A 56086-nucleotide genomic window follows, 5' to 3' on the forward strand; every position below is an offset into this window, starting at 1 on the left:
GCCCTTGCAGTGATCACAGTGCGCGCAAGCTTCGGGCCCGGATGCCATCGGTGTCAACCACCGAATATTGCCGCCGTCCTGCCCCGCCACAGCGAGGAAAGCCAGGGAGTTCTGCCTGAACTGCGCACTTTTCGCCCGGCTTCATGCACCAAGAACAGGCAGATCAGGCGCCGCGAGCATTAAAGTCGGATCGGCCAGCCTTCTGATGTCTTGCCGATCTGCCATCCACTGTGATCACATCAAACCGCCCTCCCGGCTCTGCCGGGCCAGCGGCGCAGGAGACAGCCCTTGGCCGCTTCCATCAGCAGCATCGCGATCATCGGCGCCGGCCATGGCGGCTGCGCCGCGGCGGCCGATCTGACGCGCCGCGGCTTTGCGGTGCGGCTCTATGGCCGCAGCGCCAGCACCATCGCGCCGATCCAGGCAGCGGGCGGAATCACCCTGGGCGGCAGCCTCGGCGAGGGCTTCGTGCCGCTGCCCTGCGTCACCAGCGACGCCGCCGCCGCGATGGCGGGCGCCGAGCTGATCCTGATGATGGGGCCGACCCATGCGCATGCGGCGATGGCGGAGACCATCGCGCCGCATCTGCACGCCGGGCAGGTGCTGCTCGCCGCGCCAGGGCATACGGTGCTGCTGATCCCGGGCGTGCTGCGGCGCCATGGCAAGGCCGCCGTGCCCTTCTGCGACACCGCCACCCTGCCCTATATCGCGCGCAAATCCGGCCCGGCCGCGGTGCAGGTGACGCAGGCCGCGCGCCGCCTGCCCTTCGCCGCCTTTCCCGGCCGGCGCACCGCGGAACTGGCCGAGCGGCTGCAGCCGGTCTTTCCCGCCCTTGCGCCGCACCGGCATCTGCTGGAGACGGTCTTCCCCTACACCAACGCCATCCACCACCCGCCGGCGACGCTCTGCAATGCCGGGCGGATCGAGGCCACGGGCGGCGACTACTGCCACTATTACGATGGCATCTCCCCCGCGGTCGGCCGCATCATCGACCGGCTGGACCGGGAGCGCTGCGCGATCGGCGCCGCCTTCGGCATCGAGGTGCTGCCCTTCGTCGAGCATTTCCACCGCATCGGCTACACCACCGCAGCGGCGCGCGACAGCGGCCTCGCCTATGAGGCCTTCCACCAGAGCGAGCCGGATCGCTGGATCCGTGCGCCCGCCAGCCTCGACCATCGCTTCCTCGATGAGGACATCCCCTATGGGCTGGTCCTGCTCGCGGCGCTGGCGGGGCTTAGCGGCGTCGCCGCGCCGACGGTCGAGCATCTCATCCATCTCGGCTGCCTGGCGACGGGCAAGGATTACCGTGCCCAGGGCCTCAGCCTCGAACGGATCGGCCTCGCCGGGCTGGATGCGGCGGCGGCGGTGCGGCTGCTGGAGGAGGGCTACGCCGATGCCGCCTAGCGATACGGGCCCCGCCATCATCGACCGAAGGAGAGACGGCATGCACAGGCGAACCCTGCTCGGCGCGACGGCAATGCTTGCGCTGCCTCGGCTGGCGCGCGCGGCCAGCTTCCCCGACGGGCCGATCACGCTGATCGTCGCCTGGCCGGCCGGCGGCGGCAGCGATGTCAGCATGCGCCTGGTGGCCGAGGCCGCCAGCAAGCGCCTCGGCGTGCCGGTGGTGGTGGAGAACCGTCCCGGCGCCGCCGGCACCATCGGCCATCGCGCCATCGCTGCGGCCCGCCCGGATGGCCAGACCATCGGCATGGTGTCGCAGGACGCCATCAGCGCGCAGTACGGCAATGCCAATGCGCCGGCGATGAGCGAGTTCGAGCCGCTCGCCTTCTTCGGGGAGGAGCCGGGCGCGCTGCAGGTGCACCCTTCGACGGGCATCACCACCCTGGCCCAGTATATCGAGCGCGCCAAGGCCAACCCCGGCAAGATTCGCAATGGCGGCAATCCGGCGCCCGGCGCCTCCTACCTCTACATGGCCTATTACGAGCGCAAGCTCGGCATCCGCGTCACCAAGGTGAGCTATGCCGGCTATGCGCCCACCGTCACCGCGCTACTCTCGGGCGAGGTGGATTCCGCCAGCGTGCCGGTGCCGGATGTCGTCGAGTACCACAAGGAAGGGCGGCTGAAGCTGCTCGCCGTCGCGGGCGAGGAGCGGCATTTCATGGCGCCCGACGTGCCGACCTTCCGCGAGCTCGGCCATGACGTGGTGATCGGCGGCTGGCGCAGCCTCGCCGCGCCCGTCGGCGTCCCGGCGGATCGGCTGGCGGTGCTGCGGCGCGAATTGTTCGCCGCCTTCCGGGATCCGGAACTGCAGGCCAAGGCGCGGCAGGCCGGCTTCGTCATGTCGCCCGGCGACGCGGCCCGCACCGCCGCCGCCTGGGCCGAGTCCGATACGGGCGTCTACCCGATCCTGGATGAGCTCGGCCTGGTGAAGGCGCGCCGCAAGCAGGGCTGACCGCTGGCGCAACCCGAGGAGAGAGACCCGACATGCTGCGACGCAATCTGCTGATCCTCGGCACCGGCCTGCTGGCGGCGCCGCGTGTGCACGCGCAAGCCTTTCCCTCCGCGCCGATGACGCTGATCTGCGCCTGGCCGCCGGGCGGCGGCAGCGACATCGCCATGCGCCTCGTCGCAGAGGCTGCCAGCAAGAAGTTCGGCGTGCCGGTGGTGGTGGACAACCGGCCGGGCGCGGCCGGCGCCATCGGCCATCGCGCCATCGCCACGGCGCGGCCGGATGGCTACACCTTCGGCATGTTCTCCACGGCCGGCGTCGCCGCGCCCTATCTGAACGCCAACGCCAACACCATCGATGAGCTGGAGCCGCTGGCCTTCTTCGGCTCCGACCCCAGCGCCTTGCAGGCAAGCACGGCGAGCGGCATCGCCTCGCTGCAGGATTTCGTCACCCGCGCCCGCGCCAATCCGGGCAAGATCAAGAACGGCAACGACCAGCCGGGCGGCGCCTCCTTCCTCGCGGTCGCCAGCTACGAGAAGCTGATGAATTTCCGCATCCAGAAAGTGCCCTATGCCGGCTATGCGCCGACGGTGACGGCGCTGCTGGCCGGCGAGGTGGACAGCGCCACCGTCGCCATCCCCGACACCATCGAGTATCACCGCCAGGGCAAGCTGAAGATCCTCGGCGTGTCCTCGGCCGAACGGCATTTCATGGCGCCGGAGATCCCGACCTTCAAGGAACAGGGCTTCGATGTCGAGGTCGGTTCCTGGCGCTGCATCGCCGGGCCGAAGGGGATGCCGGAGGATCGGCTGCGGACCTTGCGGAGCGGGCTGCTCGACGCCATGCGCGACCCGGACTTCCTGGCGAAGGCCCGCCAGGCCGGCTTCACCACCCAGCCGGGCGACGCCGCGACGACGCTGGCGCGCTGGCGGGCGGATGACCAGCTTCTCTACACGATCCTGGACGAGGCGGGGCTGGTGAAGGCGCGCAAGCGCTGAGCCGGGCCGTCGCCGTGCCCCAGCTCAACCGGGATCTGCTGACCGGGCTACTCTTCATCGCGATCGGTGGCCTCGGCCTCTGGCTCGGCGCCTCACTGGAGGCGGGCACGGTCGGCGAAATGCAGGCGGGCTACTATCCCCGCCTGGTCTGCCTGCTGATGGTCGCGCTCGGCTCGCTCGTGGCGCTGCTCGGCCTGCTGCGGCAGGGCGAGCTGCCGGAGCGCTGGCATTGGTGGCCGCTGCTCATGGTGGCGGTGGCGCCCCTTGCCTTCGCCCTGCTGTTCGACAGCGCCGGCTTTGCATTGACGCTGGCCGCCGTCGCGCTGCTGGCGAGCCTCGCCGGGCGCATGCTCAACCCCTGGCGCATGCTGGTGCTGGCCGTCGTGCTGGTGGCCATGAATATCGGCCTCTTCGTCTTCGTGCTGGGCCTCCCACTTCGACTCTGGCCGCGGATCTGAGCCATGCAGGACCTTCTCGGCAATCTGGCGATGGGCTTCGGCGTGGCGCTCAGCCTGCAGAATATCGGCCTCTGCTTCATCGGCTGCGCGCTCGGCACCGCCATCGGCGTGCTGCCCGGCATCGGTCCGCTGCCGACGGTGGCGCTGCTGCTGCCCTTCACTTTCAGCCTGGACCCGACCGGCGCGCTCATCATGCTGGCCGGCGTCTTCTATGGCGCGCAATATGGCGGCTCGACCACCGCGATCCTGGCGCGGCTGCCGGGCGAGACCTCCTCGGTCGTCACCTGCCTGGATGGCTATGCCATGGCCCTGAAGGGCCAGGCCGGCACGGCGCTGGCGCTGGCCGCCATCGGTTCGCTGCTCGCCGGCATGGTGACGACGCTGCTGATCGCCGCCGCCGGGCCGCCGCTGGCGGATATCGCCCTGCTCTTCCACTCGGCGGATTATGTCTCCGTCATGGTGCTCGGCCTGATCTCCGCCGTGGTGATGGCGCATGGCTCGGTGCTGAAGGCGCTGCTGATGATCCTGCTCGGCCTGCTGCTGGGCTCGGTCGGCACCGATGTGGCGACGGGCGAGTACCGCTTCACCCTCGGCCTCGACATGCTGGCGGACGGCATCGGCTTCGTGCCGATCTCGATGGGCTTGTTCGGCCTGGCCGAGATCATGATCAATTTGGAGAATCGCGGCGGCCGCGGGGTGATCGCGAAGGCGGTGGGCAGCCTCTGGCCGCCGCTCGCCGTGCTGCGGCAGGCATTGCCTGCCATGCTGCGCGGCACCGCCATCGGCGCGGGTTTCGGCATCATGCCCGGTGGCGGGCCGACCATCGCCTCCTTCTCCGCCTACAGCCTGGAGAAGAAGATGGCGGCGCAGCCGGCCCGCTTCGGCCATGGCGCGGTGGAAGGCGTGGCCGCGCCGGAGGCCGCCAACAACGCTGCGACGCAATCCTGCTTCATCCCCATGCTCTGCCTCGGCATCCCGCCGAATGCGCTGATGGCGCTGATGGTCGGCGCGATGATGGTGCATGGCATCCAGCCCGGCCCCAGCATCATCACCAAGCAGCCGGAGCTGTTCTGGGGCATGATCGCCAGCATGGCGGTCGGCAACATCATCCTGGTGATCCTGAACCTGCCGCTGATCGGGATCTGGGTACGGCTGCTGCAGGTGCCCTATGCCTATCTGTTCCCCGCCATCATCGTCTTCTGCGCCGTCGGCACCTACACCGTGGACAACAGCACGGGCGACGTGGTGCTGATGGCCGTCTTCGGCGTGCTGGGCTACGTCTTCCGCAAGCTGGATTGCGAGCCGGCGCCGCTGATGCTGGGGCTGGTGCTGGGGCCGCTGTTGGAAGAGAATTTCCGCCGCGCCATGGTGCTCGCGGATGGCGATGTCACGATCTTCGTCACCCGCCCGATCAGCCTCGGCTTCCTGCTCGCCGCGGCCGCGCTATTGGCGGCGGTGCTGCTGCCGAGCATCCGCCGGGGGCGGCAGGAGGCGTTCCGGGAGTAGCGCGGGGGGAGCGTCCGAGGCGCCCCGCCGCCGTCAGCGGATGACCAGCAGCTTGTCCGTATCGGCGTAGTCGGAGAGCAGCACGGCGCCGGTCTCGGTCACCAGCAGCATGTCCTTGTTCTGCATGCCATAGCCATAACCGGTGCGATAGCAAAGCGGCTCGAAGCCCAGCACCATCCCGGCTTCCAGCCGCGCATCCTCGCCCGGCCGGCCGAGGATGGGCGTGACGCCGAGATAGGGGTCCTCATGCAGGTGCAGCCCGATGCCGTGGCCGACGAAGGAGATCGGCGGCAGGTTCATCTCGGCCAGTTTGGCGATGAAGGCGTCGTAGATCGCCCGGCAGCTCGCGCCCGGCTTCACCATGTCGAGGATGCCGTATTTGCATTCGACCAGATGCTGCCAGATGCGCTCCGCCATGGGCGGCGCTTCCTGCACCACCGCCGTGCGGCAGACGCCCGCCTGGTAGCCGCCGATCACGGAGAAGATCTCAACCCGGCAGACATCCCCCCGCTGCAATTGCCGCTCGGTCGGCCCGACATTCGGCAATTGGCTGCGCTCGCCGGTGGCCACGATCATCAGCTTGAAATGCTCGGCGCCCAGCTCATAGACCTTGCGCGTCAGATGCGCGGCGATGTCCATCTCGGTATCGCCGACCTGGACGGCGGCAAGCGCGTCGGTGATGGCCTGGTCGGCGATGCGCGACAGCCGGCGCAGCAGCGCCTGCTCCTCCGGCGTCTTACGCTGCCGCAGCCTAGCGAGGATGCCCTCGCAGGCGCTGAAACGTGCCTGCGGCAGCGCCGCCTGCAGCCGCAGGAAATCGCCGGCCGGCAGGTAGTCCAACTCGATGCCGATCCGGCTGGCCGCAAGGCCCAATTCGCGGAGCTGCGCCGCCAGCACCTGCATCGGGTCGTCGGAGAATTCGGCCCAGATCCGCGCCGGCACATTGGGCGCCTGGCGGGCGATGGTGCTGGCCTCCATATCCACGCCGAACAGCGCCACGCTGCCGGACGCGCTGACGATCGCCATGGCGTGACGATGCCGGATCAGCGGCTGCGAGGGCACCACGAAGCCGGTGACATAGGCGAAATTCTCGGGTGAGCAGGAGATCATGGCATCCAGCCCGGACGCGGCCATGGCTGTGGCCTGACGCTGCACGATATCGTCCCGCATGCTGTCTCCCTCGGAGTGCGATCGCCGCAGGTGGGTTCACCGGCGGCGTGAACAAGCAAGAAGGCCAGAGCGGGACCGGAAGGCAGGACACGCTCCGGCGGCGGTCACTCGCTGACGCGATAGGTCTCGATCTTCTTGAGATCCGCCTCGATGCCCATGCCCGGCCCCGTCGGCACCAAGATCGCGCCATCCTCCAGCGTCATCGGCGCGGCGATCAGGTCGTCGCGGTAATAGATGCCCCCGACCTGCCCGCGCTGCTGCGCCGCCGGCGTGGAGACCGGCACCACGCAGGACAGGGTCACCGCCGGCGCGGCCGCAGCGAGCTGGATATTCGCCAGATTGCCGATGCCCGTCTCGACCGAGCCATTGACGTTGCAGATGATGCCCGCGGCGCGGCAGACCGCGGCCACTTCCATGGCGCGCAGCAGCCCGCCCGGCTTGGTCGTGTAGATGGAGACGATCTGCGCCGCCCGGTGCTCGATGATCTGCACCACGTCATGCGCGTTCCAGGCGGATTCATCCGCCATCACCGGCGTGTCGATGGCGCGCGCCACCTCGGCCAGGCGCTCGATGCCCATGACCGGCTGCTCGGCATAGATCAGGCGCTGCTCCTCCATCTGGCGGATGGTGCGGATCGCCTCGCCCGGCGTGCGGTAGCCTTCATTGGCATCGACGCAGAGATCCACCTCCGGCCCGACCGCGGCGCGGATCTGCCGCACCATCTCGACATCGCGCTTGGGGTCCACGCCGACCTTGATCTTGATGGTGCGGATGCCCTCGGCCGCGACCTGCGCCACTTCCTCGACCGCTTGCGGAATCGGGATCAGGCCGATGGAATGGGTCACCGGGATGCGGGTGCGGCTCCGCCCGCCGAGCAGCAGGTGCACCGGCACGCCCAGCCAGCGGCCGGTGAGGTCGTAGAAGGCGAAATCCACAGCGCCCTTAGCGTAGGGATAGCCCTTGATGACCGCATCCATCCGCGCATGCAGCGTCGCCGCGTCGCCCAGCTCCACCCCCAGCACGGCGGGCGCCAGATAGCGCTCGATGACCGTGCGGGTGATCAGCGGAGATTCGCCGAAATAGCGGCCGAATTCGCCGCCCCAATCCTTCAGCGCCGGCGCCTCGCCCCAGCCCACCCGGCCGGCATCGTCGGTCATCTTCACCAGCACGTAGCGGCCGATCGGCTCGGTCAGCCCGGTCCATTTATGCTCGCGCCGCGTCGGGAGCTGGATGAGGATCGTCTCGATGGTGGTGATGACAGGCACGCGCAACTTCCCCGTGGCTGAGACTGGATTGGGCTAGGCGGCCAGGCCCGGCTGATACAGCTCGACCTTCGTGCCGTCCGGATCCTCGACATAGATCGTCAGCCCATAGGGGCCGTCATGCAGGTCCTGGAAGAACGGCACGCCCGCCGCGCGCAGCGCATCGCGCAGCCGACGGACATCCGCCACCTCGAAGGCGATGTGGTCGAGCTGGCGATGCCCTGCCTCGCGCCCCGCGATCAGGGCAATGCCCTGGCGGAAGGCGGTGAAGGGCCGGCCATCCTGCAACGGCTTGGCCGGGCGGATGACGAAGCCCAGGCGGTCCACGTAGAAGGCCGTGGAGCGCGCCATGTCGCTGACCATCAGCAGCAGATGGCCGAAGCCGACCACCCCGGGCGCCGCGTCCATCTCAGCCTTCCTTCTGGTCGATGCCGAGCACGCCGGCGCGGCCCCAACTGTCCTTCGGCGTGTCGTGGATCACCACATGCAGGTGGTCCGGCTTGCAGGCGGCGTACTCCACCATGGCGTCGGTGATGGCGCGCACCAGCTTGCGCTTCTGCTCCACCGTGCGGCCTTCCCACATCTCCACGATCACGAACGGCATGGCTCAAGCCCTTCCCCCGTAAAGCGCCTCGATCCGGCGGCGAATGCCGCTCCACTGGCTGCGGCCGACGGTCACCGGCGCCCGGCTGCCAAGCCCGCGCGCCCAGACGGCCCGCAGGCCGCGCGCTGCCGCCGCCTCCCGGTCGATGCCGCCGGGCGGCGCGGCCAGATCCACCAGCAGCGCCTGCTGCGGCAGCAGGGCCAGCTCCGCCGCGCCGAGCACGCGCGAGGGAATGGAGGAGATGACGATGTCGGTCCCCGGCAGGATCTCGGGCAGCGCCGCGAATTCCTGCGGCTCGGCGCCGGCCGCATAGGCTTCGGCGCGCTGCACCGGGTTGCGCGCCACCACCTGCACCCGCGCGCCGAGCGCGACCAGCGTCCGGCAGGCCAGCCCGCCGATGGTGCCATGCCCCAGCATGGCGATGCGGGCGCGGTGGATGGTGATATCGGTGTTCTCGATGATGACGCGCAGCATTCCCTCCACGATGGCGGGGCCGCGCAGCAGCATCAGGTCCTTGTCCCACTCATATTCGTGCAGGGCGAGGCCGAGCGCCGCCGCATGCGCCTTCAGCCCGGCATCCGCCCAGCCGAGGATGATGTGCCCCGGGCGGCGCATGCCTTCGAGCATGGCGCGGGAGGGAATGATCCGCTCCGCGCATTGCGGGGCGAAGAGCGCGCCATCCGGCGCGATGCCGGGGATGGGGAAGAGCGCCAGATCCGCCCCCGCCAGCGCCGCCGCCGCGCTGTCGCAGCGTTGCACGCCGGGGATGCCGGCTTCCGGCCAGGGGAAGCCGAAACCCCGCACCGTGGCGCCCGTTGCCGCGGCGCAGCGGGCGATTTCCTGTTCCCGCCGGTCGCCAGCGACGATGGCGACGGTCAATGCGTTCCAGTCCACCATGCCTCCGCACCGCTGGCGGCGCCATGGTGTGATCACAGCAAAGGGACTGTCAAGCCTTTGGCAGCCGGCGGTCGTGCGCCTCCGCCCGGGCCGCGGCGAAATGCGGCGTCACCAGCAGCGCCTCGGCGGTCTTGTTGATGTCCCGCTCGATGGCCTGCCGCGCCGCCGCCGGGTCGCCATCGCGCAGCGCCTGCAGCAGCTCAACATGGTGGACGCCGTCCCAATGCGCCCCGGCGGTGGAGCTGAAGGCGAGATGCATGAAGGGCCCCGCCTGCAGCCACAGCCCCTGGATGATCGGCATGAGCACGGTCGAATGCGCCGCCTCGTAGAGGGTGAAGTGGAAGCGCTGGTTCATCGCCAGGCTGCGCCGCATGTCGCCGCTTTCGAAGGCGCGGCGCGAGGAATGGTGGATCTTCTCGATGGCGCTGATCTGCTTGAGGGTGATGGCGCGGCACGCCGCCTCGGTGGCCATCCCCTCCAGCGCGCGCCGCACCCCGAGCAGCTCCACCAGCCGGTCGCGCGTCATGCGCGGCACCTGCATGATGCGGTTGGGCAGGATTTCCAGCGCGCCCTCCACGATGAGACAGCGCACCGCCTGGCGCACCGGCATGGGGCTGACGCCGAGATCGGCGGCGAGGTTGCGCAGCGTCAGCACCTGGCCCGGCAGGAAGACGCCGCTCATGAAGCGGTCGCGCAGCTCCCGATAGACCTGTTCCTCCACGCTGCCCACCGGCGTTGGCGGGCCGGCGGGGGCTTCCTTCCGCGCGACCGGCGCGGTCGCGGATCGGGTCACGCGGTCTCTCCATCGCAGCCGGGCATTGCAGGCAGGATTCCGTGTTGACAGGCTCTCACTGTGATCACACTCTTTCTTCGGTGCCGTGACAAGGCGGCACCTTATCCGGAGGAGCCTGGGCGTGCATCCCGGACATCCACGCGCATCGCGCGGCACCATGCCCGGCCCGGGCCTCTAGGGGCATGGGGCGCTACTGGCGGCCGCAACATCTGGCCGAGGCGCTGAACATACTGGGCGAGGCCGCGCCGGTGGTGCTGGCCGGCGGCACCTGGCTGGCGCGGGATGGCGGCCTGCCGGGCCCCGACGCGGCGTTGCTGGACATTTCCGCTGTCGCCGAGTTGCAGGGCATCGCGCAGCAGGATGGCAGATGGCGGATCGGCGCTGCCACCACCTGGTCAACGCTGCTGCAGGCGAAGGTGCCGCCCTTTCTCGCCGGGCTGCGGCAGGCGGGCGCGATGCTGGGCAGCCCGCAGATCCGCCGGCAGGGCACCATCGGCGGCAATCTCCTCGCCCGCTTTCCCGCCGCCGATGGCGTTCCGGCGCTGCTGTGCCTCGACGCCTCGCTGGAATTCGCCAGCGTCGCGGGCGCACGGCGCGTACCGCTCCAGGCCATGCTGGCCGGCGCGATGCCGCGGCAGGATGAGCTGCTCACCGCCATCCTGCTGCCCGCACCGGCGGGCGGCCAGCGCAGCGACTTCCTGAAGCACGGCTATCGCCGCGCCATGGCCGTCGCGGTGGCCTCCGCCGCCATCCGGCTGGATATCGCCGGCGGCACGGTCCGCGGCGCCCGCATCGCCCTGGGCGGCTGCCTGTCGCTGCCGCAGCGACTGCCGGGGCTGGAGGCCGCGTTGTTCGGCCAGCCGGTACAAGCCCTGGCCGCCTCGATCGGGCCAGAGGCGCTGACCGGCCTGCCCTTCCTCGAGGACGGCCTGGCGCCCGCCGCCTATCGGCAATCGGCGGCGCTGGTGCTGCTGCGCCGCCTCCTGGCGCAGGCGGAGCAGGCGGCATGACCCCGACGCAATTCATCCTGAACGGCCAGCCCGTGCAGTCGGGCGCCGCGCCGGCGACCCGCCTCGTCACCGTGCTGCGCGATGAATTCGGCCTCAAGGGCACGAAGCAGGGCTGCGCCGAGGGCGATTGCGGCATCTGCACCGTGCTGGTGGATGGCGCGCCGCTCTGCGCCTGCCTGGTGCCGCTGGGTCGGGTGGCGGGGACCACGATACGCACGGTGGAAGGGCTGGCGCCGGCAGGCGTCGCATCGCCGCTGCAGGACTCCTTCCGCCGGCACGACGCCGCGCAATGCGGCTTCTGCACCGCCGGCATGCTCATGGCCGCCAGCGCGCTGCTGGAGTCCACGCCGCAACCCACCGCCGAGGACGCCCGCGCCGCGCTGTCCGGCGTGCTCTGCCGCTGCACCGGCTACCAGGCCATCATCGAGGCGGTCGTCAACGCCCATGCCCCGCCTTCCGCCGGCCCGGCCGGGCCGGTCTTCGGCAGCCGGGCGCCGCGGGTGGACAGCGAACGCAAGGTCAGCGGCGGCGAAGGCTACGGCGCCGATGGCATCCCCGCCGACGCCCTCTGGGTCCGCCTGATCCGCTCCCCGCATCACCGCGCTCGGCTGGAGCTCGGCGACCTCGCGCCAATCCTGCGGGCGCATCCGGGGCTGGTGCGTATCTTCACCGGGCACGACTTCCCCAACAACGCGCATGGCTACACCCCCAGCAGCTACGACCAGCCGGCGCTGGCGACGGCGTGCGTGCGCCATTTCGGCGAGCCGGTGCTGGCGCTGGTCGGCCCGCGCGAGGTCATCGCCGCGGTCCCCGAAGCCTCGCTGCCCCTCCGCTACATCCCGGAAGCGCCGGTCTTCGGCGTCGCCGCGGCGCAGGCCCCTGGCGCGCCGCGCGTACAACAGCACCGCGCCGACAATCTGCTGATCCAGAGCGGCGTGACGAGCGGCGACCCCGACGCCGCCTTCGCCACCTGCCACGCCATCGCCGAGGGCCAGTTCGAGACCCCCTTCGTCGAGCACGCCTATATGGAGCCCGAGGCCGGCTGGGCGCGGCGGGTCGGCGACCGGCTGGAGATCCATGTCACCACCCAAGGCCCCTACCATGTGCAGCGGCTGGTCTCGCACCTCCTGGACCTGCCGCCGGAGCGGGTGCGCGTGCTGCCCACCGCGGTAGGCGGCGGCTTCGGCGGCAAATTCGACATGTCGGTGCACCCGGTCATCGCCCTGGCGGCCTGGACGCTGAACCGCCCGGTCGCCTGCGTCTTCGAACGGCGGGAGAGCATGGCCGCCTCCACCAAGCGGCACCCGGCCAGCATCACCGCCCGGCTGGGCGCGGATGCCGAGGGCCGGCTGGTCGCCGCGGCGGTCACGACGGAGCTCGACACCGGCGCCTATACCAGCGCCGGCCCCACCGTGGCGATCCGGGTGCCCATCCATGCCGCGGGCCCCTACCTTGTGCCGCAGCAGCGCAACATGGCGCGGGCCTGGTTCACCAATGTCACGCCGGCCGGCGGCTTCCGCGGCTTCGGCATCCCCCAGGTCGCGATCGCACATGAGGCGCTGATGGATGACCTCGCCGCCCGCCTCGGGCTGGACCGCTGGGAGATCCGCCGGCGCAACGCGCTGGCCGTCGGCGATGTCACCTGCACCGGCCAGCGCCTCACGCATTCAGCCGGGCTCGGCGCCTGCCTGGATGCGCTGAAGCCGCGCTGGGAGGGCTGGCTGGCCGAATGCGCCGCCTGGAATGCGCAACCGGGGCCGCGGCGGCGCGGCGTGGGCATCGGCTGCATGTGGTATGGCATCGGCGCGACCTCGCAGGCCAACCCCTCCACCATGCGCCTCGGCCTCGGCCCCGATGGCGCGCTCACCCTCTACAGCGGGGTGGTGGAGCTGGGCCAGGGCGGCAGCACCGCGATGGTGCAGATCGCCGCCGAGGCGCTCGGCCTGCCCATGGCGGCCATCCGCCTGGTCATGGGCGACACCGACCGCACGCTGGATGCCGGCAAGACTTCGGCCTCCCGCCAGACCTTCATCTCCGGCCGCGCCACGGCCGAGGCCTGCGCCGCGCTGCGGCGGCAGCTCTGCCGCCTGACCAATGCGGGGCCGGAGGCGGCCATCGCCTTCGACGGCGCCCGGGTGCGGGTGAGCGAGGCGGGGCGGGAGCAGGTGCTGGAGCTCGCCGCCCTGCCGCCGCTGCCGGGCGGCGAGGTGCTGGTCGCCGAGGGACATTTCGATCCGCCGGCCGGCATGCTGGACGCGAGCGGCCAGGGCAGCCCCTACGCCACCTATGCCTTCGGCGCGCAATTGGCGCTGGTGGAGGTGGACCGGGAGCTGGGCAGCGTCCAGGTGCTGAAGATGGCCGCCGCGCATGATGTCGGCCGCGCCGTCAACCCCGCCATGGTGGAGGGGCAGATCCGCGGCGGCATCGCCCAGGGCCTCGGCTTCGCCCTGCTGGAGGAGTACCGGCCGGGGGAGACCGACAATCTGCACGACTACCTGCTGCCCACCGCCCTGGACGTGCCGGAGATCGAGTGCCTGCTGATCGAGGATCCGGAGCCGCTCGGCCCCTTCGGCGCCAAGGGGGTGGGCGAGCCGGCCCTGGTGCCGACCGCCGCCGCCATCCTCGGCGCCATCCGCCACGCCTCTGGCTTCCGGGCGGATCGGGTGCCGGTGCTGCCGCACCGGCTGCGGTCGGGCCTGGAGCGTGCCGCGCATGTGGCCCGGAACGCGCAGGAGGGAGGTTCAGGAAAATAGGGGCTCGGACGGAACGCCGACGAGAATGGGCGCCGCCATCCTTGCCCTCTACGCGCGGGCGATCTCCGAACGCTCCCGGTCACGAGCCCGGTGCATACGGCGTGCCCTTCATCGCTGCCGGCGCGGATCGCGCGGCAGCCGGGCCAGCACGGCGGCAAGCGCCGATTGCGACCGCACCCCGATCTTGTCGAATGCCGCGCGCAGATGCGACCGGCCGGTGGAATGGGCGACGCCTGCCTCCCCGGCGGCGGCCCGGAGGGGGAGGCCGCGCGCAATGGCCGCGGCGATCCTGGCCTCGGCCGGCGTCAGGTCGAACACCTCGCGCAGCGCGGCGGGATCCGGCCCGGTTTCGGGATCGGTCAGCATAAGGAGAACGGCCGGCCGGGGCAGGCCGATCTCGTCCACCGGCAGCGCCGGCGCGGGGGCGAGGACCGCAAGGCAGGGCAGGCCCTCGCCCGCCGGGCAGCGCAGCGCGATGCGGCCGCGCGGGCCGTCGCCCAAGGGTGCGCCGGCGACCAGCCGCAGGGCCTCGCGGAGCCTGGCCTGGTCCGCCGGATGGCACGCCAGCAGCCGGCGGTCGCGCAGGGTGAGGCGGTCGCCCCGGCGGAGCATCGCCTCCGCCGCGGCATTGGCGAGCAGCAGCCGGCCCTCGGCATCGGTCAGCATGGTCGGCCCTTCGGCGGTGCCGAGCAGCGCTGTCCAGCTCTGCGTCGCCGCGCGGGAGAAATGGCAGGCGAGGTCGAGGGCACGCAGGAGGGGCCCGGTGGCCGCGGCGATGGCGGCGATCCGCCGGTCGACGTCCTCCGCGCCGCGCTTCTCGAAGGAGAAGGCGTAGCCTCCGCTGATGGCGTCGGTCCAGGCGCCGTAGACGAGGGCGACCTGCTCCTCGATCCGTTGCGGCAGCAAGATGTCGGCGTGGAATTCCGTGCCGCGCAGCCTCTCGCCAACGACGCGCATCGTAGGGATGATCTCGCCCGGGCGGCGGTGCCCGAGCAGGGCCGACAACGGATTGACCTGGTAACGCTCGAGGTAAAGCCGCGTGAGCCCGGGATCGAGCCCGGCGACATGCATGAGGCTGTCTTCCGGCACCGGCGCCATGCGGTGCAGCAGCATGCCGCTCGCGCCCATATGCCTGGCGACCCTGGCCAGGGCGGCGGGCCAGAGCGCGGCGTCAAGGGCCGCGGCGTGCAGCAGCTCCAGATCCGGTGGTGGGAGGTTGGGCAATTCTGTCCCTCCGCGCCTTAGCGACCACTCTCCATGCCCTTCACATCGCCCGGCGCATGCGGGCCAGGGCCAGCGTTCCGAGGAGGCCGAGCACGGCCACCACGGCGAGCGGCACCGCATGCCCCGCCATCGCCGCCATGGCGAAGGCAAGCCCCGGCGGCGCGGCCAGCAGCGCCACCCCCCGGCTGGTGTAGAGCGCCCCCATCACGCCCCCGAGCCGGCCCAGGCCGAAGCTGTCCGCGACATAGGCCGGCAGCAAGGCCACCAGCCCGCCTTGCAGCGCGCCGAAGCCGAGGGCGAAGACGCGCAGCCCCGCCTCATCCCGGGCCAGCGCCCAGAGAAGCATGCTCGCTGACATGCCGGCGCAGCAAGCAAGGAATACGGCCCGCCGCCCCAGGGCGTCAGCCAGCGCCGCCAGCACGAAGCGCCCCAGCACGGTGCCGATGCCGATCAGCCCCAGCAGCATCAGCGCCTGACGGTGGCCGAGGCCGAGATCCTGCGCGGTTCCGACCAGGCTCGCCTGCGGCAGCACGGCCGGCACGCCGAGCAACAGCACGCCGACATAGGCCAGGGCGAAATCCCGGAGGCGCGGGCGCGGCGAGGCCTGTTGCCGCCCTGCGGCGGACGGCACGGGCGGCGAGGTCAGCAGCAGCGCCCCGCCCACGCCGACCGCCGCGGCGAGGGCGCCGGAGACCATGAAGGCCGTACGCCAATCGCCCCAATCGGCGAGGAGCGCCGCCATCGGCGGCACGAGGGCCGTACCCAGCCCGACGCCGCTGACGGCGATGCCGGAGGCGAGCCCGCGATGCAGGAGGAAGCACCGCTGCACCGCCGTCATGGCCGGCACATAGGCGCAGCCGGTGCCGATGCCGGTCAGCAGCCCGTATCCGAGATATACGCCGGAGAGGTCCCTTGCCGCCGCGGCCGTGGCCAGCCCGGCGCCGACCAGCATCATGCCGAGGCCGGCAAGCATGCGCGTATCCAGCCGGTCCGCGAGCGGGCCGCTCACGGCGCTGACGAGGAAGCAGCTCCCGCCGCTCAGCGCATAGATCAGCGTCACGGAGGCCGGGTCGGCCGAGAAGGCGTGCCGGATCTCCTCGGCGAAGGCGGCGTAGGAATAGATGGCGCCGAAGCCCACCATCAGCACCAGAAAGGCCCCCGCCACCACGCCGGGGCCGCCATGCTCCGGCTCCGGAACAAGGGAGCCGAGGAGGCGCCGGCCGGCGCCGGGGCCGGCAAGGTGCCGAGGGACGGGGCGCGGCGCCTGCGAGGCCGGCGCCGCCGTCACGCCCTTGGCGCCGCCGCCCGGATGGTGCGGGTGGGACGGTCCGGCACCGTATTCCGGCCGGCCCGTCCGCCCGCCATCCGGCCGCCGCGCGCGGCGGCCCGGCGCAGGGCCTCGCGGGCGCGGCGGCGCGTCATCTCGCGGCATGGGGGAGGGGCGGCATCAGCCGCGCCGCGAACCAGTCCGCGAGGGCCTCGGCGGCGCGCAAGGTCGCGGCGGGATCGGCCGCCGCGGGAATGCGTCCCGGGCCGGCGGGGTCGGGCAGCAGCAGGCCGGCGCCGGGCCAGGTCACGCCCTGCGCATCCCAGCCATGGGCGGCGCCGGGCAGCAGAAGCAGCGTGACGCGGGGCTGGCCGGCGATCCCGTCGCAGGCCTCGGCCTCTGCGGCGGCCTGGATCAGCAGCGCGTCGCCCTGCCCGGGCGGGGCGAGGGAGAGGCAGCGCGGATAGAGCGCGGCAACGGGCTGCCCCTCCGTGGCGAGCAGCGCCGCGCGGCCGCCCAGGCCGAAGCCGGCGAGCCCGATGCGCGCCTCGGCGAAGCCGGACTGCCGGGCCCAGCGCAGCGATGCGGCGGCGGCCTCGGCCGACGCTGCGGGGTCGGGCGATGGCGGTGCGGTCTCCTCGCCGTCCCCGACGCCGAGGACCAGGGTGGCAATGCCGCGGGCGAGCAGGCTGTCCGCATAGGGGTCGGCACGGCCATCTTCGCCAAGGGCGTCGGGCAGAAGGATCACCAGCGAGGCTTCCAGACGCCTCTCCGGCCGGACCAGGCGGGCCAGGCCGGCAGGAGGCGGCAGAAGGACCACCTCTGCCGGGCGCTCGGCCGCAGGCTCGGACCGGGCCGGCGACGGGGCCAGAAGCAGGGCAAGCAGGGCGAGGGTTGAAGCGCGCGGCATGGCTGACTCCTGTCGCGGCGCGTCTCGGCGCGCGGCATTGAGCACGTGCGGCATTGGCCAGTCGGCCGAGTTACGCAGGTCGCAGCGCGTGCCGCATCCCCCGATCGGGGGAGATGCGTGGCGAAGGACGCAGGCGAGGCGGCGATCGGGCCGGCACGGGCGACCGCGCGGCCACGCCACCTGCAGGCATGGCGGCCCGGCGGGCCTGCCACGGGTCCGGAAGGGGGAAGCAGGGCGCTTCCCCCGGTCGTGCGGAGGAACAGCGCGGAGTCGCAGCGCCGCCCGGAGCGCTCGCTAGAGCGGGATCGGTTGAGCTGCGCTCACCCGCCCCGCTCTAGCTCATTGTTCGGTCGCGTGATTCACGGTTTCGGGCGATTCGACCTCAACCGATCACGCTCTAGAGCGGTTTCACGCTGACTGTGCAGCGCGAAACCGCTCTAGCTTATGGATTGTAGAGCAGCTTCACGCCTCCGGGCGATGCCGCCCTCCGGCGATCTGCTCTAGCCGGTTTGTGTCGCGGCTGCGTGAACGGAGCCGCGGCGCATCCTCCCCGGGTGGCGGCTTCGTCAACCCCGGCACGCCAGCAGATGCGAATCGCTCGCAACCCTAGCCGAGCGGTGCTACCAGCCTGCCCATGGATGGCAGCTTCGACAGGGCCGCCTTTGCCCGCGATGGCTTCGGCATCGTGCGTGGGGCCGTCCCCGGATCGCTCCTGGGCATGTTGCGGAATGCCGTGCAGCGGGTGCAGGACACCGTGCCCTCATTGCCATCCCATCTGCGGGAGCGCCTGACCTTCGAGCGGGATCTCCCGGCCGGGCGGCGCGGCGGCATCGCGGCGTCCGAGGTGGGCGATGCGATCTTCATCCTCGGCGACCCCGTTGCCTTCGACGCCGTGTTCTGGGAGGTCCTGCGCCAGCCGGCGCTCATCTCGGCCGCGCAGGCGGCCATCGGCGTGCCGGAGGTGATGGCCCATTTCATGAACGTCACCATCAAGCATCCCCACTTCGGCCGCAGCATCGGCTGGCACCGGGACTACCCGAACGGCTACGCCATGCCCGCCGGCCCGTGCTTCGTGCGCGTCATGCTCTGCCTCGACGGGATGTCCGAGGCCGGAGGTGCGACGACAATCATCCCCGGCTCCCATCGCCTGGACGATGCCGCGGCGGCGGACCACCGCCCGTCCAGGGGCTGGCAGCCGGCGGAAGGCGCTGCCGTAAAGGTCTGCTGCGAACCCGGGGACATGGTGCTCATCCATCCGAAGGTGCTGCATGGCGGCGGCATGAACACCTCCTCCTCCCCGCGTCGGAACATCGTCATGCAGATCGGGGATGCCGCCATGCCGCTGTGGAGCGTGCCACAGCAGGAAGCGGTCGCAGGCCACAGGCTGGTCGCCAATTGAGGCGCGCCGGAAGTCCGGCTGAGGCGGCCCGACCGGCCTTCGGGGCCAGGATCGGCGCCGGTGCGTCCTGCTGCCCGGGCGCGTGAACGCCGCCGGCCGGGGAGAAACCGGGACGGGTGGCCGAGGCGTTCGTCGACGAGCCGGACCTCGCCGAACCCGGTTGCGCCCGCGCGGTCCCGGCCATGAACCGGCGACGCTCCCGGCGCGGGCTCGACCGGTCAGCGAACCGGTCCGTTGGCATGACGCGCAGCCTCGGGCCTATCTGGCGGCGGCGAGGCGGCTGGCGCCGCCGGCGGCGGATGGTCGGGGCTGGCGGTTTCAGCGCCGGGCCGGGACGGCCTCGGGCGCGGGTATCGGCCGGATCGCCAGCAGGCAGCCCAGCGCCACCAGCGCCAGCACCCCCGCCGCGCCGAGGAAATGCGCCGCCGGCCAATTCGCCACCACCGGCGCCGCCAGGGTGGGAGCCAGGGCCTGGCTCACCAGGATGGGCAGGGCGAGCTTTCCCATCAGCACCGGGTAGCCGCGCGGGCCGAACAGGGCCAGGGGCACCGCGCCGCGGCTGATGGTGAGGATGCCGTTGCTGGCGCCGTAGAGCATGACGAAGGGCACGGCCATCAGCGGCCCGGCCAGCACCAGCAGCAGCGCGCCCAGCGGCAGCAGCACCCCGCCCAGCCGCGCCACCACCAGCGGATGCGCCCCGCGCCCGGCGGTGAATTCCAGCAGCCGCCCGCCGACCTGGGAGGGGCCCTGCAAGGCGGCCGCCGCCACCGCCGCGCCGAGCGAGAGGCCCAGCCCGCCCAGCAGGCTCAGCAGATGGACGGAGAGGGCGCCGGAGATCACCGAGCGCAGGGTGAAGAACATCGCCAGCAGCAGGACGCTGCGCCGCACCCAGGCAAGGGGCGGGGGTGGCGGCTCGGCCGCCTGCGGGCCGCCTGCCGCCTCCGCCGGCGTCGCCGCGCGCGGCAGCAGGGCGTAGAGCGGCAGGGCGATGAGCAGATTGGCCACGGCATAGGCCAGGCAGGTGCCGCGCCAGCCGAGCAGCGGCAGCAGGGCGGTGGAGAGCGGCCAGCCGATGGTGCTGGCGAAGCCGGCGAAGAGGGTGACGACGGTGATCGGCCGCCGCGCCCCCCGGCCGAACAGCACGCCGAGGGTGGCGAAGGCCGCCTCGTACAGCCCCGCCGACATGCCGAGGCCGAGCACCAGCCAGCCGGTCACCCAGCCCCAGAGCCCCGGCAGCAGCCCGAGCAAGGCCAGGCCGAGGGCGATGACCAGGGAGGAGAGCATCAGCACCGGCCGGCCGCCCCGCCCCTCGATGGCCCGCCCCACCCGTGGCGCGGCGAGGCCCGCCAGCAGCAGCGCGGCGGAGAAGGCGCCATAGACCAGCGCCGGCTCCGCTTGGAGGTCCTGCACCACCGCCGGCGCCACCACGGCCGGCAGGTAGTAGCTGGTGGCCCAGGCCAGCGTCTGGGCGGTGCCGAGGAGGAGCGCGGCGCGCGATTGGGGCGTCATTGCCGTGGAGTCTCGCCCGGCCCGCCCGTACCGCCAAGCGGATGGTGGGCTTAGTCGTCGGCCAGACTCGCACCGGGGGCCGGGGCGGGGGCGCTGCCGGCGAGGGGGCCGTACCGCCAATGGGCGGGGGGCAGCGCCCGTGGCAGCGCCCCCTGGCAGCGCCCCCTGGCGGGGCTTACCGGGACGAACCCCGCGCCCTTTCCCCCGGCGTCACCCCAAAGGCCGCCCGGTAGGCCGCCCCGAAGGCCGAGGCGCTGGCATACCCCACCGCGGCCGCCGCCCGGGCCGGCGCCACCCCCTGCGCCAGCAGCGCCGCCGCCTCCGCCAGGCGGAGCAATTGCCGCCACCGGCCGAAGCTCATCCCCGTCTCCCGCCGGAACAGCCGCGTCAGAGTGCGGGCGCTGGCGCCGCATGCCGCCGCCCAATCCTCGATGGTCAGCGGCCGGGCCGGTTCCGCCTGCAGCGCCGCCGCCAGCCGCTGCAGCCGGGCATCCCGCACCGCCGGCACGCCCAGCGGCAGGGTGGCGGCGCGCGCCACCTCGTCCCGGATCAGCGCCGCCAGATGGCCGCCGCGCCCGGCCTCGTCCCATTCCAGCGGCTCGGCGCAGGCGGCCAGGATCAGCTCCCGCAATAGCGGCGAGACGGCCAGCACCGCCACCCCCGGCGGGCCGGCGGCCGCCGCATCGGCGCGGAAGAAGATGGAGCGCATGGCGACCCGGCCCGCCGTCGCCGTGGTGTGCGCCACGCCCGCCGGCACCCACAGCGCCCGCCCTGGCGGCACCACGAAGCTGGCCGCATCGGTCGCGATGCGCATGACGCCGCGCGTCGCGTAGAGGAGCTGGGCGCGCTCATGGGTATGGCGCGGCACCGTCTCGGCCTCTGCGTAGTCCCGGGTGAAGGCGGCGAGGGGCCGGTCCACCGCCTCCTGCGGCAGGTTGCGCCCCGGGGCCGAGGCTTGGGCGGCCGGGGATTGACCGGTTCTCGACAGGGTTTGGCCAGCCATCGTCATCCGGCCATACTAGGCTTGCCGCCCGCCAGCCAAAACCGGAAACGCCATGTCGGACCACGCCACGCGCCAGATCGTTTTCATCAACGCGGCGCATGTCATCACCCATTACGTGCTGCTGATCCTCGCCACCGCCGTGCTGGGGATGGTGCAGCAATCGCCCGAGGCCTTCGGGGAGGTGTATGGGCCGGTGCTGGCGCTCGGCACCGGGATGTTCGTCGCCTATGGCCTCGGGGCGCTGCCGATGGGGCATCTGGCGGCGAAATTCGGCGCCCGCGCCATGATGGCGGCCTTCTTCATCGGCACCGGCGCCTGCCTGCTCTGGGCAGCGATGGCCAGCAGCCCCTGGATGCTGGCGGTCTCGCTGACGCTGATGGGCGGGTTCGCGGCCATCTATCACCCCATCGGCACCGCCATGCTGGTGGAGGCGGCGACCGGGAAGCGGCTCGGCCGCTCGGTCGGCATCAACGGCGCCTTCGGCAATATGGGCGTGGCGCTGGCGCCGGTGGTCACCGCCTTCCTTGCCGCCCGGCTGGGCTGGCACTGGGCCTTCGGCGTGCCGGGGGCCATCAGCATCGCCCTCGGCCTGCTTTACCTGCGGGAGCCGGCCTTCGACGCGGCCAAGGCGGGGGGGACGAAGAAGCCCTTCCCGGTCATCCCGCCCGCCCTGGTGCGCCGCGCCGTGGTGGTGCTGCTCTCCATCGCCGCCGTCTCCGGCCTGGTGTTCAACGCCTTCGCCCTGCTGCTGCCGAAGCTGATGGAGGAGCGGCTGGCGAATTCCCCGGATCTGCTGCCGGTGGTCGGCATGCTGGCCTTCCTGGCGACGCTGTGCGGCGGGCTGACGCAGTTCACGGTGGGCCAGATGATCGACCGCTTCACCCTGAAGCAGGTCTTCCTGCCGCTGGCGATCCTTCTGGCCCCGTGCCTGGCGCTGCTGGCCTTCGCCCCCGGCTGGGCGGTGCTGCCTCTGTCGGCGCTGGTGGCCGCCGCCATCTTCGGTCAGGTGACGGTGAACGAGACGATGACCGCCCGCTATGTGGCGCCGGCGCTGCGGGTGAAATTGTATTCGGTCCGCTTCACCATCGGCTTCCTCGGCGCGGCCGCCGCCTCGCCCCTGGTTGGTTTCCTGCATGCCTCGACGGGCGGCCTGGTCGTCCCCCTGCTGCTTCTGGCCCTGGCCGGCGTGGTGACGCTGGTTTGTGCCCTGTTCTTCCCCAACCGCCCGGAGGAGCTGGCTCCCGAGCGCTGGGCCGCGCTGGGGGCGCCCGCCGCGGCGGAGTGATGTCCCGGCTTCAGGTCCGCGGAATTAAACGCGTGGTTTCCAAAGGCCCTTCGGCCTTTGGTGGGGGAGCTTGCGGGGGCAAAGCCCCCTCAAACCTTGCTTTCCGCCATCTGTTGCGCTGCATGGCCACCACGTGGCTTGCTTGACACTTAACGGGAGGCGCCTTACCAGCCGCATGCCTTCCGGCGGAGCACCGCAGGGGGAGCATAGGGGTGGTTGAGCGCGACGGCTTCGAGCAACGTCTCCGGGATGCCCGGGCCCGCCAGGGTCTGGACCGCACGAAGGAGAGCGGGCAGGCGGGGCTGCCGACCGGGTCCTGGGGGATCGGGTTCCGCGCGGGCGTGGAGGTGGTGTCGGCCCTGGCGGTCGGCGTCGTTGCCGGCCTGCTGCTGGATCGCTGGCTCGGGACCAAGCCCTGGCTCTTCCTTCTGTTCTTCGTCCTGGGCTCGGCGGCCGGGGTGCTGAACGTCTATCGGTTGTTCACCCCGCGCGGTCGCCGGAAGGGCTGAGTCGTTCGTCGCCGGGAGAGGCTGCCGTGGCTGCTGAGGGAAAGGCCATCGATGCGCTGAGCCAGTTCGAGCTGGCGCCGGTGCTGGGCATTGTCGGCGACTCGGTCGGCTTCACCCAGTCCAACGCGCATATGCTGCTGGCGGTCGTGCTGATCACCGCGCTGATGGTCTATGGCATGGCGCAGCGGGCCGTCATCCCGGGCCGGCTGCAGGCGCTGGCGGAATCGGCCTATGAGTTCGTCCATGGGCTGGTGACGGAGCAGGTGGGCGAGGAGGGGCGGAAATTCTTCCCCTTCGTCTTCTCGCTCTTCATGTTCGTGCTGTTCGGCAATCTGCTCGGCCTGCTGCCCTACGCCTTCACCTTCACCAGCCATATCGCCGTCACCTTCGGCCTGGCCTTCGTGGTCTTCGTGCTGATCACGGTGGTGGCGCTGGCGATCCACGGCACCAAGTTCTTCGGCTACTTCTTCCCGGAAGGCGCGCCGATCTGGCTGGCGCCGATCATCGTGCCGGTCGAGATCGTTTCCTACCTCTCGCGGCCGATCAGCCTCTCCATTCGTCTCTTTGCCAACATGGTGGCGGGGCACGTGATGCTGAAGGTGTTCGCCACCTTCATCCTGCTGATCGGCGGGCTCGGCGTCATCGGCCCCTTCGTGGCGGTGCTGCCGCTCGCTATCAACGTCGCCCTGGTGGGGTTCGAATTGCTGGTGGCCTTTCTGCAGGCCTATGTGTTCGCCATCCTCACCTGCATCTACCTGCACGACGCCGTGCACCTGCACTGAGCGGTCTGTAGAAACCTCCAACAGGAACGGAAGGATTTTCCCATGGAAGTGGCTGCCGCGAAGGCCCTCGGAGCCGGCATCGCCGTTATCGCCCTGTTCGGCGTCGGCCTCGGCATCGGCAACATCTTCTCCTCGCTGATCAACAGCGTGGCCCGCAACCCGGGCGCCCGCGACGCCGTCTTCCCGATCGGCATTCTGGGCTTCGCGCTGACGGAAGCGGTGGCGCTGTTCGCGCTGCTGATCGCCTTCCTCATCCTGTTCGCCTGAGATCGCGGCGGGCGCGGCGCGGCACGACCGCCGCCCCGCCCCGCCCCGCATCCCACCGGGCGATAGGAGATTTCGCGTGACGCCTCGGATTCTCATCGTCGCATCCCTGTTCGGGCTTGCCCTGCCCGCGCTGGCGCTTGCGGCCACGACCGGCGAGGTGCCGGTGGAGGGGATGCCGCAGCTTGCCTTCGGCCATCCCGAACAGGGCCGCTTCCTGGTGGCCAATGTCGTCTGGCTGTTCATCCTCTTCGGCCTGCTCTACGTCCTGATGGCGAACTACGCGCTGCCGCGCGTGGCCAGCGTGCTGGCGGAGCGGCAGGCGCGGATCGAGGCGGATCTGGAGCAGGCGCAGGCGGCGAAGCAGCGGGCGGATGCCGCGCTGGCGGAGCACCAGGCGGCCACCGCCCGCGCCCGCGCCGAAGCGCAGGCGGCCATCGCCACCGCGACGCAGCAGGCCCAGGCCGAGACGACGGTCCGGGAGGAGGCGCTGAACGCCCGCCTCGCCGCGCAGATCGATGCGGCTGAGCAGCGCATCGCCACCTCCCGCGACGCGGCCATGGGCGCGTTGAGGACGGTGGCCGCCGACGCCGCGGAAGCGCTGGTGGCGCGGTTGACCGGCAGCACCGACCGCGCGGCGGTGGAACGGGCGGTGGGCACCGAACTCGCGGCGCGGGGGCAGGCCTGATGCACCATTACGAGCATTTCTGGCTCGACCCGAAATTCTGGGTCGGCGTCAGCTTCGTGGTCTTCCTGGTGCTGTTCGGCCGCAAGGCCTGGGCCGCGGCGGCGTCCATGCTGGATGCCAAGGCGGCGCGGGTGCGGGCGGAGCTGGCCGAGGCGGCGCGGCTGCGCGGCGAGGCCGAGGCGATGCTGAAGCAGGCGGAGGCCGACCGCGCCGCGGCGCTGGCGGAAGCCGAGCAGATGCTGAGCCGGGCCCGGGGCGAGGCCAAGCGCCTGGCGGAGAACGCCGCGGCCGAGGCGGAAGCGGCGGCAAAGCGGCGGGAACGCATGGCGATGGACCGCATCGCCGCGGCCGAGGCCGGGGCGCTGGCCGAGGTGCGCAACGCGGCGGCCGAAGTGGCCGCGGCGGCGGCGCGGACCGTGATCGCCGAGCGGATGGATGCCACCGCCGATGCGGCGCTGATCGACCGGGCCGTGGCGGATCTGCCGCGGGCGCTGCGGGCTTAATCCCCCGACGGCGCTTCGCGCCGCCGCGGGGGCGGGTCTCGCCCCGGGCGGGCGCCGCGCGTCGCCATGGGGTCTTGCCAGGCTCAAGCGATGCCGGACCCGCGCAGCTTGCCGCGGCAAGCCGCGCGGCAGGGGACCGGCGGCCGGGGTTGTGCCGCCGGACATCGCCGCCCGGTGACCGGTCTCGCTCCGCTACGCGCGCCTCGGCTTTGCGCCTCTGTGCTGCCGGGCTAGAATCCCAGGGTTTCGCTGGGAGAGACCCTGACGATGCGTCGCTTCGCGCTGGCCACCGCCCTGCTCTGCGGCTCGGTCCTCACCGCCCAGGCCCAGACCTTCCGCTGGGCCAATGACGGCGATGTCAACTCCATGGACCCCTATACGCGGCAGGAAACCTTCCTGCTTTCCTTCGGGTCCAATTTCTACGAGCCCTTGGTGCGGCGGAACCGGCAGATGGAGCCGGAGCCGGCCCTGGCCGAGCGCTGGGAGCAGCCCTCCCCCACCGTGTGGCGCTTCCACCTGCGCCGCGGCGTGAAGTTCACGGACGGCACGCCCTTCACCGCCGATGACGTGGTGTTCAGCGCCCAGCGCGTCCGCGCCCAGGGCTCCAACCTCCAATCCGTGCTGGCGACGGTGAAGGAGGTCCGCAAGATCGACGACCACACGGTGGAGTTCGAAACCAGCGTCCCGGACCCCATCCTGATCCAGGAGATCACCAATTGGGGCATGTTCTCCCGCGTCTGGGCGGAGAAGAACAACGCGACCCGCCCGACCGACCTGACGACGCGCGAGGAGAATTTCGCCACCCGCAACGCCATGGGCACCGGCCCCTTCCGCCTGGTGCTGCGGGAGCCGGACCGGCGCACCGTCATCGAGCGCAACCCGGATTGGTGGGACAAGCCGGAGCACAACATCCAGCGGGCGGAACTCAACATCATCGCCAATGACGCGACGCGGGTCGCCGCGCTGCTCTCCGGCGAGGTGGATTTCGTCTACACCGTGCCGCCGCAGGATGTGGACCGCATCGGCCGCACCCAGGGCGTCCGCATCATCCAGGGGCCGGAGCTGCGCACCATCTATCTGGGCATGGACCAGATGCGGCCGCAGCTCCTGAAATCGGACGTGCAGGGGAAGAACCCCTTCCAGGATGTGCGGGTGCGCCGCGCCATGCTGCTGGCGATCGACGTCAACGCCATCCAGCGCACCGTCATGCGCGGCCAGTCCCGCCCCAGCAACCTGATCTACGGCCCAGGGGTGAACGGCTTCCAGGAGGCCGACGACGTGCGCCCGCCGATCGATCTCGCGGCGGCGCGCCGGCTGCTGACGGAGGCCGGCTACCCGAACGGCTTCGGCGTGACGATGGACTGCCCGAACGACCGCTACGTGAATGACGAGGCGATCTGCACGGCCGTCGTCGCCATGCTGGCGCGCATCAACATCCGCGTGACGCTGAATGCGCAGACCCGCGCCCGCTACTTCGCCGAGATCAACGCGCCGCGCTACAACACCAGCTTCTACCTGCTGGGCTGGACCCCGACGACGAGCGACGCGCACAACGCCTTCTTCAGCCTCGCCGGTTCCCGCAACGGTGCCCGCGGCGTGTTCAACAATGGCGGCTATTCCAACCCGCAGCTCGACACGCTGATCGACCGGATGGCGGTGGAGACCGACGCGGCGAAGCGGCAGCAGATCATCAGCGAGGCCGCTCGGGTGCTGCGGGAGGATGTCGGCTACATCCCGCTGCACCAGCAGCAGATCGTCTGGGCGGCGCGGAACGGGGTGGAGGTGCCGCAGACGGCGGACAACTACATCCAGCTCCGCTGGGTGCGCGTGCCGGCGCGCTGAGCGGAAGGGGTTGGGCGCATTGCGCCCAACGCGCCAGGGGAAAGGGGCTGCATCCCGGTTCCGCCGGGGCGCAGGCCGGGCCTCTCGATCCCCCCGCCTGCGGGGAGGCCGGAAGGGGGGATGTACGGCGCCGGGCCCGCACGCGCCGCCGGTCACGATACCCCCACCCCGACCCTCCCCCGCAGCGCGGGAGAGGGAGCGAGGCTCAGGCGCGTTCCGCCAGCGCCAGGAAATTGGCGCTGCTGTCCTCCGCCACGCGGAACCAGCTCTGCGTATCCCGGCGGAACTTGTCCCAATGCGCATGCACGCGCTTGAAGCGCGGATTGCCGTCGCCGATTTCCGCATAGGTTTCCTGCGTCGCCTTGTGGCAGGCCATCAGGATCTCCCGCGAATAGGGGCGTAGCTTCGCGCCGCCCGCCACCAGGCGCCGCAGCGCCGCGACGTTCAGCGCGTCGTAGCGGCCGATGGACCAGACATTCGTCTCCCCCACCACCGCTTCCAGCACCTGCTGGTAGGCCTTCGGCAGCGCCTCCCAGGATTTCGTGTTGATGAGGATGTCGCCCTCGGAGCAGGGCTCCCACCAGCCCGGGTAGTAGTAGTATTGCGCGACGCGGTGGAAGCCGAGCTTCTCATCGTCATGCGGCCCCACCCATTCGGCGCCGTCGATGACGCCGCGCTCCAGCGCCGGGTAGATGTCGGTCGCGCCAAGCTGCTGGGCGACGACGCCGAGCTTCTGCAGCACCATCCCGCCGGTGCCGCCGATGCGGAATTTCAGCCCCTGCAGATCGGCGGCGGTGCGCAGCTCCTTGCGGAACCAGCCGCCCATCTGGGCGCCGGTGTTGTTGGAGGGGAGCGCGACCACGCCCTGGTCCCGGTACACCTCTTCCATCACCTCGCGCCCGCCGCCTTGCTGGATCCAGGCCAGGTGCTGGCGGGCATTCATGCCGAAGGGCATTTCCGTGCCGAACCCCATCGAGGGGTCCTTGCCGATGTAGTAATAGGCGGCGGTGTGGCCGCATTCGACATTGCCGCCCCCCACCGCATCCAGCACCTGCAGCGCCGGCACCAATTCGCCGGCGGCGAAGATGCGGATCTGGAAGGCGCCCCCGGTCAGCTCCGCCACGCGGCGCGAGAGCAGCTCGGCCACGCCCCAGAGCACATCGGTGGATTTCGGGAAGCTGCTCGCCAGGCGCCACATCACCTGGGGCTGGGCGGAGGCAAGCTTGGGGGTGGCGAGCGCAGTGCCGGCCGCCCCCGCGGCCAGCAGGCCGCGACGGTTCATGGACATTCGAACTCCCTGTCATTCCCGGCCGCCCTTCTGGTCGGGGCAGCCTGGGAGGGAGGCTAGAGCAAATGTCAGCGAAAAGGGAACGACGATCCCGGCTGGCGGGCCTGGATGAAAACTTGTTAACCAGGCCGCGACCGACTCAGGCCATGCCGGGGTTGGCGGCGCGGCACAGCGCCGCGAAGCCGTCCGAGATGAATTCCGGCCGCTTGTAGAAGCCCTTGATCCAGCTCGCCAGCATGCAGAGCTCCTCCAGCCGCAGGATCTCGTCCAGGGTCCCGTCCGGGAAATGGATGCCGAAGCTGGTGTGGATGAGGCCCAGCATCTCCTCCACCTGCTCGATGGAGAGGCCCAGCTCGGTCTCGAGCTGGGCGTGGCGGGTGAGCCGGGCTTCCTCGATGCCGTATTCGTCGCGGATCGCCTTCACGATCCAGCGGAACATGGTCATCCAGTTCTTCACCTCGTCGATCGGTCTGGCCATGCCGGTTCCAGGAGGCGGCCGGCCCCGGGGCGAAGGCTCCTGCCCTCGGGCCCGGCGGCGGCCGCCACGGGGGTGACGGAGGGCCGCCGTCTTGGCCGCAGCCCGGCCTTGCTAGCCGGCCAAGTTGAAGAAAGCGTTGAAGGGCGGGCAAAGCCGGGCGCCGGCGCCGTGCGGGGAAGGCAGCCCTGCCCGCCGGGCCGGCACTGCCGGACGGCCCCGCCCGTGTCGTGTCGGAAAGGCAGCCGTGTCCGGCCCAGCCGAGGCCGCCGGACGGCCCCGCCCGTGCCGTGTGGGGAAAGTCAGCCTTGCCCGCCCGGCCGACGCTGCCGAACGACCCGCTCGCACCGTGCAGGAAAGGCAGCCTTGCCTGGCCGACCGGCATCGCCAGGCGGCCCGCCCCGTACCGGTGAGGCGCCCGCCCCCCCCCGCCCGCCAGCTCAGCGCGCCGGCAGGATGGGCGGCGGCTGGGGCCCCGCCATGGGCTGCGGCAGGCCCAGCAGATAGCCCTGCAGCTCGCCGCAACCGGCCTCCACCAGGCAGCGGCGCTGCGCCTCGGTCTCCACCCCCTCCGCCGTGGTGGCGATGCCGAGGCGGCCGCACAGCTCGACGATCCCCTGCAGCACGGCCAGCTCCCGCGGCTCGGTCGCGACCTCCCGCACGAAGCTCTGGTCGATCTTCACCCGGTCGAAGGGGAAGAGGCGGAGATCGGCAAGCTGCGTCGCGCCGGTGCCGAAATCGTCGATCGCCAGCTTCACGCCGAGCGCATGCAGCTCCCGCAGGCTGGCGACGCTGTCCCGGCCATGCGCCAGGGCGCCGCGCTCGCTCAGCTCCAGCTCCAGCCGCGCCGGGGCCAGGCCGCTGCCCTGCAGCGCCGCCGCCACCTCGGCAGCGAAGCCCGGATGGCGGAGCTGGTCGGGCGAGACATTCACCGCGACCCGCAGCCGTGGATTGCCCCAGCCCACCGCGTCCAGGCAGGCCTTGTGCAGCACATAGGCGCCAAGCGGGAAGATGAAGCCGGTGCCCTCCGCCGCGCCGATGAAGCGCTGCGGGGAGAGGATGCCATGGCCCGGGCGATGCCAGCGCAGCAGCGCCTCATAGCCGGTCAGCACGCCGCTCTGCGCGGCGAAGACCGGCTGGTAGTGCAGCACGAATTGATCGGCGGCCAGCGCATCCCGCATGGTGCTGGCCAGGTCGGCATCCCGCCCCATCCGCGGGTCGTACAGGGCAACGCTGCCACGGCCGCGCCGCTTCGCCTCGGCCAGGGCAAGCTCGGCGGCGTCCAGCAGGAATTCCAGCGGCTGCTCCGCCTGGGCGATGGCGATGCCGGCGGCGGCGCCGCTGGCGACGCGGTGCGGCCCGATCTGGTAGGCGGCGCCGAGGGATTGCACCAGCCTGCCGGCCAGGCCGGCCGCCATGGCTTCCGGGTCCGCCCCGGTACCCTCCGGCCCGCCGGGCAGCAGCAGGGCGAATTGATCGCCGCCCAGCCGCGCGAGCAGATCCCCCGGGCGCAGGGAGCGGGCGAGCCGCCCCGCCGCGGCGCGCAGCAGCGCATCCCCGGCCGGGCGGCCGAGGCTTTCATTCACCTGCCGGAAGCGGGAGAGGTCGAGGAGGATGAGGGCGGCGCCGAGGCCGGCCTCGCGCAGCAGCGCTTCCGCCCGGGCGGTGAAATGCTGCCGGTTGGGCAGCTCGGTCAGCGGCTCGTGCGTTGCCAGGTATTCGATGCGGGCGCGGTCCCGGGCGCGGTCCTGTTCCAGCGCCTTGGCGGGGGAGAGGTCGTGGAGGAAGACCGCCATGCCGCCCCCCGCCGCCGGGTGAGGCTGCAGCCAGAGGCAGGTGCCGCCGGGCAGCCAGGCTTCGGTGCCCGGCACGTTCTGGCCGCCCATTGCGTTGGCGCAGAGGGCGGCGAAGGCGCCTTCCTGGTCCTGCGGGAAGCTGGTGCGGAAATCCGTGCCTTCCGCCAGGGGCTCGCCGAGGAGGGTGGCGGCGCGCCGGTTGGCATGGGCGATGCGCCAATCCGGCCCGACCAGCACCACGCCTTCCGAGGTGCCGTCCAGCACCACGGCAAGCCGCGCCGCCGCCATCTCCGCCGCCTGCCGGGCGGCGAGCAGCTCCTGCTCCTGCCGGCGATGCCCGCTAGCGTCGCAGAAGGTGGCGCGCAGCAGGGCGGGCTGGCCGCCCTGCCGGGTGCCGCGGAACCAGGCCAGCACCGGCAGGTGGTCGCCCCCCGGGCGGAGCAATTCCAGGGAGAGGGCCGGCACTTCCCCCTGCGACGGCAGGTCGGCCAGGAGTTGCCGATCCAGTACGGCGCGGCTGGCGGGGCTCAGCGCCTCTCGCAGGGGGAGGCCGGGCCGGGCTTTTTCCGGCCCGACCCAGCGGTGAAAGGTGCGGTTGGCCCAGAGGATGACGCCTTCCGGGCCGAGGGTCAGGCAGGCGAAGGGCAGGTCGTCGAAGAATTCCTCCGCGTCCCGGGCATCGGAGGGGGTGGCCGGCGCCGGTTCGGGCCGAGGGATCATCTGCGCCATGCGGCCCGGGCCGGGTCGGGGCGGGGGGAAGCGGGTGGGGCTGGCGGGGGGCGCAGGGCGCGGATCGGCCTTCGTCCTGTTGGGGGCTGTCGCACCATCGCGGTCAGTTCTCATCCCGAGGGGGCGTCACAAGTGGAGACGGGGCGGCTCGCCGCGTCCGCGCGCGGAATTACATCTAACGATTTAACGACCTCTCGGGTAGGTAAATTTAAAGTTGTGGCGCCGCCCATGTCCACCACCGTTATTCCGTGCGAGTAATTCTTTATACTTTGTCGCGTACATTGTGTTACTTGTAGCACAGATTATAGAAGAAAACCAGCTAGGATGAACGGAGTGTGGCATTCTCGCAGGCTGATGCGCCAGCGAATAATGTATATTCATGGCCGCCGAAGTTTTGCCAATACGAAACGAAAAGCCGCAGCAGGCCGCGACGCGGTCGGCAGGGCCGGGGAGAGGGTGCCTTGGCTGGGGAAGAAAGCGGGCGGGCGGCCGCCCTCGCCTGTCCGGGCAAGCGGTCCCGGCCGGGCGTCGCCCTCCCGCGGCATGATTTCCGCGCCGAGCTTTGCCGGCCTGGCTAAGACACCGTGGCGCGCGATCGCCGGCGCGCCTGGCCCGCACAGGGCGTGCGAGCCCGCCCGGCGTTCCGCGGCCCGGCCCTCAGCGCAGCGGCAGGGCGTAGATCAGCCCGCCCTGGGTCCACAGCTTGTTCGGCCCGCGCGGCAGGTCCACCGGAGTGTTCGGGCCGAAGGAGCGGTCATAGATCTCGCCGTAATTCCCCAGCGCCCGGACCATGTTGTAGGCCCAGGCGCGGTCCAGCTTCAGCGCCTCCCCCAGCTCCGGCGTCACGCCCAGCAGGCGGCGGGTGTTGGGGTTCACGCTGGTGCGGCGCTGCTCCTCGGCATTGGCCTGGGTGACGCCCTGCTCCTCCGCCTCGATCAGCGCCGTGGTCACCCAGCGCACCACGTCGAACCATTGCGGGTCGTCGCGGCGGATATAGGCGCCGTAGGGCTCCTTGCTGAAGCGCTCCGGCAGCACCACCCAATCCTGCGGGGTCGGCATGGTGGAGCGGATGCCGGCGAGCTGCGAGGCATCGGTGCCGAGGCTGTCGCAGCGCCCGGCCTGCAGGGCGTTGGCGGCCTGGTCGGTGCGCTCGAACAGCAGCGGGCGGAAGGGGGTGTTGATGCTGCGGAAATAGTCCGCCGTCACCTGCTCGTTGGTCGTGCCCTGGATCAGGCAGATGGTGGCGTCGCGCATCTCGGCGACCTTCTCCACCGTGCCCTTGCGCACAATGAAGCCATGACCGTCATAAAAATAGGTGACGACATGGCGCAGGCCGAGCGTCACGTCGCGCAGCATGGTCTGGGTGGAGGTGCGGAACAGCACATCCACCTCGCCGGAGCCGAGGGCGGTGAAGCGCGTCGAGGAGGAGAGCGGGATGTAGCGCACCTTGCTCGCGTCGTTGAAGATGGCGACGGCGAGGGCGCGGCACATATCCACATCCATCCCCTGCCAGACGCCGCGGCTGTCCGGCTGGGCGAAGCCGGCGACGCCGGTATGGATGCCGCAGACGAGCTGGCCGCGGGATTTGATGGCCTCCAGCGTCTGCTGCGCCCGGGCGGCCGAGGGGGCGAAAAGGCCAGTGGCGAACACGCCGGCGGCAAGCGCCGCGGCAAGGAGAAAACTGCGTCCCAGCATGAGCCTGCCCATTCTTATCAAGTGATGGTGAGCGATCCTTGCTGCGGCGCGGAAGGCCTGTCAACGCCGATGCGAGGGCGAATCAGCCGGGGCGGGCGGCGTCTGCCTGCGACGCAGGCACCACCCGCCCATCTTCCATCGCGATGATCCGGTCGGCGAGGTCGAGGATGCGCGGGTCATGGGTGACGAGCAGGATGGCGGTGCCGCGCTGGCGCGCCAGGTCCCGCAGCAGCCGCACCACCTCGCCGCCGCTCTGGCGGTCCAGCGCCGCGGTGGGCTCATCGGCCAGGATGAGGCCGGGGCGGGCGGCCAGCGCCCTGGCCACCGCCACGCGCTGGCGCTGGCCGCCGGAAAGCTGGTCCGGCCAGCTTTCCCCGCGATCGCCGAGGCCGACGGCTTCCAGCATCCGCCCGGCCTCCGCGCGCCGCGCCGCTTCCGTGGCGCCGGGCGTCAGCTCCAGCGCCATGGCGACGTTCTGCCGGGCGGTGAGGAAGCCGAGCAAATTGTGCTGCTGGAAGATGAAGCCGATGCGGCGGCGGAGGGCGACGCGCTGCGCCTCATTGGCGCCGGCCAGCTCCTGCCCCAGCACCTGGCAGCTTCCCTCCTGCATGGCGCGCAGGGCGCCGATCAGGGTGAGCAGGGTGGTCTTGCCGCTGCCGGAGGGGCCGGTGAGGAGCACGATCTCGCCCGGCCGCACTTCCAGATCCACCGCGCGCAGCACCGGCCGCCGCAGCTCGCCCTCCCCGAAGGCGTAGGAGACGCCGCGCAGCACGAGGGGCAAGGATGCCTCAGTCATGGCAGGCGCGCCCCAGCCGCCCGGACCGCCTGTTGCCCTGCCGCGGCTTCGCCGCGGCAGGCTGTGCGATGCGCTGCTCGTGAGGGAGTCCGGGGCCCCCCGCGGCATCGCGCAGCGATGTCGTGGGGAATGATCAAAACATATCCGCCGGGTTGGCGTCGCGCAGCTTGCGCATGGCGAGCAGGCCGGCGGCGGCGCACATGGCGAAGATCATGGCGAAGACGCCGAAGCCGCGCGCCGCATCCATGGCCAGCGGCAGGAAGGTGCCCTTGCCCACCACGTCGTAGAGAAAGACGGACAGCACGAAGCCGGGGACGAAGCCGAGCACCGCCAGCAGCAGCGCCGCCCCCAGCACCACGCGGCCAAGATAGAAATTGGAATAGCCCATCGCCTTCAGCGTGGCGTATTCCTTCAGATGGCTGGCGATGTCGCTGAACAGGATCTGGTAGACGATCACCATGCCGACCACGAGGCCCATCAGGCTGCCGAACATGAAGATGAAGCCGATCGGGGTCGCGTTCTCCCAGTAATTCCGCTCATGCTGCACGAGCTGGGGCTGGCTCAGCACCATGACGTCGGGCGGCAGGAATTCGCGCAGCCGGGCGATCGCGGCATCACGGTCGGCGCCGGGGCGCAGCCTGATGGCGACGAGGTCCACCTGGCTCGGCAGCCGCTCCTTCACCACGCGGCGGAAGTTGAGTTCCGACATCACGACATTGCCGTCGGCGCCGAAGGAGGGGCCGATCTCCACCAGCCCCACCACCTCCAGCATGCGGTGGCCGAGCTGCACCTCGAAGGGCCCGCGCTCCGCCAGCAGCCGCGCGACGGGGCCGAATTCGGGGCGGGAGCGGATGTCGAAGGCCATGGTGTCCGGCCGCTTCAGCGCCTCCGCCAGCGGGGCGAGGCCGGGGATGTCCATCACCCCCGCCTCGGTGTCGAAGCCGACGAGCTGCATGGCCCGGCGCACGCCGGTCTCCGGGTTCCGCCAGGTCGCCTGGGTCAGATAGACGGGCACCGCCGCCGCCACCTCCGGCAGGGCCAGCGCCTGGCTGGCGCGCAGCCGCGGCAGTGGCTCCGGCTTGAAGCTGACGATGGTCAGCGGGTGCATCAGGAAGATGTCGGCGCGCATGGCGGAGAGCAGCGCCGTCGCGCTCTCGAACAGCGCGGCGCGGAAGCCGAGCTGCATGAAGACCAGCACGCAGGCGAACATGACGCCGGCGATGGCGGAGGCGAGGCGCGCCTTCTCCGCGCGGAGCTGCCGCCAGGCGAGGCGCAGCGGCAGCCACAGCGCATCCCGCAGGCCGGGGCGGCGGGGCGGGGGCGGGGCTTCGGGCGATCCCGGCTCGAGCGGAGCAGGGTTGGGCGGGCCGAGCTCGGCCGGCCCGGAATCCGGCGATCCGAAGCCGGGCGGCCCGGCGTCCAGCAGCCCGGCATCCGGCGGTCCGGGGTCCGGCGGCCCGGCGGGCGGCGGTGCATCGGCCGGCCAGGCCCCCCCGCTGCGCTCCGGCGCCCAGGGCAGCAGGGCCGGGCTGGGGCGGGTCAGCTCGTTCACGGGCGGATGGAGACCTGCACCTGCATGTTGCTGCGGCGGAGCAGCGCCTCGCGGCCTTCCTCGGAAAGGGTCAGCCGCACCTCCACCGTGCGGGCATCGACGGCGGCGATGGGGTCGGTCCCGGCCTGGGTGGTGCGGCGGACCATCCAGCCGATCTCGCGCAGGCTGGCCGGGTAGCGGTTGGGATCGCCGGGCACCACCACCTCCGCCGGCGCGCCGGGGCGCAGCCGGGGCAGGTCCGTCTCATAGACATCGGCGACGATGTCGAGGCGGGAGAGGTCGGCCATGTCCAGCAGCCCGTCATTGCCCACCTGGTCGCCGGGCCGGGCGTAGATCTTCAGGATGGTGCCGGGGATGGGTGCCACGACGCGGGAGAGGGCGGCATCGGCCCGGGCCCTGGCCAGCGCCGCCTCGGCCGCGGACAGCTCGGCCTCCGCCACGGCCAGGTCGGCGGGCCAGGGCTGCAGCAGGCGCTGCAGGGTGGCTTCCGCCTCCGCCCTGTCGGCGGTGGCGCGGTGGGCGGCGTAGCGGGCGCGTTCCGCATTGGCGGCACCGCCGGCGCCGGAAGGCACCAGCGCCTCCGCCCGCTGGGCATCGCGCCGGGCGCTGGCCTCGGCGGCGCGCAGCGCCTCGATCCGGGCGCGCTGGGCGGCCACTTCCTCCGGCCTTCCGGCGGCGCGCAGCCGGTCGAGCGCGGCGCGGGACTGCACCGCCGCCGCTTCCGCCTGCACCGCCGCCGCATCCTTCTGCGCCGCGTCGCTGAAGACGGCGAGGAGCTGGCCGGCTGCCACCTGCTCGCCCTCCGCCACCAGCAGCCGCTCCAGCCGCGCCACGGCGAAGCCGCCCGGCTGGTTCAGTTTGCGGATGCGGGAGGCAGGCTCCACCCGCCCCAGCGCGCCGACGCCGAGGGGCGTGGCGGCGGCGGGGGCCGGGCGGTCCGTCGCGCCATTCCCCTGCTGCCGCAGGCCGAAGGCGGCAAGCCCCGCCAGTGCCAGCAGGCCGAGGAGCAGCGCGCCGCGCTTCATGAGCCGGGGTCCGGCCAATCGGTCAGGAGGGAGAGATCGAGGTCATCCAGCAGCGCCGGCGCCGGCACATCCGGGCCGAGGAGCAGGAAGCCGAGGCAGTCCAGCAGCCCCTCCGGCTCCGGCGTGCAGGAATCCGGCCCGCCGGCGGCGATGAGGAGCAGGCTGGCGACGCTGACCAGGAGGGAGGCGCGACGGCTCATGGGGTGGGCTCCGGGGGGGCGGGCTCCAGCAGCCGGGCCAGGGTGGCCTGCATGGCGGCGAGCTCCGCCGCGCCGGGGGTGTAGAGGTCGAAGATGCGGGCCATGAAAAGCCCGTCCGCCGCGGCCATGATGACCTGGCCATGGCCCAGGGGCAGGCCGTCCCCGGCGATCGCCTCCCGGATGCCGGCGACCACGGCCCGGGCGGGATCCAGCAGCGCCGGGTCGTGGTGGAAGCAGGCGAGGAAGACGGCGGCGGCGCGGCCGCAGCGTTCATCCACCGCTTCCGGGGCCGCGCCGAAGCCCCATTCCAGCATGGCGCGGGCGACGCGGCTGGGGCCTTCGGGCTGGCGGTCCACCGTGGCGGCGAAATCCTGCCGCATCCATTCGGCCATGCGGCCGAGCAGGGCGTGCAGCAGCGCTTCCTTGCTGGCGAAGTGGTAGAGCAGCCCGCCCTTGGAAACCCCGGCTTCCCTCGCCGCCGCATCCAGGGTGAGGCTGGCGACGCCGCGGGTGCGGATGATCGCCTCGGCGGCGTCCAGGATGCGGGTGCGGGCATCGGGGCTGCCCGCTTGGTGCGCGATGGCGAGGGACATGGGCCGAAACTATACCGGCTGGACGGTGTGTCAACCGTCCGGCCGGTACAGTTGTGTCGCGTGGCGGCCGCCCTGCGCGCGCCCACGGGCCGTGGAAACTGGGGTGGCGCAAAGGGCCGCTCCGGCCGGTGCGTCTCCGCCCGCCTGCTTCACCCCGTTGCGACCCCGCCCCGATCCATGGCAGCGGCGCGGCGTTGCCAAGGCTGTCGCCCCGGCGGCCGCATGATCACCCGCAACCGCCGGGCGAGCGCACTTGCAACGCCGGCTTGTGCCGAAACATTCCGGATCATTACAGAAAGGCCGGCATGGCTGGCCCGCCCGCTGCGGAGAAGGCGCGGTGAGTCCTTGCAGAAGCGTTGCCACGTCGGCAGAACCCCGAGCAAAGGAGACCCCAGCCCCATGTCGGAATCGATCAACGGCGCTGCCGCCACCGCCCCGCAGCTGCCGCCCCTCTACCGCAGCCTGGAGGCGGTGACGCCCGAGCGCCACGGCAAGCTCCGCCTGCGGGATGCCGGGCTTGGCTTCGCCCGCACCCTCTCCGCCGTGCCGATCACCGCGGAGGAGATCCCGGTGGCGGCCCGGACGCTCGCCATCGTCTTCGCCGCCCAGGCGCCGCATCTGCCGGTCGCGCTCACCAGCCTGGTGCCGGAGAAGAACAACTTCATCGATGCTGGCGGGGCCTGGAAGATCGGCGCCTATGTGCCGGCCTATCTGCGCCGCTACCCCTTCTTCCTGCTGCGGGTCGCCGAGGCTTCGCAGGACCTCGCCCTCTGCGTCGATCCGTCCGCGCCGCAGCTCGGCACCGAGCAGGGCGAGCCGATGTTCACCGAGGACGGCAAGCTGGCGCCGCAGCTCGAGCGTGCCTTCGCCTTCACCCGCTCGGTCGAGGAGGCGATGCTGCGGACCCGGACGATGACGACGCGGCTGGCCGAGCTGGGCCTGCTGAAGCCGGCCCAGGTGCAGTTCGAGCGGCTGGGCAAGCCGCTGCGCATCGATGGCTTCTTCGCCGTGGACCGGCCGAGCCTGGCGGCGCTGCCGGCCGACCAGCTTGTCGAGCTGCGGGACCGGGGCTGGATGGAGGTGATCTACGCACATATGGTCTCGCTGGGCGGGTTGCCGGAGCTGGCCGCGGCGCTGCCGCCGGCGTGAGGGATGGGGGCTTCGCCCCCAGACCTCCGGCAGGGGGTGATGCCCCCTGCACCCCCGCCGGGGGGCGGACCACCCCGCGGAGCCCCGGTCCCGATCGGCGGGTTGCACCGCAAGCTCACACCGGGGTCCGGCGAGGGGTATCCTCCCCGGCGGAGGTGCGGGGTCGCGGGCACTGCCCCTGGCGACCTCCTGCCGGGGGCTTCGGGGCGGAGCCCCGCAGCAAACCCCAGGTCGTTTCAGGCTTTTAATCCGGCACCGGCAGCCGCCCCCGGTAGCCTTGCCCCGGCACGCGGGGTAGGAGTGGCGGCCTCGCCGCCCCGGGGGAGAGCCGTCCAGATGCCGAATCGCCGCCACCTGCTGGCCGCCGCCAGCCTGCTGCTCGCCGCCGGGGGGCGTCCGGCACTCGCGCAGGCGCGGTTCAACAGCCTCTACATGTTCATCCCCGCGGGGCCTGGCGGCGGCTGGGACGGGCTCGGCCGCGCCATCGAGCAGGTGGCGCGCCAGGCCGGCCTGGTCGGCACCTTCCAATTCGAGAATGTCGGCGGCGCCGGCGGCACCGTCGGCCTGCCCCGCTTCGTCGGCCAGCGCCGCGGCCGGCCGGACAGCCTGCTGGTCGCCGGCTCCATCATGGTCGGCGCGACGCTGACCAACCGCACCCCGGTCGGGCTGAAGGACCTGGTGCCGGTGGCGCGGCTGACGGCGGAGGCCGGCGTCATCGTCGTGCCGGCGCAGTCCGAGATCCAGGACCTCAAGGCCTTCCTCGAGGCGCTGAAGGCCAATCCCGGCGGCGTCGCCATCGCCGGCGGCAGCGCGGGGGGGACGGACCACATCACCCTCGGGCTGATCCTGAAGGCGCTCGGCCATTCCGCGAAGGACGGGTCCTATGTCGCCTTCGCCGGCGGCGGGCCGGCCCAGGCGGCGATCCTCGGCGCCCAGGTGAAGGCCGGCATCTCCGGGCTTTCGGAATTCGCCGAGCAGATCAAGGCCGGCCGCATGCGCGCCTTGGCGACGACGGGCGCTGAGCGCACCGACCCTGCCGTGCCGACCCTGAAGGAAAGCGGCGTGGATGTGGTGATGACCAATTGGCGTGGCGTCTTCGCCCCGCCCGGCCTCCGCCCCGAGGCGCGGCAGAAGCTGGTGGATTTCATCACCGAGCTGCACGCCCTGCCGGCCTGGCGGGAGATGCTGAAGACCCGCGACTGGGCGGACGCCTTCCTGACCGGCGATGCCTTCACCGCCTTCCTGGCGGAGGACCAGGCCAAGACCGAGGCGGTGCTGAAGGAGGTGGGGCTGGCGTGAGCGCGCCGGGTTCGCCGGGCAGGGTGCTGCAGGCCGCGCCGGCGCCCCGCCCGGCCATCCTGCCCGATCTCTGGGTCGGGCTGTTCGTCATCGCGCTGGGCGGGCTGGCGCTGTGGCAGGCGGCGACCATCCCGACCTCGCCCATCTATGCCCAGGTGGGGCCGAAGGCGGTGCCCTTCGCCATCGCCGCCGGGCTGCTGCTGCTGGGGGCGGGGCTGACCTATGCGGCGCTGCGCGGCGGCTGGTCCCACACGCTGGAGGAAATGGCGGAGGCGCCGCCGACCAATTGGCGCGCCATCACCCTGATGCTGGCCGGGCTGCTGGCGAATCTGGTGCTGATCGGGCCCTGCGGCTTTTCCATCGCCGCTTCCGCGCAATTCGTGCTGGTGGCGGCCGCCTTCGGCTCCCGCCATTTGCTGCGCGACCTGGGGCTGGCGGTGGTGCTGACGCTGCTGGTGTGGTTCGGCTTCGTCGAGGGGCTGGGGGTGAATATCGGCGCCGGCTATCTGGAGAATCTGGTGCTGATGGCGCTGGGGCAGGAGATCAACTGATGGCGGTGCGGCCCGCCGATCCCCGCCGCTTTGCTCCGGAAGCAGGACGCATGTTGGCGCGGCCCGCCGATTCCCGTCGCTTTGCTCCGGAGGCAGGACGCATGTTGGCGCGGCCCGCCGATCCCTGTCGCTTTGCTCCGGAGGCGGGACGCATGTTGGCGCGGCCTGCCGATCCCCGTCGCTTCGTGCCGGGGGCGGGACGCATGTTGGCGCGGCCTGCTGATCCCCACCGCCTCGCGCCGGGGGCAGGACGCTGATGGACCCCATCTCCGGCCTCGCCCTCGGCTTCGGCCATGCGCTGAGCCTCGCCAATCTCGGCTGGGCGCTGCTCGGCTGCTTCCTCGGCACTGCGGTGGGCGTGCTGCCCGGCATCGGGCCGGCGCTGACCATCGCCCTGCTGCTGCCCATCACCTTCCAGGTGGAGGCGACCGGCGCCTTCATCCTGTTCTGCGGCGTCTTCTACGGCGCCATGTATGGCGGCTCCACCACCTCCATCCTGCTGAACACGCCGGGCGAGAGCGGTTCCATCATCACCGCCCTGGAAGGCGCGAAGATGGCGCGGCATGGCCGCGCCGGGCCGGCGCTGGCGACGGCCGCCATCGGCAGCTTCGTCGCCGGCACCATCGGCACGCTCGGCATCTCCTTCCTCGGGCCGGTGGTGGTGGAGCTGGCGCTGAAGCTGGGGCCGGCCGAGTATTTTGCGCTGATGGTGCTGTGCTTCGTCACCGTCTCGGCGGTACTCGGCGGCTCGCCGCTGCGCGGCCTCACCAGCCTGTTCTTCGGCCTGCTGCTCGGCCTCATCGGCATCGATCTGCAGACCGGCCAGCCGCGCATGACGCTCGGCGTGCCGGAGCTGCTGGACGGGGTGAATGTGGTCCTCGTCGCCGTCGCCCTCTTCGCGGTGGGGGAGACGCTCCACCTCGCCTGGCGCCATGCGGGGGGCGAGCCGGAGGTGCGGCCGGTGGGGCGGCTGATGATGTCCCGCGCCGATTGGAAGCGCAGCATCTTCCCCTGGCTTCGCGGCTCGCTGCTGGGCTTCCCCTTCGGCGTCATGCCGGCCGGCGGCACGGAAATGCCGACCATGCTGAGCTACTACGCCGAGAAGAAGCTGGCCCCGCCCGAGGCACAGCAGGAATTCGGCACCACCGGCGCCATCGAGGGCGTGGCCGGGCCGGAAGCCGCCAACAACGCCGCCGCCGCCGGGGTGCTGGTGCCGATGCTGACCCTCGGCCTGCCGACCAGCGCCACCGCCGCCATCATGCTGAGCGCCTTCCAGAGCTACGGCATCAATCCCGGGCCGCTGCTGTTCGAGCAGCAGGGGGCGCTGGTCTGGACGCTGATCGCCAGCCTCTACGTTGCCAACGTCATGCTGGTGGTGCTGAACCTGCCGCTGGTCGGGCTGTGGGCGCGCATCCTGAAGATTCCGCAGCCGCAGCTCTATGCCGGCATCCTGGTCTTCGCGACCATCGGCACCTACGGCATCTCCAACAGCGTGACCGATCTGGTGCTGCTCTACGTCATCGGCATCATCGGCATGTTCATGCGGCGCTTCGATTTCCCGACGGCGCCGGTGGTCATCGGCATGATCCTGGGGCCGATGGCGGAACAGGCGATGCGCCAGGCGCTGACCATCAGCCAGGGGGATTGGCTGACCTTCGTCACCCGGCCGGGGAGCCTCGCCATCCTGCTGCTGGCGGTGGCGGCGCTGCTGGGGCCGAGGGTGTACGCGGCGATGCGGCGGGCGCCAGGATAGAGGAAAGCTCTAATAGCTCTTGTGCAGGACCTTCGCCCTCGCTAGGCTGATCCCCGTGGCAACGTCGCATCCTCCGTCCGAGGCCTTGGAAGCCGCCATCCAGGCGGCCGGCGGCGCCAGCGCGCTCGCCAGGGCGCTGGGGCTGACGCCGGGCGTGGTGACGCAATGGCGCAAGGCCGGGCGGGTGCCGGCGGAGCGGGTCCGGGCCATCAGCCAGGCCACCGGCGTGCCGCCCGAGGCCCTGCGGCCGGACCTGTTCCCCGCCGAGACCGCGCCGCCGGGCTTCGCCGAAGCCCAGCAACCCCTGCTGCAGCAGGCGGCGGGGCTCGGCCTGGATGCCGAGGCGATCGCCCGGCAGGCGCTGCGCGAGGCGGTGGGGCGGGAGAAGGCCCGCCGCTGGGCGGAGGAGAACCGCGAGGCGATCGAGGCCTGGACCCGCTATTTCGAGGAGAACGACACGCCCCTGGCGGCCTACCGCCACTTCTGATGCCGCGCTTCGATCTCTACCCGGGCCGGCAGGGGGTGCCTTACCTGCTCGATGTCCAGTCGGACCATCTGGAGCGGCTGCCGACCCGCATGGTGGTGCCGCTGGGCGTCCCCGATACGACGCTGCCGCCCTTCCGTGACCTGACCCCGACCCTGCTGGTGGATGGCGCGCCGCATGTGATGCTGACGCCCCTGATGGCCGCTGTCCCACGCCGCCTGCTCGGCCGCCCCATCGGCAATTTGCTGGACCAGGCCGATGACATCACCCGCGCCCTGGGCATCCTGCTGACCGGCTTCTGAGGCCCGCCGGGCCCGGCCGGCGGGGGGGGCTTCGAGCCGCCCGTCCCCGCGCCCGCCTTCCACGCCCGCCTTGCCTGTTCTATGACCCCTGGCTTCGGACGGGGACGACCAGTGAACAAGCCTCTGCCCAATACCTTCCGCCAGGGTCCGGATGCGCGCGGCCGTTTCGGCCCCTTCGGCGGCCGCTTCGTCGCCGAAACCCTCATGCCGCTCATCCTCGAGGTGGAGGCAGCCTATGAGGCGGCGAAGCGCGACCCCGAATTCGACCGGGAATGGCGCTACCTGCTGACGCATTACGTCGGCCGGCCGAGCCCGCTCTGGCTCGCGCAGCGCCTCACCAGCCACCTCGGCGGCGCGAAGGTGTACTTCAAGCGGGAGGAGCTGAACCACACCGGCGCGCACAAGATCAATGCCGTGCTGGGGCAGATCCTGCTGGCGAAGCGCATGGGCAAGACGCGCATCATCGCCGAGACCGGCGCCGGCCAGCACGGCGTCGCCACCGCCACCGCCTGCGCGCTGTTCGACCTGCCCTGCACCGTCTTCATGGGCGCGACCGATGTGGAGCGGCAGCAGCCCAACGTCTTCCGCATGAAGCTCCTGGGCGCGGAGGTGGTCCCCGTCACCTCCGGCGCCGCAACGCTGAAGGATGCGATGAACGAGGCGCTGCGCCACTGGGTGGCGAATGTGCAGGACACCTATTACTGCATCGGCACCGTCGCCGGCCCGCACCCCTACCCCGCCATGGTGCGGGACTTCCAGAGCGTGATCGGCGTGGAGACGCGGGAGCAGATCCTCGCCGCCGAGGGCCGCCTGCCGGATGCGCTGGTTTGCGCCGTCGGCGGCGGCTCCTCCGCCATGGGGCTGTTCCATCCTTTCCTGGATGACGAGGGCGTCGCGATGTACGGCGTGGAAGCCGCCGGCCGCGGCGTGGACACGGAGGAGCACGCCGCCTCCCTCACCCGCGGCCGCCCCGGCGTGCTGCACGGCAACCGCACCTACCTGCTGCAGGACCGCCACGGCCAGATCACCGAGGCGCATTCCATCAGCGCCGGCCTCGACTACCCCGGTATCGGCCCCGAGCATTCCTGGCTGCACGAGACCGGCCGCGTGACCTACGTGACCGCCACGGATGACGAGGCGCTGGCCGCCTTCCAGCTCTGCTCGAAGCTGGAGGGCATCATCCCCGCGCTGGAATCCGCCCATGGCCTGGCCGAGGTCATCAAGCGCGCACCCACCATGCCGAAGGACGGCATCATCGTCCTCAACCTCAGCGGCCGGGGGGACAAGGACATCTTCACCGTGGCGCATCATCTCGGGGTGAAATTGTGAGCCGCATCGCCGCCCGGTTCGCTGCGCTGAAGGCCGCCGGCCGCGGCGCCCTGGTCACCTATCTGCAGGGCTATGATCCGGACCCGGCCACCTCCCTCGCGCTGCTGCGCGGCCTGCCGGGCGCTGGCGCCGACCTCATCGAAGTGGGCGTGCCCTTCACCGACCCGATGGCGGACGGCCCCGCCATCCAGCGCGCCGCGCTGCGCGCGCTGAAGGCCGGCGCGACGCTGGCCGGCGTGCTCGCCCTGGTGCGTGATTTCCGCAGCGAGGACCAGACCACCCCCATCGTGCTGATGGGCTACTACAACCCCATCCTGGCCTATGGCACGGAGCGCTTCTGCACCGACGCCGCCGCTTCCGGCGTCGATGGCCTCATCGTGGTGGACGTGCCGCCGGAAGAGGCCGACGAGATCGAGCCGCTGACCAAGGCGGCGGGCCTCGACCTCATCCGCCTGGTGGCGCCGACCACGGACGAGGCGCGGCTGCCGCGCGTGCTCGCGGCGACCAGCGGCTTCATCTACTACGTCTCCATCACCGGCATCACCGGCACGAAAAGCGCCAGCAGCGCCAGCCTGGCGGAGGCGATCCCACGGCTCCGCCGCCACACCGAGCTGCCGATCGCCATCGGCTTCGGCATCCGTACCCCGGCCCAGGCGGCGGAAGCGGCGAAGCTGGCGGACGGCGCCGTGGTGGGGACGGCGCTGGTGGATGCGCTGGCGGCCAGCCTGGACGCCTCGGGCCAGGCCCGGCCCAATACCGTGCGCCTCGTGCTGGACCAGGTGCGGAGCCTTTCGGAGGCGATCCGCGGCGCTTGAGGAGGGCGTCGCGGCAGTGCCGTAACCTCTCTTCAAACTCCACCCGCCAAAGGCCGCAGGGCCTTTGGCAACCTCGAGTCAGCGCACAACCCCTCGGACGGCGCGGGCCACGGCCACGGCGTTCGGGGTGTCCGAATGCAGGCAGACGCTGTCGCGGCCTACCGCCACATCCACGCCGCCGACGCTGCGCGCCAGGCCCTCGGCCAGGGCGCGGGCGCAGCGCTCGGCCGCCAAGGCTGGGTCCACCGGCGGATGCTCGCGGGTGATGATCAGCTTGCCGTCATCGGCATAGTCCAGATCGGCATAGTATTCCGCCACCAAGCGGTGGCCGCGCGCCAGGTACACGCTCTCATGCAGCGTGCCGGGCAGGCCGAGGATCGGCACCTGGAACACATCCGCCGCATCGCACACCGCCTGCGCCACATGGTTCTGCCGCGCCGCCATGCCGTAGAGCGCGCCATGCGGCTTGATGTGGTGCAGCACCATGCCCTCGGCCCGCAGCATGCCGGCCAGGGCGCCGATCTGGTAGATCAGCGCATCCGCCAGCTCGTCCCGGCCCATCGCCATCTCCCGCCGGCCGAAGCCCTGGCGGTCCGGCAGCGAGGGATGCGCCCCCACCGCCACGCCATGCCGCTTCGCCAGCCGCACCGTGGCATGCATCCAGCTCGGATCCCCGGCATGGAAGCCGCAGGCGATATTGGCCAGGTCGATCAGCGGCATCAGCGCCGTGTCATCGCCGATCCGCCAGGGCCCGTAGCCCTCGCCCATGTCGCAATTGATCGTCGCCACGCGCCGTACCTCCACGCCCACGCCGGGCCACCTGCCCTCTAGAGCGGGATCGGTTGAGCTGCGCTCACCCGCCCCGCTCTAGAGCGTCTTCGCGCTGACTGCGCAGCGTGAAGACGCTCTATCTTATTGATGGTAGAGCAGATTCACGCCTCCGAGCGATGCCGCCCTCCGGCGATCTGCTCTAGCTCATTGTTCGGTCGCGTGATTCACGGTTTCGGTCGATTCGACCTCAACCGATCACGCTCTAACGCCACGCCGGCCGCCCGTCGCCTGCCGGGGCTTTGCCTCGGCGGGCTGTGCCGAAGCGCCGCTCGATAAGCGAATCCGGGGCCCCCATGGCGTTGTGCAGCAACGTCACGGGGAGTTAGTCCCGCCAGGGCTGGTCGTTCCACATCGCCTGGTAGCGGGCGCGGCGCGTGGCCAGCTCGGCGGCGAAATCGGCGGGGCCGAGATAGCGCAGCGGCAGGCCCTGCTGCGCCGCCAGCGCCTGGAATTCCGGCAACGCCAGCACCCGCCGCACCGCCTGGGCCAGCCGCTCCATCACCGCCCCCGGCGTGCCGGCCGGGGCGGCCAGGCCGCGCAGCGCGCCCTCCACCAGATCGTAGCCGCAATCGCGGAAGGTCGGCACCGCCGGCACCAGCGGGCTGCGCGCCGCCCCGGCCTGGGCCAGCAGCCGCAACTGGCCCAGCGGCACCTCCGGCGCCGCATCCGCCACGTTCAGCATGGCGAAGGCGAATTGCTTTGCCAGCAGGGATTGCTTGGCCTGCCCGGCCCCGGCCTGCGGCACATGCAGCAGCTTGATGCCCGCCAGCCGCTCGAAGGCCAGCGCCGCCAGATGGTCGTCGGAGCCGGTGCCGGTGGTGCCGTAGCTGATCCCCTCCGGCTTCGCCCGTGCTGCCCAGACCAGGTCGGCGAGGCTCATCCAGGGGCTGTCCGCCGGCACGAACAGCGCATTGGCGTTGTCCGCGATGCCGGCGATCGGCGCGATGTCCTCCACCCGGTAGCGGGTGCGGCGTTCCAGCGGCAGGGTGAGGAGCGGCGGGGTGTTGACGATGCCGATGGTCCGGCCATCCGACGCCGCCCTGGCCAGGGTGGAGAAGCCGGCTTCCCCGCCTGCCCCCGGCTTGTTCACCACCGCCACCTTCTGGTCCAGCTCCCGCTCCAGGAAGCGGGCCAGGGTGCGGGCGCCGAGATCCGTACTGCCCCCTGCCGCATAGGCCACCACCAGGGTCAGCGCATCCCCCGCCCCCGGCTCGGCCGCGGCGGCGCCACGCATGGCGGGAAGGGGGAGCAGCACCGGCGCGGCCAGCATCGCGGTGCCGCGCAGAAAGCGGCGTCGGGTCATGGCGCAAGGCCTGACGTGGCGGCGGGCGGACCCGCCGCCACCATGTCCTGCAAGCCTCCGCCCCTCAATCCGCCGCGAGCGCCATGCGGCTGCGGTTCATGCGCGAGAGCACATGATCCTCCGCCGCATCCACCACCTTCTCCGTCTGCTCCGGCGTGAAGACATGGCCGGCGCCCGGCATCACCCGATAGTCGATGCTGATGCCGCGCTGGGTGTTCAGCTTGTCCACCAGCTTCCGCACGGAGGTTTCCGGCACCAGCTCATCCTCCGCCCCGTGCAGGATCAGCCCGTTGCAGGGGCAAGGGGCGAGGAAGCCGAAATCGTAATGGCTGGCCGGGGCGGCGATGGAGACGAAACCGCCCATTTCCGGCCGGCGCATCAGCAGCTGCATGCCGACATAGGCACCGAAGGAATAGCCCGCGACCCACAGGCTGCCGGCATTGGGGTTCACCGCCTGGAGGAAGTCGAGCGCCGCGGCGGCATCCGAGATCTCGCCGATCCCGCCATCGTAGCGGCCCTGGCTGCGGCCCACCCCGCGGAAATTGAAACGCAGAGTTGAAAAGCCCATCGCCTGGAAACGCTGGTAGAGGGCATGGATGACACGGTTGTTCATCGTCCCGCCGTGCAGCGGGTGCGGATGGAGCAGCAAGGCGACAGGGGCATTCGCCTGCTTGGAGTGGTGGTAGCGGCCTTCAAGCCGGCCGTCGGGGCCGGCGAACATGACCTCAGGCATCGTCCCTTGGGTCCAATTCCGGTTGGCCGTGCGCGCCTGGGCTGCCGGGGGAGGGCATTGTTGCCGCACCGCCGACAAGCCAAGCGCGCACCGACGCTTGGTGGGGAAGTCTTGGCCGGCCCGACCTTCGCCGCGTGGCGGCAGCAGCCACGAAGCGCCGGTCGAGCCTGCCGCCTGTCCGGCCCCGTTGTCCGCCCCCGCCTTGCCCCTTCGGGCCCTCGCCCCAATGTTGACCGGGGCAGTCGGGGAAAATAGCTTCCCGACCGATGCCCGCCCTGGGGCCATCGAATCGGGACCAACGTTGCAACGGTTCTCGTTCAGGCGCCCCCGGACAGGCTCCCGGACCCCGGGGGCGGCAGAAATATAGTTAGTCAGCGACGAGTTTCATAACGGATTCAAGGCATGGCCCTCAACTTCCTGCATATGGCCCGCGGCACCGCCCCGCACCATGCCCATTGGTAGGGGGTTGACCCATGCGACTTTCCACCCGTGGTCGCTATGCCGTCATGGCCATGGTCGAACTGGCGACCCGCCAGGCCGCCCACAACGCCCAGTTGCGGCGCGGCGGGCACTGCCCGGTGAGCCTGGCCGAGATCGCCCAGGCGCAGCAGCTTTCCCTCGCCTATCTCGAACAATTGTTCGGCCATCTGCGCCGGGCCGGGCTGGTCTGTTCCGCCCGGGGACCGGGCGGGGGGTATCGGCTGGCCCGGGCGCCGGCCGCCATTGCGGTGGCGGAGATCGTCGAGGCGGTGGATGAGAAGCTGAAGGCGACGCGCTGCGAGGAGGGCATGGCAGGCTGCCTTGCCGGGCAGAAATGCCTGACCCATGACCTTTGGCAGGAGCTGGGGGAGCAGATCCGGCTCTTCCTGGCGCATGTCACCCTGGCCGATGTGTGTTGCGGCGGGATTGCCGGCCGCGCCGCCCCGCCCCTGCCGCCGCGACTGCCGGAGCCGGTGAGCCCGGCCGAATAGGCGCCGCCATGTCCCTTTATATGGATGCCAACGCGACCGAGCCCTTGCGCCCCGCCGCGCGGGCGGCGGTGGTCGCGGCGCTGGAGGCGGGGGGGAACCCGTCCTCCGTCCACGCCGCCGGGCGCGGGGCGCGGCGGCTGCTGGAGGCGGCGCGGGAGGCGGTGGCGTCGCGCTTCGCCCCAGGGGCGGGGCCTGGCTGGGAAGTCGTGTTCACCGCCGGCGGGACGGAGGCGAATGCGCTGGCCATTCATGGGCTGGGCCGGGGACGGCGCCTGCTGGTGGGGGCGACGGAGCACCCCGCGGTGCTGGCCGCCGCCTGGCCGGAGGCCGGGCTGCTGCCGGTGCTGGGGGACGGCACGCTGGATTTGGCGGCGCTGGAAGCGGCGCTGGCTGGCGGCCCACCCGCTTTGGTCTGCGCCATGGCGGCGAATAACGAGACCGGGGTGCGGCACCCGATCGGCGAGATCGCCGCGCTCTGCCGGGCGCATGGCGCGCTGCTGCATATGGATGCGGTGCAGGCCGCCGGGCGCGGCGCGCTGCCCGAGGGGGCGGACAGCATCGCCCTTTCCGGCCATAAAGTGGGCGGCCCGCCCGGCGCCGGGGCGCTGCTGCTGCGGCCCGGCCTGCATCTGCCGCCGCTGATCGCCGGCGGCGGGCAGGAACGCGGCCGCCGCGGCGGGACGGAGCCGCTGCCGGCCATCGCCGGCCTGGCCGCCGCGCTGCCGGAGCCGGGGGAGGCGGCGCGCCTGGCGGCGCTGCGCGACCGGATCGAGGCCGGGTTGCCGGGCGAGGTGGTGATCGCTGGCGCCGGGGCGCCAAGGCTGCCGAACACCAGCCTCATCATCCTGCCCGGCGTGGCGGCGGAGACCCAGGTGATCGCGCTGGACCTCGCCGGGGTGCGGGTTTCGGCCGGGGCGGCCTGTTCCTCCGGCAAGGTGGCGCGCAGCCATGTGCTGGCGGCCATGGGCTTCGGCGACCTCGCCGGCAGCGGCATCCGCGTCTCGCTGCCCTGGAATGTGGCGGAGGACGCGGCGGAGCGTTTCCTGGAAGCATGGTCCGCCATGCGCAGCCGGCTCTCGAAAAGCGCGGCCTGAGGGCCCAGAGTCGGGTCATGCGTCCGAACCGCCCCATCTATCTCGACAACCACGCCACCACCCCCGTGGACCCGCGCGTGCTGGCCGCCATGCGGCCCTGGTGGGAGGAGAATTTCGCCAACCCCCATAGCGTGGAACATGTGCTGGGCCGCGCCGCCGAGGCGGCGGTGGAGCAGGCGCGGGAGGCGGTGGCCGAGCTGATCGGGGCGGAGGCGCGGGAGATCATCCTCACCTCCGGCGCCACGGAATCCAACAACCTCGCCATCAAGGGCGCCGCGCGGTTCGCCGCGCAGCAGGGGGAGCCGCGCCGCCGCGTCGTCACCCTGGCCACCGAGCATAAATGCGTGCTCGAAAGCGTCGGCGACCTCGCCGCCGAGGGGTTCGAGCCGGTGGTGCTGCCGGTCCGCGCCGATGGGCTGGTCGATCTCGACCGGCTGCGGGCGGCGGTGGACGACCGCACCCTGCTCGTCACGATCATGGCGGTGAACAACGAGATCGGCGTGATCCAGCCCCTGGCCGAGATCGGCGAGATCGCGAAGGCGGCCGGCGCCCTGTTCCACACCGATGCCGCCCAGGGAAGCGGCCGCATTCCGCTGGATGTGGCGGCGCTGCGGGCCGATCTGCTTTCCATCAGCGGGCATAAGATCTACGGGCCGAAGGGGATCGGCGCGCTCTATGTCCGGCGGCGGCCGCGGGTGCGGCTGGCGCCGCTGTTTTCCGGCGGCGGGCAGGAGAGGGGGCTGCGGTCCGGCACCCTGCCGGCACCGCTGATCGTCGGGCTGGGGGAGGCGGCGCGGCTCGCCGCCATCGAGGGTGCGCTGGATGCCGGCCGCATCGCCGGGCAGCGGGACCGCTTCCTCGCGGCGCTGCGGGCGGAAATCCCGGAGGTCCGGCTGAATGGCGACCCGGAACGGCGGGTGGCGGGCAACCTCAACCTGACCTTTCCTGGCGCCGTCGATGCGCAGGCTATCATGGCCGCCGCCCCCGAGATCTGCGTCTCCACCGGCTCCGCCTGCTCCTCGGCAGAGGTCGAGCCCTCCTATGTGCTCCAGGCGCTCGGGATTTCGGAACGCGAGGCACGCGCGACCTTGCGGATCGGGATCGGGCGCTTTACCTCGCCTGCCGATGTGGACCAGGCCGCGGCTTCCCTCGCCGCCGCCTGGCGCCATGCCATCGGCAGCGGAGCGCGCCCCTAAATGCCCAAGATGATTTTCGTCGAGCGTGACGGGACCCGCCGGGAAGTCGATGCCCCCCTGGGCCTTTCCGTGCTGGAGATCGCGCACAAGCACGGCGTGGATATCGAGGGCGCCTGCGAGGGGTCCCTCGCCTGTTCCACCTGCCATGTCATCGTGGACCCCGCCTGGTTCCCCAAGCTGGTGGCGCCGACGGAGGATGAGGAGGATATGCTCGACCTCGCCTTCGATTTGCAGGAGACGAGCCGGCTGGGCTGCCAGCTCATCATGACGGAGGCGCTGGACGGGCTGGTGGTGAAGCTGCCCGCAGGCACGCGGAATGCCGGTGGCTGACGGCTCCGGTCGCGGAGCCCCGCAGGCCCGAAAGGCCGAGGAGCGGAGCGTGAAGCGGCGCCGAGGTTGGTTCTCCGGTCGCGGGGCCCCGCAGGCCCGAAGGGCCGAGGAGCGGAGCGTGAAGCAGCGCCGAGGTTGGTTCTCCGGTCGCGGAGCCCCGCAGGCCCGAAGGGCCGAGGAGCGAAGCGTGAAGCGGAGCCGCGCTGCATGAACGCCTGGGAGGATTTCGGGGCTGCGGGCGGGCTGTACCGCCGGCTGCGCGAGGGCTGCGCGCGGGACTGGGTGGCCTACACCTGGCATCCCTTCGTCCAGGGCCTGTCCGACGGCACGCTGCCGCTGGCGGCCTTCCGCCGCTACCTGATCCAGGACTATCTCTTCCTGATCCATTTCGCCCGGGCCAAGGCGCTGGCGGTCTTCAAGGCCGAGAGCATCGAGGCGATGCGGGACAAGACCGCGGCCATCGCCGCCATCCTGTCGGAGACGCTGATGCATCTGCGCTACTGCGCGGAATGGGGCATCCCGGAGGCCGAGGTGCGGGCGACGCCGGAAAGCGCCGAAACGGTCAGCTACACCCGCTACGTGATCGACCGCGGGCTGGCCGGCGACATCCTCGACCTCGAAGTGGCGCTGGCTCCCTGCACCGTGGGCTATGGCGAGGTGGCGCTGCGCATCCTGGCCGACCCGCAGCGCCGGCGCGAGGGCAACCCCTATCAGAGCTGGATCGATACCTATGCCGATCCCGGCTACCAGGCCATGGCGTGGGCGGCCGCGGCGCGCATCGACGCGTTGGGCGAGGGTTTCGGCGGCGCCGCCCGCTTCCCGATGCTGAGCGCCACCTTCAGCGAGGCGGCGCGGCTGGAGGCGCGGTTCTGGCAGCAGGGGCTGGACGGGCTGTAGCCATGCGCGGCAATGGCCGGGTGTTTCCCTCTTCCTTCATGGCCGGGTCTGGCCCCGCCCTCCCCTGGCGCGGGATGCCTGGCTCCGGCCCGGGCCTGACGGGTGCCCGGCGCGCCGGGCAGGGGAGGGCCGTGCGATGAGGATTCTCGTCGCCATGTCCGGCGGCGTGGACAGCAGCGTGGTCGCCGGCCTGCTGAAGGAGCAGGGGCATGAGGTGATCGGCGCCACGCTGCAGCTCTACGACCATGGCGCCGCCGTGCAGAAGAAGGGTGCCTGCTGCGCCGGGCAGGACATTCTCGATGCCCGGCGTGTGGCGGACCGCCTCGACATCCCGCATTACGTGCTGGACCGGGAAACCCGCTTCCGCGAGGCGGTGATGGCGGAATTCGCCGCCAGCTACGCCGCCGGCGAGACGCCCATCCCCTGCATCCGCTGCAACCAGACGGTGAAGTTCCAGGATCTGGTGGAGCTGGCCCGCGATCTGGGCGCCGAGGCGCTGGCCACCGGCCATTACGCCCGCCGCGTCGAGGGCGCGGCCGGGCCGGAGCTGCACCGGGCGGCCGACCCGGCCCGGGACCAGAGCTATTTCCTGGCCCTTACCACCCCCGAGCAGCTCGCCTTCAGCCGCTTCCCGCTGGGCGGCTTTCCGGACAAGGCGACGGTCCGCGCCGAAGCCGCGCGGCTGGGGCTGAACGTGGCGGAGAAGCCGGACAGCCAGGACATCTGCTTCGTCCCCGCCGGCCGCTACCATGAGGTGGTGGCGAAGCACCGGCCGGAAGCGGCGGAGCCCGGCGAGATCGTCCATCTGGATGGCCGCGTGCTGGGGCGGCATGAGGGCATCGCCCGCTACACGGTGGGGCAGGGGCGGGGCCTCGGCACCGCCTCCTATGATGGCGAGCAGCCGCTTTACGTGGCAGCGCTGGAGCCGGGGCGGCGGCGCGTGGTGGTGGGGCCCCGGGCGGCGCTGCCCCAGGCGGAGGTGCAGGTGGCCGAGGTGAATTGGCTGCGCCCGCCGTCGGAGGGGCCGGTGCCCTGCCAGGTGAAGCTGCGCGCCCGAGAGGTGCCGCAGCCGGCAACCGCCGAATGGGATGCCGCCAGCGCCACGCTGCGCGTGCGGCCGGAAGCGCCGGCGATCGCCGCCCCCGGCCAGGCCTGCGTGCTGTATGAGGGCGACCGGGTGCTGGGCGGCGGCTTCATCCGCCGCGCCGCCTGAGGCCCCGTTCCATCGCCCGAAGGCGCCGTTGCGCGCCTTCGACACCGTCGAAGGCGACCAGTCGCGCCCGCCATGGTCCGGGTTCCGGGTCAGGGATGTCGCGCAGCGGCACCGCGCTTCGCGCGGCGAGGTCCTGACGCGGAAACCGGACCATACCCCTCGCGTCGGCCACGCCTGGACTTCCTGAACCGGTGCTTCACAGCCCGAGCGTGGCCACTTCCGGCGCGCCCGCTCCGGCCGATCGCGGCCGGAGCATTTTCAAGCCCGGCGGAATCGCCGGACGACTCGGAAAATGCGACCAGACAAAGGGCTGGAGCGGGTTCGCCGAGCGCAGGCGAGGCGAAACTGCTCTGATGTCCTGCCGGCGAGGTTCGCTGGATTTCCAGCGAGCGCAGCGGATAAGCAGGCCACTGAGAACCAAGGCTGGTGGCCCGAGAACGAAGCCCGCAGGACTTCGGAATCGGGACGCTAGAGCGTGATCGGTTGAGGTCGACCGAAACCGTGAATCACGCGACGAACAATGAGCTAGAGCGGGGTGGGTGAGCGCAGCTCAACCGATCCCGCTCTAGCATGCCGCTTGCATCCCCGCCGCCGTTCCGCTGCCCGGGAGCCCCTGACCTGATGCGATCCGCCCGAAGCCTGGCCGCCGCCCTTGCCCTGACCCTCGCCCTTCCCCTGGCGGCGTCCGAACCTGCCCAGGCGCAGCAGAAGGTGCTGCGCATCGCGATGACCGCCTCCGACGTGCCGACCACCACCGGCATGCCGAATAACGGCTTCGAGGGCATGCGCTTCCTCGGCTACCCGGTGTTCGAGCCGCTGGTGGGCTGGGACCATTCCGACCCGCAGCGCCTGTCGGACATCAAGCCCGCTCTGGCGGAACGCTGGGAACAGGACCCGGCGGACCCGAAGAAATGGCGCTTCCACCTGCGCCGCGGCGTCACCTTCCATGACGGTTCGGCCTTCAACGCCGAGGCGGTGGTGTGGAACCTCGACCGCTACTTCAGGAATGACAGCCCGCAATTCGACGCCGCCGGCAGCGCCATCGTCCGCGGCCGCATCCCGATGCTCGGCAGCTACCGGGCGGTGGACGCCACCACCGTGGAGATGGAGACCACCCGCCCCGTCTCCTACTGGCCCTACCTGACCGCCTACATCCTGTTCACCTCGCCGCAGAGTTTCGCGCAGGCGGGGCGGGATTGGGGCAAGGTGGCGGCGCTGCCCGCCGCCGGCACCGGGCCCTTCCGCATCACCCGCTTCGTCCCCCGCCAGCAGGTGGAATTCGCCCGCAACGAGCAGTACTGGGACGCCGCCAACAAGGCGAAGCTGGACCGCGTGGTGCTGATCCCGATGCCGGAGGCGACGACGCGGCTGGCCGCCCTGCGCTCGGGCCAGGTGGACTGGATCGAGGTGCCGCCGCCGGACGCCATCGCCTCGCTGCGCTCCGGCGGCTTCCAGGTGGTGACCGGCAGCTACCCGCATATCTGGCCCTGGGTCTTCGCGGCCGGCCAGCAGGGCGGGCCGGTGGCCGATACGCGCGTGCGCCAGGCGCTGAATTACTGCTTCGACCGCGATGAGATGGTGGCGCTGCTGAACGGCACGGCGGAGCCTTCCATCGGCTACTTCAAGGCCTCCGACCCGAATTTCGGCACCCCGCAGAACCGCTACCGGCTGGATGCGGCGCGCGGCCGCGCGCTGCTGGCGGAGGCGGGCTACACGGCGCAGCGGCCGCTTTCGATCAAGGTGGGCATCTCGACCTCCGGCTCCGGCCAGATGCTGCCGCTGCCGATGAACGAGTTCCTGCAGCAGCAGCTCCAGCAGCATTGCGGCGTGCGGGTGAATTTCGAGGTGGTGGAGTGGAACACGCTGCTGGGCGGGCTGCGCGCCACGCCCGGGCAGCCGGCCTGGCTGGGGGCGGATGCGCTGAACATCAGCCTGCATTCCTCCGACCCCTCGGCCATGGGGCGCTGGTTCTTCGGGCCGAATGCGACGCCCACCGGCTCCAATGCCGGGCATTGGCAGGATGCGCAATTCGACGCCGCCTTCGCCGCGCTGGAGACGGAGACCGATCCGGCGAAGATCGCCGAGCTGACCCGCCGCGCGCATGAGCGGCTGGTGGACAACCCGCCCTGGCTGTGGATCGTGCATGACCTGAATCCGCGGGCGATGACGCGGCGCGTGATGGGCTTCGTCAGCCCGCAAAGCTGGTTCATCGACCTGACCAAAGTGGACATGCAGTAATCTTCGTCCATATGCAGGGGGCCGGAGCGTGGTCGGTTGCGGTTGAACGACCGAAACCGTGAATCATGCGACCAGACGAAAGGCGAGCGCGGGCGGGTGAGCGCAAGCGAACCCCTCCCGCGCGAGGAGATGCCCATGCGATGTGCGATGCTTCTGCTGCTGCTTGGCCTTGCTGCCTGTGGGCCGGGCGGCATCCAGCCCGGCGGCCGGTATTCCGGTGTGCCCGATACGACGGTGGGGAATTGGAACTCGCCCTCCGGCGGCATCACCACGGATGGGCGGATCTACCTGGACCGGGAGAGGGCGCCGAGCTGGCGGTAGGCGGTTGAACCGTCGTGCCCGGACTCAAGGTTGCCGAAGGCCCTTCGGCAGGGGGAGCTTGAGGGGGACGGCGTCCCCCTCG

The 56086-nt window shown here is 71.6% G+C and carries 54 protein-coding genes; 31 read left to right on the forward strand and 23 right to left on the reverse strand.

Translation table 11 applies throughout. The features are described from left to right. Positions 1-288 precede the first annotated feature (288 nt). The 5 genes from E5N76_RS08140 to E5N76_RS08160 are packed head-to-tail and all read left to right on the forward strand — an operon-like array spanning position 289 to position 5372. Positions 289-1404 carry an NAD/NADP-dependent octopine/nopaline dehydrogenase family protein gene (locus E5N76_RS08140; RefSeq protein WP_149536774.1) on the forward strand — a complete coding sequence of 372 codons (1116 nt, stop codon included), beginning with the start codon at positions 289-291 and terminating at the stop codon, positions 1402-1404. Positions 1405-1444: 40 nt separating this feature from the next. Then, positions 1445-2413 carry a Bug family tripartite tricarboxylate transporter substrate binding protein gene (locus E5N76_RS08145; protein WP_187830053.1) on the forward strand — a complete coding sequence of 323 codons (969 nt, stop codon included), beginning with the start codon at positions 1445-1447 and terminating at the stop codon, positions 2411-2413. Positions 2414-2445: 32 nt separating this feature from the next. Then, on the forward strand, positions 2446-3408 hold the full coding sequence (locus E5N76_RS08150) for a Bug family tripartite tricarboxylate transporter substrate binding protein (protein ID WP_149536776.1): 963 nt from the start codon (positions 2446-2448) through the stop codon (positions 3406-3408). Between the two features lie 14 nt (positions 3409-3422). After that, positions 3423-3866 carry a tripartite tricarboxylate transporter TctB family protein gene (locus tag E5N76_RS08155; protein WP_187830054.1) on the forward strand — a complete coding sequence of 148 codons (444 nt, stop codon included), beginning with the start codon at positions 3423-3425 and terminating at the stop codon, positions 3864-3866. A gap of 3 nt (positions 3867-3869) precedes the next feature. Beyond that, positions 3870-5372: a tripartite tricarboxylate transporter permease gene (locus tag E5N76_RS08160; protein WP_149536778.1), complete on the forward strand. Its 1503-nt coding sequence runs from the start codon at positions 3870-3872 to the stop codon at positions 5370-5372. A gap of 33 nt (positions 5373-5405) precedes the next feature. Here the strand turns inward: E5N76_RS08160 and E5N76_RS08165 are convergent, their stop codons facing one another. From E5N76_RS08165 to E5N76_RS08190, 6 genes are all read right to left on the reverse strand, one after another. Next, a complete protein-coding gene (locus tag E5N76_RS08165; RefSeq protein WP_149536779.1) occupies positions 5406-6542 on the reverse strand; it encodes a M24 family metallopeptidase in 1137 nt (378 codons plus the stop codon). A gap of 104 nt (positions 6543-6646) precedes the next feature. Further along, positions 6647-7807 carry a mandelate racemase/muconate lactonizing enzyme family protein gene (locus tag E5N76_RS08170; protein WP_149536780.1) on the reverse strand — a complete coding sequence of 387 codons (1161 nt, stop codon included), beginning with the start codon at positions 7805-7807 and terminating at the stop codon, positions 6647-6649. Between the two features lie 33 nt (positions 7808-7840). Beyond that, positions 7841-8212, reverse strand: a complete 372-nt coding sequence (locus E5N76_RS08175) for a VOC family protein (protein WP_149536781.1) — start codon at positions 8210-8212, stop codon at positions 7841-7843. Between the two features lies 1 nt (position 8213). Next, positions 8214-8408: a tautomerase family protein gene (locus E5N76_RS08180; protein ID WP_149536782.1), complete on the reverse strand. Its 195-nt coding sequence runs from the start codon at positions 8406-8408 to the stop codon at positions 8214-8216. A gap of 3 nt (positions 8409-8411) precedes the next feature. Beyond that, positions 8412-9305: a dipicolinate synthase subunit DpsA gene (locus E5N76_RS08185; RefSeq protein WP_207791907.1), complete on the reverse strand. Its 894-nt coding sequence runs from the start codon at positions 9303-9305 to the stop codon at positions 8412-8414. Between the two features lie 49 nt (positions 9306-9354). Then, positions 9355-10098 (reverse strand): GntR family transcriptional regulator, encoded by a 744-nt coding sequence (locus tag E5N76_RS08190; protein ID WP_187830055.1) that lies wholly within the window; start codon positions 10096-10098, stop codon positions 9355-9357. A gap of 182 nt (positions 10099-10280) precedes the next feature. On the opposite strand from E5N76_RS08190, the gene E5N76_RS08195 reads away from it, so the two are divergent. Next, on the forward strand, positions 10281-11108 hold the full coding sequence (locus E5N76_RS08195; RefSeq protein ID WP_149536784.1) for an FAD binding domain-containing protein: 828 nt from the start codon (positions 10281-10283) through the stop codon (positions 11106-11108). Next, positions 11105-13861 (forward strand): molybdopterin-dependent oxidoreductase, encoded by a 2757-nt coding sequence (locus E5N76_RS08200; RefSeq protein WP_149536785.1) that lies wholly within the window; start codon positions 11105-11107, stop codon positions 13859-13861. The genes E5N76_RS08195 and E5N76_RS08200 overlap by 4 nt, the downstream gene beginning before the upstream one ends. Positions 13862-13969: 108 nt before the next feature. Here E5N76_RS08200 and E5N76_RS08205 read toward each other — a convergent pair whose 3' ends face one another. Genes E5N76_RS08205 through E5N76_RS08215 form a run of 3 tightly spaced genes read right to left on the reverse strand, consistent with a single transcriptional unit; the run spans position 13970 to position 17262 of the window. After that, positions 13970-15085: a helix-turn-helix transcriptional regulator gene (locus tag E5N76_RS08205; RefSeq protein ID WP_149536786.1), complete on the reverse strand. Its 1116-nt coding sequence runs from the start codon at positions 15083-15085 to the stop codon at positions 13970-13972. A gap of 40 nt (positions 15086-15125) precedes the next feature. Next, positions 15126-16517 (reverse strand): MFS transporter, encoded by a 1392-nt coding sequence (locus tag E5N76_RS08210; protein ID WP_149536787.1) that lies wholly within the window; start codon positions 16515-16517, stop codon positions 15126-15128. Continuing rightward, on the reverse strand, positions 16504-17262 hold the full coding sequence (locus E5N76_RS08215; RefSeq protein ID WP_207791908.1) for a dienelactone hydrolase family protein: 759 nt from the start codon (positions 17260-17262) through the stop codon (positions 16504-16506). The genes E5N76_RS08210 and E5N76_RS08215 overlap by 14 nt, the downstream gene beginning before the upstream one ends. Positions 17263-17896: 634 nt before the next feature. On the opposite strand from E5N76_RS08215, the gene E5N76_RS08220 reads away from it, so the two are divergent. Then, on the forward strand, positions 17897-18661 hold the full coding sequence (locus tag E5N76_RS08220; protein ID WP_149536789.1) for a phytanoyl-CoA dioxygenase family protein: 765 nt from the start codon (positions 17897-17899) through the stop codon (positions 18659-18661). 318 nt (positions 18662-18979) lie between these two features. On the opposite strand, the gene E5N76_RS08225 is transcribed toward E5N76_RS08220, so the two are convergent. Both E5N76_RS08225 and E5N76_RS08230 read right to left on the reverse strand, forming a co-directional pair. Next, entirely contained in the window at positions 18980-20170 is a 1191-nt protein-coding gene (locus tag E5N76_RS08225) for an MFS transporter (RefSeq protein ID WP_149536790.1), read from the reverse strand. A 175-nt stretch (positions 20171-20345) separates the two neighbouring features. Beyond that, a complete protein-coding gene (locus E5N76_RS08230; RefSeq protein ID WP_235907617.1) occupies positions 20346-21089 on the reverse strand; it encodes an AraC family ligand binding domain-containing protein in 744 nt (247 codons plus the stop codon). A gap of 136 nt (positions 21090-21225) precedes the next feature. On the opposite strand from E5N76_RS08230, the gene E5N76_RS08235 reads away from it, so the two are divergent. The 7 genes from E5N76_RS08235 to E5N76_RS08265 all read left to right on the forward strand — a co-directional run bounded on the left by E5N76_RS08235 (position 21226) and on the right by E5N76_RS08265 (position 27046). After that, positions 21226-22458, forward strand: a complete 1233-nt coding sequence (locus E5N76_RS08235) for an MFS transporter (RefSeq protein WP_149536792.1) — start codon at positions 21226-21228, stop codon at positions 22456-22458. A gap of 212 nt (positions 22459-22670) precedes the next feature. Then, complete coding sequence (locus tag E5N76_RS08240; RefSeq protein ID WP_149536793.1) at positions 22671-22967, forward strand: AtpZ/AtpI family protein; 297 nt, start codon at positions 22671-22673, stop codon at positions 22965-22967. Positions 22968-22993: 26 nt separating this feature from the next. Next, positions 22994-23749, forward strand: coding sequence for a F0F1 ATP synthase subunit A (locus E5N76_RS08245; protein ID WP_149536794.1), 756 nt, complete (start codon positions 22994-22996; stop codon positions 23747-23749). A gap of 42 nt (positions 23750-23791) precedes the next feature. Further along, a complete protein-coding gene (locus tag E5N76_RS08250; protein WP_149536795.1) occupies positions 23792-24016 on the forward strand; it encodes an ATP synthase subunit C family protein in 225 nt (74 codons plus the stop codon). Between the two features lie 76 nt (positions 24017-24092). Next, entirely contained in the window at positions 24093-24701 is a 609-nt protein-coding gene (locus E5N76_RS08255) for a F0F1 ATP synthase subunit B family protein (RefSeq protein ID WP_235907618.1), read from the forward strand. Then, complete coding sequence (locus E5N76_RS08260; protein WP_149536796.1) at positions 24701-25204, forward strand: F0F1 ATP synthase subunit B family protein; 504 nt, start codon at positions 24701-24703, stop codon at positions 25202-25204. Before E5N76_RS08255 ends, E5N76_RS08260 begins: the two co-directional genes overlap by 1 nt. Before the next feature lie 267 nt (positions 25205-25471). Further along, positions 25472-27046, forward strand: coding sequence for an ABC transporter substrate-binding protein (locus E5N76_RS08265; RefSeq protein ID WP_187830056.1), 1575 nt, complete (start codon positions 25472-25474; stop codon positions 27044-27046). Between the two features lie 205 nt (positions 27047-27251). Here the strand turns inward: E5N76_RS08265 and E5N76_RS08270 are convergent, their stop codons facing one another. From E5N76_RS08270 to E5N76_RS08310, 9 genes are all read right to left on the reverse strand, one after another. Continuing rightward, positions 27252-28328 carry a TRAP transporter substrate-binding protein gene (locus tag E5N76_RS08270; RefSeq protein WP_149536798.1) on the reverse strand — a complete coding sequence of 359 codons (1077 nt, stop codon included), beginning with the start codon at positions 28326-28328 and terminating at the stop codon, positions 27252-27254. 145 nt (positions 28329-28473) lie between these two features. Continuing rightward, positions 28474-28812, reverse strand: a complete 339-nt coding sequence (locus E5N76_RS08275; RefSeq protein WP_149536799.1) for an acyl carrier protein — start codon at positions 28810-28812, stop codon at positions 28474-28476. A 437-nt stretch (positions 28813-29249) separates the two neighbouring features. Next, the gene (locus E5N76_RS08280; RefSeq protein ID WP_187830057.1) at positions 29250-31325 is read right to left on the reverse strand and encodes a putative bifunctional diguanylate cyclase/phosphodiesterase; all 2076 of its coding nucleotides are present in this window, start codon (positions 31323-31325) and stop codon (positions 29250-29252) included. A 666-nt stretch (positions 31326-31991) separates the two neighbouring features. After that, the gene (locus E5N76_RS08285) at positions 31992-33041 is read right to left on the reverse strand and encodes an amino acid ABC transporter substrate-binding protein (protein ID WP_235907619.1); all 1050 of its coding nucleotides are present in this window, start codon (positions 33039-33041) and stop codon (positions 31992-31994) included. Between the two features lie 70 nt (positions 33042-33111). Next, complete coding sequence (locus E5N76_RS08290; protein ID WP_149536801.1) at positions 33112-33825, reverse strand: ATP-binding cassette domain-containing protein; 714 nt, start codon at positions 33823-33825, stop codon at positions 33112-33114. A 133-nt stretch (positions 33826-33958) separates the two neighbouring features. Next, positions 33959-35377, reverse strand: a complete 1419-nt coding sequence (gene devC, locus E5N76_RS08295; RefSeq protein WP_235907620.1) for an ABC transporter permease DevC — start codon at positions 35375-35377, stop codon at positions 33959-33961. Beyond that, positions 35374-36402, reverse strand: a complete 1029-nt coding sequence (locus E5N76_RS08300; protein WP_149536802.1) for an efflux RND transporter periplasmic adaptor subunit — start codon at positions 36400-36402, stop codon at positions 35374-35376. The genes devC and E5N76_RS08300 overlap by 4 nt, the downstream gene beginning before the upstream one ends. Further along, positions 36399-36602: a hypothetical protein gene (locus tag E5N76_RS08305; protein ID WP_149536803.1), complete on the reverse strand. Its 204-nt coding sequence runs from the start codon at positions 36600-36602 to the stop codon at positions 36399-36401. Before E5N76_RS08305 ends, E5N76_RS08300 begins: the two co-directional genes overlap by 4 nt. After that, positions 36599-37195, reverse strand: coding sequence for a TetR/AcrR family transcriptional regulator (locus E5N76_RS08310; RefSeq protein ID WP_149536804.1), 597 nt, complete (start codon positions 37193-37195; stop codon positions 36599-36601). Before E5N76_RS08310 ends, E5N76_RS08305 begins: the two co-directional genes overlap by 4 nt. A 399-nt stretch (positions 37196-37594) precedes the next feature. On the opposite strand from E5N76_RS08310, the gene E5N76_RS08315 reads away from it, so the two are divergent. From E5N76_RS08315 to trpA, 8 genes are all read left to right on the forward strand, one after another. Continuing rightward, positions 37595-38344 carry a SapC family protein gene (locus tag E5N76_RS08315; RefSeq protein ID WP_187830058.1) on the forward strand — a complete coding sequence of 250 codons (750 nt, stop codon included), beginning with the start codon at positions 37595-37597 and terminating at the stop codon, positions 38342-38344. Between the two features lie 336 nt (positions 38345-38680). Beyond that, a complete protein-coding gene (locus E5N76_RS08320) occupies positions 38681-39643 on the forward strand; it encodes a tripartite tricarboxylate transporter substrate binding protein (RefSeq protein WP_149536806.1) in 963 nt (320 codons plus the stop codon). Next, positions 39640-40194 (forward strand): tripartite tricarboxylate transporter TctB family protein, encoded by a 555-nt coding sequence (locus tag E5N76_RS08325; RefSeq protein WP_235907621.1) that lies wholly within the window; start codon positions 39640-39642, stop codon positions 40192-40194. Before E5N76_RS08320 ends, E5N76_RS08325 begins: the two co-directional genes overlap by 4 nt. A 256-nt stretch (positions 40195-40450) precedes the next feature. Continuing rightward, positions 40451-41947, forward strand: coding sequence for a tripartite tricarboxylate transporter permease (locus E5N76_RS08330; RefSeq protein WP_149536807.1), 1497 nt, complete (start codon positions 40451-40453; stop codon positions 41945-41947). A gap of 85 nt (positions 41948-42032) precedes the next feature. Further along, entirely contained in the window at positions 42033-42434 is a 402-nt protein-coding gene (locus E5N76_RS29425; protein WP_235907622.1) for a YdaS family helix-turn-helix protein, read from the forward strand. Next, positions 42434-42733, forward strand: a complete 300-nt coding sequence (locus tag E5N76_RS08340) for a CcdB family protein (RefSeq protein ID WP_149536808.1) — start codon at positions 42434-42436, stop codon at positions 42731-42733. The genes E5N76_RS29425 and E5N76_RS08340 overlap by 1 nt, the downstream gene beginning before the upstream one ends. Before the next feature lie 111 nt (positions 42734-42844). Continuing rightward, the gene (gene trpB / locus E5N76_RS08345) at positions 42845-44062 is read left to right on the forward strand and encodes a tryptophan synthase subunit beta (RefSeq protein WP_149536809.1); all 1218 of its coding nucleotides are present in this window, start codon (positions 42845-42847) and stop codon (positions 44060-44062) included. Then, positions 44059-44877, forward strand: coding sequence for a tryptophan synthase subunit alpha (trpA, locus tag E5N76_RS08350; protein ID WP_149536810.1), 819 nt, complete (start codon positions 44059-44061; stop codon positions 44875-44877). Before trpB ends, trpA begins: the two co-directional genes overlap by 4 nt. A 78-nt stretch (positions 44878-44955) precedes the next feature. Here trpA and pxpA read toward each other — a convergent pair whose 3' ends face one another. From pxpA to E5N76_RS08365, 3 genes are all read right to left on the reverse strand, one after another. Further along, the gene (gene pxpA / locus E5N76_RS08355) at positions 44956-45666 is read right to left on the reverse strand and encodes a 5-oxoprolinase subunit PxpA (protein WP_207791909.1); all 711 of its coding nucleotides are present in this window, start codon (positions 45664-45666) and stop codon (positions 44956-44958) included. A 364-nt stretch (positions 45667-46030) separates the two neighbouring features. Beyond that, a complete protein-coding gene (locus E5N76_RS08360) occupies positions 46031-47011 on the reverse strand; it encodes a tripartite tricarboxylate transporter substrate binding protein (protein WP_149536811.1) in 981 nt (326 codons plus the stop codon). A 64-nt stretch (positions 47012-47075) separates the two neighbouring features. Then, entirely contained in the window at positions 47076-47744 is a 669-nt protein-coding gene (locus E5N76_RS08365) for an alpha/beta hydrolase (RefSeq protein ID WP_149536812.1), read from the reverse strand. A 473-nt stretch (positions 47745-48217) separates the two neighbouring features. On the opposite strand from E5N76_RS08365, the gene E5N76_RS08370 reads away from it, so the two are divergent. From E5N76_RS08370 to E5N76_RS08405, 8 genes are all read left to right on the forward strand, one after another. Continuing rightward, a complete protein-coding gene (locus E5N76_RS08370; protein ID WP_149536813.1) occupies positions 48218-48715 on the forward strand; it encodes an Rrf2 family transcriptional regulator in 498 nt (165 codons plus the stop codon). 8 nt (positions 48716-48723) lie between these two features. Then, entirely contained in the window at positions 48724-49809 is a 1086-nt protein-coding gene (locus tag E5N76_RS08375; protein WP_149536814.1) for a cysteine desulfurase family protein, read from the forward strand. Positions 49810-49826: 17 nt separating this feature from the next. Then, the gene (locus E5N76_RS08380) at positions 49827-51005 is read left to right on the forward strand and encodes a cysteine desulfurase family protein (RefSeq protein WP_149536815.1); all 1179 of its coding nucleotides are present in this window, start codon (positions 49827-49829) and stop codon (positions 51003-51005) included. Further along, a complete protein-coding gene (locus E5N76_RS08385) occupies positions 51006-51335 on the forward strand; it encodes a ferredoxin family 2Fe-2S iron-sulfur cluster binding protein (protein ID WP_149536816.1) in 330 nt (109 codons plus the stop codon). A 207-nt stretch (positions 51336-51542) separates the two neighbouring features. Continuing rightward, the gene (locus E5N76_RS08390) at positions 51543-52232 is read left to right on the forward strand and encodes a TenA family protein (RefSeq protein ID WP_149536817.1); all 690 of its coding nucleotides are present in this window, start codon (positions 51543-51545) and stop codon (positions 52230-52232) included. Positions 52233-52368: 136 nt separating this feature from the next. Beyond that, positions 52369-53445, forward strand: coding sequence for a tRNA 2-thiouridine(34) synthase MnmA (gene mnmA / locus E5N76_RS08395; RefSeq protein ID WP_149536818.1), 1077 nt, complete (start codon positions 52369-52371; stop codon positions 53443-53445). Positions 53446-54066: 621 nt separating this feature from the next. Further along, entirely contained in the window at positions 54067-55683 is a 1617-nt protein-coding gene (locus E5N76_RS08400; RefSeq protein ID WP_149536819.1) for an ABC transporter substrate-binding protein, read from the forward strand. Between the two features lie 135 nt (positions 55684-55818). Beyond that, entirely contained in the window at positions 55819-56004 is a 186-nt protein-coding gene (locus E5N76_RS08405) for a hypothetical protein (RefSeq protein WP_149536820.1), read from the forward strand. Positions 56005-56086: the final 82 nt, after the last annotated feature.

The organism is Siccirubricoccus phaeus (genome assembly GCF_008360935.1).
GTDB lineage: Bacteria > Pseudomonadota > Alphaproteobacteria > Acetobacterales > Acetobacteraceae > Siccirubricoccus > Siccirubricoccus phaeus.

Coding starts and splice junctions, on each gene's coding strand:
- E5N76_RS08300 (WP_149536802.1), bottom strand. CDS start 36,402: ATGAAGCGCGGCGCGCTGCTCCTCGGCCTGCTGGCACTGGCGGGGCTT.
- E5N76_RS08280 (WP_187830057.1), bottom strand. CDS start 31,325: ATGATCCCTCGGCCCGAACCGGCGCCGGCCACCCCCTCCGATGCCCGG.
- E5N76_RS08310 (WP_149536804.1), bottom strand. CDS start 37,195: ATGTCCCTCGCCATCGCGCACCAAGCGGGCAGCCCCGATGCCCGCACC.
- E5N76_RS08390 (WP_149536817.1), top strand. CDS start 51,543: ATGAACGCCTGGGAGGATTTCGGGGCTGCGGGCGGGCTGTACCGCCGG.
- E5N76_RS08400 (WP_149536819.1), top strand. CDS start 54,067: ATGCGATCCGCCCGAAGCCTGGCCGCCGCCCTTGCCCTGACCCTCGCC.
- E5N76_RS08215 (WP_207791908.1), bottom strand. CDS start 17,262: ATGCCGCGCGCTTCAACCCTCGCCCTGCTTGCCCTGCTTCTGGCCCCG.
- E5N76_RS08320 (WP_149536806.1), top strand. CDS start 38,681: ATGCCGAATCGCCGCCACCTGCTGGCCGCCGCCAGCCTGCTGCTCGCC.
- E5N76_RS08265 (WP_187830056.1), top strand. CDS start 25,472: ATGCGTCGCTTCGCGCTGGCCACCGCCCTGCTCTGCGGCTCGGTCCTC.
- E5N76_RS08160 (WP_149536778.1), top strand. CDS start 3,870: ATGCAGGACCTTCTCGGCAATCTGGCGATGGGCTTCGGCGTGGCGCTC.
- E5N76_RS08315 (WP_187830058.1), top strand. CDS start 37,595: ATGTCGGAATCGATCAACGGCGCTGCCGCCACCGCCCCGCAGCTGCCG.
- E5N76_RS08150 (WP_149536776.1), top strand. CDS start 2,446: ATGCTGCGACGCAATCTGCTGATCCTCGGCACCGGCCTGCTGGCGGCG.
- E5N76_RS08235 (WP_149536792.1), top strand. CDS start 21,226: ATGTCGGACCACGCCACGCGCCAGATCGTTTTCATCAACGCGGCGCAT.
- E5N76_RS08260 (WP_149536796.1), top strand. CDS start 24,701: ATGCACCATTACGAGCATTTCTGGCTCGACCCGAAATTCTGGGTCGGC.
- E5N76_RS08330 (WP_149536807.1), top strand. CDS start 40,451: ATGGACCCCATCTCCGGCCTCGCCCTCGGCTTCGGCCATGCGCTGAGC.
- E5N76_RS08405 (WP_149536820.1), top strand. CDS start 55,819: ATGCGATGTGCGATGCTTCTGCTGCTGCTTGGCCTTGCTGCCTGTGGG.
- E5N76_RS08250 (WP_149536795.1), top strand. CDS start 23,792: ATGGAAGTGGCTGCCGCGAAGGCCCTCGGAGCCGGCATCGCCGTTATC.
- E5N76_RS08175 (WP_149536781.1), bottom strand. CDS start 8,212: ATGGACGCGGCGCCCGGGGTGGTCGGCTTCGGCCATCTGCTGCTGATG.
- E5N76_RS08305 (WP_149536803.1), bottom strand. CDS start 36,602: ATGAGCCGTCGCGCCTCCCTCCTGGTCAGCGTCGCCAGCCTGCTCCTC.
- E5N76_RS08180 (WP_149536782.1), bottom strand. CDS start 8,408: ATGCCGTTCGTGATCGTGGAGATGTGGGAAGGCCGCACGGTGGAGCAG.
- E5N76_RS08360 (WP_149536811.1), bottom strand. CDS start 47,011: ATGACCCGACGCCGCTTTCTGCGCGGCACCGCGATGCTGGCCGCGCCG.
- E5N76_RS08270 (WP_149536798.1), bottom strand. CDS start 28,328: ATGAACCGTCGCGGCCTGCTGGCCGCGGGGGCGGCCGGCACTGCGCTC.
- E5N76_RS08225 (WP_149536790.1), bottom strand. CDS start 20,170: ATGACGCCCCAATCGCGCGCCGCGCTCCTCCTCGGCACCGCCCAGACG.
- E5N76_RS08185 (WP_207791907.1), bottom strand. CDS start 9,305: ATGGTGGACTGGAACGCATTGACCGTCGCCATCGTCGCTGGCGACCGG.
- E5N76_RS08375 (WP_149536814.1), top strand. CDS start 48,724: ATGTCCCTTTATATGGATGCCAACGCGACCGAGCCCTTGCGCCCCGCC.
- E5N76_RS08380 (WP_149536815.1), top strand. CDS start 49,827: ATGCGTCCGAACCGCCCCATCTATCTCGACAACCACGCCACCACCCCC.
- E5N76_RS08370 (WP_149536813.1), top strand. CDS start 48,218: ATGCGACTTTCCACCCGTGGTCGCTATGCCGTCATGGCCATGGTCGAA.
- E5N76_RS08385 (WP_149536816.1), top strand. CDS start 51,006: ATGCCCAAGATGATTTTCGTCGAGCGTGACGGGACCCGCCGGGAAGTC.
- E5N76_RS08220 (WP_149536789.1), top strand. CDS start 17,897: ATGGATGGCAGCTTCGACAGGGCCGCCTTTGCCCGCGATGGCTTCGGC.
- E5N76_RS08200 (WP_149536785.1), top strand. CDS start 11,105: ATGACCCCGACGCAATTCATCCTGAACGGCCAGCCCGTGCAGTCGGGC.
- E5N76_RS08195 (WP_149536784.1), top strand. CDS start 10,281: ATGGGGCGCTACTGGCGGCCGCAACATCTGGCCGAGGCGCTGAACATA.
- E5N76_RS08290 (WP_149536801.1), bottom strand. CDS start 33,825: ATGACTGAGGCATCCTTGCCCCTCGTGCTGCGCGGCGTCTCCTACGCC.
- E5N76_RS08210 (WP_149536787.1), bottom strand. CDS start 16,517: ATGCCGCGAGATGACGCGCCGCCGCGCCCGCGAGGCCCTGCGCCGGGC.
- E5N76_RS08165 (WP_149536779.1), bottom strand. CDS start 6,542: ATGCGGGACGATATCGTGCAGCGTCAGGCCACAGCCATGGCCGCGTCC.
- E5N76_RS08365 (WP_149536812.1), bottom strand. CDS start 47,744: ATGCCTGAGGTCATGTTCGCCGGCCCCGACGGCCGGCTTGAAGGCCGC.
- E5N76_RS08145 (WP_187830053.1), top strand. CDS start 1,445: ATGCACAGGCGAACCCTGCTCGGCGCGACGGCAATGCTTGCGCTGCCT.
- E5N76_RS08340 (WP_149536808.1), top strand. CDS start 42,434: ATGCCGCGCTTCGATCTCTACCCGGGCCGGCAGGGGGTGCCTTACCTG.
- E5N76_RS08275 (WP_149536799.1), bottom strand. CDS start 28,812: ATGGCCAGACCGATCGACGAGGTGAAGAACTGGATGACCATGTTCCGC.
- E5N76_RS08285 (WP_235907619.1), bottom strand. CDS start 33,041: ATGGGCAGGCTCATGCTGGGACGCAGTTTTCTCCTTGCCGCGGCGCTT.
- mnmA (WP_149536818.1), top strand. CDS start 52,369: ATGAGGATTCTCGTCGCCATGTCCGGCGGCGTGGACAGCAGCGTGGTC.